Consider the following 54,488-nt stretch of genomic DNA (forward strand, 5'->3'; position numbering starts at 1 on the left):
TATTTCCTTTTATCTTCGCCAGACAGCATTTTATCACTTCTCAATTCATCGTTTTTATTTATTGTATCAAAAAAGCAGCTATTTGCGACTAGCTGCTTACTTTTTACAATGGTTCAATGTTACGATTTCTAAAGTTGTGGTAGAAAAAGATTCCTGACAAGATCAAGTATAATGCAGCAATTCCAGCTGGAGCAGCAGTCTCGTTATCACCGGAAATCATACCTAACATAAACACACCAACAATTACAATCAATACTGCAACAATGTATTTCCAAGCCTTTTTCATAATAATTATCCTCTTCACATACTCTTGATATTTACAAGATTATTATACGAGGATAAATCCAGTTTTGAAAGCACTTTTATAAAGTCTAATGCTTATTTAATAGTACTTTCAAGCATTTTTTATTTAGTTATTTCTTAGTTGATTTTAAGATATAATAGCCTTTATCTCTTGTTAAAATTTCACAATTACCATATGTATTGGTCATCAGCTTACGCGCACTAGGTTCTCCCTGCTTTTTCTGAATAACTACTAATAAGATACCGCCATTAACCAAATGCTCATTTGCTCCCAGTAAAATCTCATTAACCACTTTTTTTCCTGCTCTAATAGGCGGATTTGTTAATATTAGACCAAACTTTTTATCATTATCCACATGTTCATAACAATCAGAGGAATAGATATTTACATTATCTATGTGATTAACTTGTGCATTCTGCTTTGCCAAGCTTAATCCGCGCTCATTTACATCAACCATATCTACAGTTTGATCAGGCCAAAACTTAGCCGCAAATAAACCAATCGGACCATAACCGGTACCAACATCCAAGATATTATCCTTAGGAAAAACAACATCTTTCATTGCCTTGATCAATACGCCTGAACCATAATCAACCCTCATTTTAGAAAAGACACCTGCGTCTGTTGTGAATTTCAAATCAATATTATCAACATGATAATCAACAACATGTTGATCATGCTTGGCAGTAGGATCAGTCGCAAAATACATTTGATTTTTTTCTTCACTCATTTTAACTAACCTTTCTTTTTCTCAAACCATTCTTTTATCTTATGCAGCTCCGTTGTATTCTGTACATCTTTCAATTCATTAATCTGTGCTTGCATCTTTTTGTTTTGATCAGCCAAATCCTTGTTTTGCTTTTCTAAATTATCAAGCTTTTTCAAAATTAATTGAATATTATCATGCGTTTTTAACGTATTTGCGCCATTCGTTCTCCTCATCAAATACGAAGTAATCGATGACGTTAACATACCAACTATTCCAATTCCTAAAAGCATCATTACTAATGTAACGAATTTTCCTACAATACTATGCGGTGGAATTGTTTTGCCAAAAATTGCATCATAACCGACAGTAGTAGCTGTTGAAATGACCCACCAAAAAGCAGTATCCAGCGTTACATGTTCAGTGATTGCGAATGCTTCCGCTCCTACCAACAAAAATGTAATTGTAAAAAAGATTACATAGAGTAGGCCATTAGTATGAAAAATATTACGTAATTTTCCCATCAAACCAGCTAATCGAATCAAACGCAAAAGCCGCAAATCTGATACCAGCCCAGATAAATTAAAAATATTTAAGCTGATAAACAATAACCCCATTGGAATAATACTCAGCAAGTCATAAATGTGAGTTTTGAAATATAGTTTCTTGTCTTCTGCTGCATGTAAGCCACGAAAATAATTAATTGCAAAATATACTACAATTGCACTATTGATCCAGAACCATTTACTAGTCGGTTCATCAATATTAATAACCGCAGCAAAATCTAAAATAATCAAAAAAATCGAAATAATAGCTAAAATGGCCATTACCCATTGATATGGCGTTAGTCTTCTTTCTATATCTTTCATCATAAATTTAATTATACAAAAAAATAAGCTCTTCACACATAGCAAAGAGCTTATTCATAGTTGCCCAGTTGGGCTGTAACTATTTAAGGGTTACAGTAGCACCAACTTCTTCAAGCTTAGCCTTGATGTCGTTAGCTTCGTCTTCTGAAACGCCTTCCTTAACGTTCTTAGGAGCACCATCAACAAGGTCCTTTGAGTCCTTAAGGCCAAGACCAGTAATGTCACGAACTGCCTTAATAACCTTAACCTTTTCTTGACCTGCTTCAGTCAATTCAACGTCGAATTCTGACTTAGCAGCACCTGCGTCTGCAGCACCTGCAGCAGCAACTGGAGCAGCAGCAGTAACGTCAAATTCGTCTTCAATAGCCTTTACAAGGTCGTTCAATTCAAGGATGGTAGCACCCTTCAATTCTTCAATAATCTTATCAGTATCTAAAGCCATTTAAGTATCCTCCGAAAAATTAGAATTTAGATATTAAATATAAATTTCTTTATTATTCAGCTGAGTCTTCATCCTTAGATTCAGCAACAGCCTTAACAGCATATGCGAAGTCGCGTACAGGAGCTTGTAATACAGAAACAAGCATTGAAAGCAAACCTTCGCGGCCTGGGATAGCAGCAAGTTCCTTGATTTCATCCTTAGAAGTCAACTTACCTTCAAGCATACCACCCTTAATTTCGATAACGTCAAAGTCATCTTCGTACTTAGAAACGATACGTGCAGGTTCAGTAACGTCATCAGCGTTATCAGTGTAGATAACAGCAGTTGGTCCAACAAAAGTATCATCAAGACCTTCGATACCAGCCTTAGCAGCAGCACGTCTTAAGTAGGTGTTCTTGATAACCTTCATCTTAACATCGTTATCACGAAGTTCCTTACGCATGTTAGTAACTTCTTCAACAGTCAAACCAAGGTAGTTAATTACCAAGATTGCCTTAGCAGCTTTAAGTTCTTCAGCAAATGCATCAACGAACTTTTCTTTTTCAGCAATAGCAGCTTTACTCAAATTATTTCACCTCCATGATCACATTGATAAATTCTATAAGGCCTTAAAAAAGCAAAAACTCCATGCCGAAAGACATGGAGCATAAAAATCTTCATCATCTTCTGGCCTCGGCGGGATTTTGAGGCGTCATGCCACCCGAGTCTTAGGTAGAATTTACAGTTAATTATTATAGCAAGCTTTGCTGTAAAATGCAAAAGATAATTTTATTTATTTTGGTTATTGATGATTTCATTAATTTTATCCACCATCTCGTCTACTTGATCATTGCCAAAAACAGTCTAGTTTGAGTAAGTATTGTTTTGATCTGCTGTATCCCCAAAAGACAAAATTGGAATATTACGTTCCTTAACTTGATCAATTATCTGATAAACTTTATCACCGTAGTTAATGTCCAAATAAGCATCTGCTGTCTTAATTAAGCGTTTCTGTTTTTCACCAATAATTGTTTGGTATAACGCCAATACAGTTTTTGAAATATTCATTAATTATACGCGTGGTGCTAGTTAAATCGTTTTAGTTAATAAAAGTTGTAAGTAATTTAAATAGAAAATAGTCTGATCTAATTGAACTATCTCAAGCTTAAGCGTTTTTCTCACCATTTACAAGTTAGTTTTAATCGGTTAAATGTGATTTGTCGCTCGCTGTATAAGCTTTATGCGCCTGATGGACTTAAACATCGTAAAAATGTTGATCAGACCAAGCTTCCTGATAGTTCTATCTTAGCGATGCTCATTTGGCAAACTGAAATTGGAATTGAATCTCAACGACGATTCTGTAAATTCTTCGTTGGCTTATCTCATTCTCGTTTTAACCGTCGAGCTCGAATGCTCTTGCCTCTAATTCGTTGTATCCGTCAGGCTTGGAATCAAGAAGTAAAGACAGCTGGAGAATTTTTGATTATTGATAGTTTCCCAGCCTGTTCGCAATTATCGTGTCAAGATCTTTCGGGGCGTAGCTGATATTGGTTATAAAGCAACCAAGAAAGTCTATTATTATGGCTTCAAGGTCCACGCAATAGTAAGCGATGATGGCAATTAGAAGAAGCATTGAAAGCGACTTTTCTTTGCTTAGTTATTACAACGCTGAGAATAATCGAGCAAGAAGTCCAGTAGGCTTTCAACAGCGGCTAGAAATAGCTATTTTAGCTTATAATATGGCATATTGTCTAGAACGATTTAACTAGCACCACGCGTATCAACTGTTTTTTATTACAAAAAAAGCACCGCTTTTTACGGTACTTTATTTAAATCGTTTCACTTTCAGTTGAATTAGATAGTTCTTCTAGTTCACCCGTAGTTTTATAAACGACCCAGCTAGCCAAGTTAACAATGTGGTCACCGATTCGTTCAAGTAAACGGGTAACTACAAAATAGCTTGATGAAGCCATTGCACGCGAAGGATCATCTTCAATTCCATCAACGATCAATTGACGAGCTCTTACATAGTCGTGGTCAATCATGCTATCACGACTAGCCACTTCACGTGCCATTTTTTCATCATCTTGCACGTAAGCAGTTAAAACTTGAATTAACATATGTCGCACATTATGTGTCATATTAGAAATAATTTCTTCAACTTCTGGAATACGAGGATTACCTTTTACTCTGATTGTTTCCAGAGCAATACTCATAGCATTTTCACCAATTCGCTCCAAGTCAGTAGTGGCCTTTAAAATACTGATAACAACTCTAAAATCAGTAGCTACCGGTTGCTGCAAGGCCATTAATTTTAAGGCTTGCTTTTGAATATTAATTGATTCTGTAGGAATCTTTTCTTCATCATCAACCATTGACTGCGCAGTCTTTTTATCATGATCAACAAAAGCACGGGTAGCATGGTCAATATCATCGTTGACGAGGACACCCATTTCCATAAATTGTGTATTTAATTTTTTCAGTTCATCCAAAAATATTTCGTGCATCTTTTTACCTCAAAATTTTAACCAAAACGACCGTTAAGATAATCACTTGTGATTTGTTTCTTAGGTGCAATAAACATTTCTTCAGTTGGACCAGCTTCAATCAAATCGCCATTCATCAAAAAGGCGGTCTGATCAGAAATTCGTCCTGCTTGCTGCAAATTGTGAGTCACCATAATAAAAGTATACTGATGCTTTAGTTCCATCAGTGTCTCTTCAATCTCACTACTTGAAATTGGGTCAAGCGCACTTGTGGGCTCATCTAATAAAACAACTTTAGGTCTAACAGCCAACGCACGAGCAATACAAATTCTTTGCTGCTGTCCTCCTGAAAATGCTTGAGCGTTTCTAGTTAAATTGTCCCTTGTTTCTTTCCAAATAGCAGCTTGCTTAAGACTCTCTTCTACCCGCTGATCAATTAGCTCTTTGTCTTTAACACCAGCAATTTTTAAGCCATAAGCCACATTGTCATATACGGAAAACGGGAATGGGGTTGGCTGTTGAAAAACCATGCCGACTTCTTTACGTAGACTGACCAAATCCATTTTAGAATTATAGATATCTTGGCCTTCAAACTTGATTTCACCTGTGATCTTAATGTTTTCGATGTCATCGTTCATTCGATTAAGACAGCGTAAAAAAGTAGATTTACCACAACCACTTGGACCGATCAAAGCTGTTAATTCTTTTTTCTTAAAATCAAGACTGATCCCGTGCAGTGCTTCATAATTGCCATAACTTAGATGTACATCTTTTGCTGAAATTATTGTTGTCATTTTATCCAAAACTTCCCTGAATATAGTTTTCAGTAATCTTACCCTTAGGATTAGTAAAGATCTCTGCCGTTGAATTATATTCAATTGCATGTCCTAAATGGAAGAATGCAGTATAATCACTAATTCTTGAGGCTTGCTGCATGTTGTGAGTTACCATAATCATAGTATACTTACTCCTCAACTGCTTAAGGGTATCTTCCAGTTTAGAAGTAGAAACAGGATCCAAAGCGCTGGCAGGTTCGTCCAGTAGTAAAATTTCTGGCTTAACAGCTAAAGCACGAGCAATGCATAAACGCTGTTGTTGACCACCCGACAATGCTAATGCACTTTTATCCAGCTTATCTTTAACTTCATCCCATAAAGCAGCCGCACGCAAACTTTCTTCTACAACTCGATCAAGTTCTGCCCGATCCTTATGTCCATCTGCCTTCAAAGCATAAACAATATTTTCTCTAATTGATTTAGGAAATGGATTAGGCCGCTGAAAAACCATGCCAATGTTTTTTCTTAATTCATAAACATTGATATTAGGCTTATTCACATCTAAACCATGAAACCAGATTTTTCCGTTAACAGTTGCTACTCGATCATTCATTCGATTTAATGAACGTAAAAATGTTGATTTACCTGAACCCGAAGCACCGATCAAAGCTGTAATCGTGTTCTTTTTAAATTGAAGACTGGCATCAAATAATTTTTGTACCTTACCGCCATAAAGAACACTTAAATCTTCAGTTGATAATTCCAAATCATCATTTGCAAAAGTTTTAATATAGCTAGGTTTTAAATCTTGCATTATTTCACCTACTTAGCTGCAGTTAACTTGCGGTACAATTTATTGCCTAAATAACGTGCACCTAAATTAAATACGATTACCACAATAACCAAGAGCGCTGAAGTAGCTGCTGAAACAATCGTGGCATCAGGAATAATTCCTTCAGTATTTACTTTCCAAATGTGGACCGCCAATGTTTCGGCTGGCCGCATTACATTAAGTGGACTAGTTGGACTAAATGGATTCCAGTCCGCATAATTGACTGTTGATCCACTTTGTCCCGCTGTATAGATCAAAGCAGCAGCTTCCCCGAAGATTCGGCCCGCACTCAAAATAATTCCAGTTAAAATTCCGGGAAGAGCAGCGGGTAAAACAATTCCGCGAATAGTTTTCCAATTAGATAATCCTAAAGCCAATCCTGCTTCACGTTGATCTTGTGGGACGCCCTTGATTGCTTCTTCAATATTGCTAGTTAAAATTGGCAAATTAAAGAAGGTCAAAGCTAAAGCACCAGAAATAATTGAAAAACCAAAGCCAAATTGAACTACAAACAATAAATAACCAAATAAGCCAACTACAATTGATGGTAATGAACTAAGAATTTGAATTGTAGTTCTAATCAAATTGGTCACCCAATTATCTTTAGCATATTCTGCTAGATAAATTGCTGCTCCTAAAGCAATTGGTAAGGAGATAATAGTAGTCAAAATTAACAAATAAATTGAATTGAAAAGTTGATCACGTACCCCACCACCAGCTTGGTATGATGAGGCTTCAGAACTCAAAAAGTGCCAGGACAAATGTGGAATACCTGTAATCAAGATATCACCTAGGATACCGGCCAAAATTAATACAACAATTCCTACCAAAATATAGATAATCGCCGTAGCTAATTTATCTTTCTTTTTTGCATCCATATTACTTTTGTCCCTTCTTTCCAATTAACTTAACTAGGAAATTAAATACCAAAGACATAATTAAAAGCAATAATGCTAATGACCATAATGCATTGTTTGGCAAAGTTCCCATGACCGTATTTCCCATTTGACTAGTTAATTGGCTAGTTAATGTTGCTGATGGACTGACCAAATTGTATGGCATCAAGACGGCATTACCGATAACCATTTGTACGGCTAAAGCTTCACCGAAGGCCCTTGCCATTCCGAAGATTACCGCCGTCAAAATTCTAGGCGTAGCAACTCGCAAAACAACATGATAAATAGTCTGCCAATGCGTAGAACCTAAGGCCATTGAAGCTTTTCTAAAATGACTTGGTACAGCCTTTAAACTATCAACCGTTAATGATGTGATTGTTGGTAAAACCATAACGAACAACACCAACGTAGCTGCTAAAATACCAAAACCTGTTCCACCAAATAGTTTTCTGATCACAGGCACGATGATAGTTAATCCCAAGAAACCATAAACTACAGACGGAATTCCAACTAATAATTCAGTCACTGACTGTAAGAAATTGGCACCCTTTTTAGATGAATATTCAGTCATATAAAGAGCTATTGCAATTGCAAACGGGGTGGCTACCAATGCTGCTAAAAGAGTTACTAAGAACGAAGTAACGATCATTACCGCAGCACCAACATGATTCTTGCCCTCACCCGGGTCCCAATCAGTTGAAGTCAAAAAGTGAAAGACATTAACATGATCGCTGACAAAAGTAGCCAAGCCGTGATAGCCGACAAAGCCGATAATTGAGACAACTAAGACAATAATCAAAACAATTGCCAAGTAAGTTAAACCCTTGCCCCAATATTCTTGATGAGTCTCTTTAGATGGCTTGGTTAATTTATCAATATCAACACTAGTCGGACCCATCTTTTTTAATTTAACGTGTGGAACGTGTTGACTAGCAATTGCTTGATCAACAACTTCCTTTAATTTATCCTTCTTATCCATGAACTATTTTCCTATTTGTGTAACTTGATTCTTGCTATTACGAGTTACTTTCATTTCATTGATACTGAGGTACCCAATCTTAGGTACAAGATCTTTTTGTACTTTTTCACCTAACATATAATTAATAAACGCTTTAGTTTGTTTGTTGGGCTTACCCTTAGTGTACATGTGCTCATAACACCAAATCTTCCACTTATTAGTAGTAATATTTTTGTTAGTTGGCTTTACCCCATTAATACTCAACTTTTGAATATTGGTATCATGAGCATAAGGAAAGGACAAGTAACTAATCGTACCCGGCGTTGAATTAACAATCTTTTTAACGGCACCGTTAGAGTCCTGTTCTTGCGACTTAACTGGTTTTGTTCCTTGTAAAATTATATCTTCGAAAGCAGATCTAGTACCACTTCCCTTAGAACGATTGATCACAGTTATGGCTTCATTTTTGCCACCTAGTTGCTTCCAATTCGTTAATTTACCAGTGAAGATCTGTTTCAATTGCTTTTGCGAAACATTTTTCACACCTACACCCTTATTAACAATTGGAACAATACCAACTACTGCAATTTTATAATCACGAAGTTTCTTGGCATCAATTCCCTTTTGTGTTTCGGCAAAAACATCAGAGGTTCCAATCTGGACTGCACCAGCTTGAACCTGGCTCAATCCTGTACCTGATCCTCCACCCTGCACGACAATGTTGCTGTCTTGATGACTTAAGCGATAATCATTACCTGCTTGTTCTGCTAAAAGCTGCATTGCACTTGAACCAACAATAGTGATTTTAGAACCATTATTAGCACAGCCCGTAACAAAAGCTAGCATTAGCACCAACATAATGACTAGTTTTCCAATAGAATGCTTTTTCATGACATTATCCTTAATATATAGATTTGTAAGTTCAATTTATGATACCATGTTCGAAAATAATAGGTCAATGAATAGAAAAAAGCCTCGCAATAGCGAGGCTTTTAATAGTCTATTTTAAATTAGTCCAAGTTTAATGGATCAAGCTTGATCCCTGGGCCAAAGGTTGCTGAAACAGCAACACTCTTAATGTATTGACCCTTAGCTGAAGCTGGACGAGCACGTAAGATAACGTCGCGTAATGCGTCAAAGTTTTCAACTAATTGGTCTTCAGTGAATGATACCTTACCAATAGGAGTGTGAATAGCTGCTTGGCGGTCAACACGGTATTCAACTTGACCAGCCTTAACATTCTTAACAGCCTTTTCGATATCCATAGTAACAGTACCAGTCTTAGGGTTAGGCATTAAGCCCTTAGGTCCAAGAATACGACCTAAACGACCTACCTTAGCCATCATCATTGGAGTAGCTACTACAACGTCAAAGTCTAACCAGCCGCCTTGGATCTTTTCTACCAAGTCATCTGAGCCAACAAAGTCAGCACCTGCAGCCTTAGCTTGATCAGCTTGTGGGCCTTCAGCAAATACTACAACGGTTTGGGTCTTACCGGTACCATTTGGTAAAACGATAGAACCACGAATTTGTTGGTCAGCTTGCTTAGGATCTACGCTTAAGTTGTAAGCTACATCAACAGTAGCATCAAAGTTTGCGTATGAAGTTTCCTTAACAAGTTTCATAGCTTCTGCTACTGAGTATAATTTATTTGAGTCTACCTTCTTGGCAGCATCTAAATATTTCTTACCATGCTTTGGCATGTGATTTCCTCCTTGTATATGTGGTCAAACGAGCTTCTCTTAACTCTCCCACCTAATTTGTTACCTAAATAACAGGATTAGTCTTCGACTTCAATACCCATACTTCTAGCGGTACCTTCAACCATGCGCATGGCAGCTTCAATATCAGCAGCGTTAAGGTCTTTCATCTTAGTCTCGGCAATTTCCTTAACTTGGTCCTTGGTTACCTTACCAACCTTCTTGGTATTAGGTTCACCAGAAGCCTTTTGGATCTTAGCAGCTTGCTTTAAAAGAACTGGTGCTGGTGGAGTCTTAGTAATGAATTCGAATGAACGATCTTCATATACAGTAATAACTACAGGGATAATCATGCCCTTTTGGTCAGCGGTTCTAGCATTGAAGTCCTTAGTAAAACCAACAATGTTAATACCAGCTTGACCCAATGCAGGACCAACTGGAGGTGCTGGGGTAGCAGCGCCAGCTGGGATTTGTAACTTAACTACGTTAATAACTTTCTTTGCCACGGTCAAAACCTCCTTGATTCCGTGATGCGGTTAAAATGGAGAATTTTCCTTTTTTCTCCTCCCACAATAATAAACGTACCGTATTAGAATAACATCGTTTGGGTACAATTACAACTAAAAATTCTAAATATTATTCGTTTTCGTCAAGCTTCTTAACTTGATCATAATCAAGTTCAGCAGTAGTCGCACGACCAAACATGTCAACTGATACGTATAATTTGTACTTATCTGGTTGAATATCAGTAATCTTACCTACCATGCCATTAAATGCACCTTCAGTAATAGTTACTGATTCGCCAATATCAAAGTTAGCTACTGGTTTCTTAGCAGGTTGACCTTGATTCTTAAGCAAACGCGTTACTTCTTCATCAAGAAGTGGTGATGGCTTAGAGCCACCACCGTGTGAGCCAACGAACCCAGTTACATTAGGTGTGTTTCTAACGATGAACCAACTTTCATCAGTCATTACCATTTCAACTAAAACATATCCTGGGAAAATCTTTTCTTCAATTTCTTGTTTCTTGCCGCGAACGGTTTCTACTTTTTCTTCTTCTGGAACCATTACACGGAAAATGTAGTCTTGCATCCCCATGCTTTGTGCACGTGACAACAAGTCTGACTTAACCTTGTCTTCATAGCCTGAATAAGTATGCAAAACGTACCATTTCTTTTGTGCTGTTTCGACCATATTTTTCTCCTTAAATTTTAGGTAAACAAAAAAACCTCCCACAGAGGTTTTCTTTTAGCTGTCAATATTATAGCATGAATCGCTGATAATTTCTAATTCTGCTAGCAATTACATTAATCTTTGAGTCAACCAAGTGAAGAGCCAGTCAAGTGCACCTAAATATGCCGCAAATAAAATTGAACTAGTAATAACAGTTGCTGTATCACGTCTATTTTGCTTTGCGGATGGCCATTTAACCAATTTCATTTCATGACCAACACTCTTAAAAAACTTAATCATTAGCTTTATTTACCTCGTTTCCTTATGCAATGTCTTCTTACCGCAATGTTTGCAAAACTTTTGAAGTTCAAGTCGCTGAGTGCGATTCTTACTTGCGGTGATTGAGTAGTTGCGTGACCCACAAACACTGCAGGCTAAGGCTGCTTTTTTCACTGCCATAATCTCACTTCCAAACTTTTATAAAAACACATACTTACTCAGTATTTTATACTGTTGCCCCTTCCTACGTCAATAATCTGATTTACATTACTAAAAGTAATCGAGCTCAATTACAACTAAATATTTTTATTTTGATTTTTGCTTATCTATAATAAGTGTAACTACTTGTTAGAAAGGACATAATAATGAATAAACATCCTGAATATCTATTGAATAAAATTTCTGGTCCTGCTGATTTAAAAAAATTATCTCTTCCAGAAATGGAAAAGTTAGCCAGTGAAATTAGGACTCTAATCTTAGAAAAAGATGCCGCTGAAGGTGGTCACCTAGGTCCCGACTTAGGAATTGTTGAAGCTACAATTGCTTATCACTATGTTTTTAATGCACCAAAGGACAAGATTGTCTGGGATGTTTCCCACCAAACTTACCCGCACAAAATGTTAACTGGACGTGCACTCGCTTGGCTTGATCCAGACCACTATGAAGATGTAACTCCATATAGCAACCCTGATGAAAGCCCATATGACTATTACGCCGTCGGTCACACATCTACCTCAATTGCCTTAGCAACTGGGATGGCTAAAGCACGCGATTTAATGGGCAAACATGAAAACATCATGGCCTTAATTGGTGATGGTTCAATGACCGGTGGTCTTGCTTATGAAGGGCTAAACAACGCTGCAATTGAAAAGCATAACTTAGTTGTAGTGGTAAACGACAATCAAATGTCAATTGATGATAACGTCGGTGGCTTAGTTACTGCTTTAAAGAAACTGCGTGATTCTAATGGTGAAACCAAAGAAAATCCATTTACTGCAATGGGCTTTGATTACCGTTATGTCGCAGATGGTAATGATATCCAATCAATGATCGATGCTTTTAAAGCAGTTAAAAATGTTGATCACCCTATTTTGCTTCATATCAACACTCTCAAGGGCAAAGGTTATCAACCTGCAATCGACAACGAAGAAGCACACCACTGGGTAATGCCATTCGATTTAAAGACTGACAAGACGACAGTAGCAATGCCTGAAGGTCCGACCGCTAGCTCTATTGCACTCGATGTTCTTGAAGATCACATCAATAATGGTGAAAAGATCATGGCTATCAATGCCGCAATTCCCGGCGTTTTCGGCTTAGACAGAATTAAAAACAAATATCCTGAAAACTACCATGATGTAGGAATTGCTGAACAAGAATCCGTTGCCTTCGCTGCCGGAATGGCTAAGGAAGGTGCAACTCCAGTTTTATTTGAAAATTCAACCTTCTTGCAACGTGCATTTGATCAATTATCACACGATGTTGCCGCTAATAATTTACCAGTTGTAATGATGGTTGCTGGTGGTGGCATTTCTGGCACAAGTAAGACTCACCTAGGTGTGTTTGATCAAGTAATGATTTCTAACTTGCCTAACTGGATCTACCTTGCTCCAACTAACTTAGCCGAAGAAAAGGCAATGATGGAATGGGCTATTAAGCAAAAGAAGCACCCTGTAGCAATTAAGATGCCTACCAAAGATGTTCCTGAAGGTAAAGAAATTACTGCTGTTGACTATTCAGAAATCAAGTACGACATTAAACCAGGTAAAGATGTTGCTGTTTTAGCGTTAGGTGATATGTACGATATGCTAGGTAAAAAGGTGGCTGAAAAGACAGGTGCTAGCTTAGTAAATCCAGTTTCTGCTAATATTTTAGACACTGCCGCTTTAGACAAATTGACTCAAGAAAACAAAGTTATTGTTACTATTGAAGACAATATTTTGGACGGCGGTTTTGGTGAAAAAGTAGCTTCCTACCTTGGCGACAAGGATATTAAAGTACTCAACTACGGCCAAAAACGTGTCTATACTGATCAAGTACCTTTGAAAGAAATTTTGAAAGACAATCGTATGACAGTTGATCAGATTGTTGAAGATATTGAAAATGCTTAATAGTTAATCAATCTATGAAAAAAAGACGCAATGCGTCTTTTTTGTTTTACTCAAATTTCTGTGGATGCTTATCTTGAAACTGAGCCAAATCTTCATAAGAGGCTTCAAGTTCATGCTCAATTTTTCGATAAACGAGAATCAATTCTTGATAAATCGCTACATTTTGGGGATTTGGAAAATAAACTTGGCTTTCGGCAGTACGCTTTTTAATCTTTTCCAGGTCTGGCTTATCTTCTAATGCAGTTTTAGCTAAAAACATAGCTGCTAGGGTACCACACTGCTCATTTTTAATTACAATCACTGGTAAGTTAAAAATGTCCGCGATTAATTGTCTAACAAAATCACTTTGCACAAAGCCACCAGTAACACGTAAAGCTTGAGGCTGTCCCACTTGATCAAGCAATCCTTGAGAGGCGCCAAGCAAGTTAAAAACAATTCCCTCCAAAACACTTCTAGCCATCTGCGGTTTAGTGTGATTTCGCGTCAAGCCAACAAAAGATCCACGTGCTTGAGCATTCCAAATTGGAGCTCGTTCACCACCAAGATAAGGATGAAACAACAATCCATTACTTCCAGCCGGAGCAGTTTGTGCCACATTTAAGACGTCCTCTGCCGTTTCATCTGGGCCAAAAATTGTTTTTCTGGCCCAATCGAACACAATTCCACCATTATTTACAGGGCCGCCAAGCAAATAATGTTTGGCGTCAACAGGGTAACAGAAAAAGCGATTCTTTTGATCAACAATTGCCTTCGGTGCAATTACTCTAACCGCACCAGAAGTGCCAACATTCAATGCAAAATCTTTCTCATCCAAAACGCCGACACCAATCGTTGACAAATACCCATCGCTTGCGCCCAAAACGATTTGAGTTTCATCATTTAAACCCAATTTAGCACGATATTCTGGAATAATTTTACCCACAGTAGATTGTTGATCAGCAATTGTCGGCAATTGAACTTGATCTAGCCCAATCTGAGCCAATATCTTTTCATCCCAGGTCAGCGTTTTTAAATTCATCATTCCACTGCCAGCAGCCATAGTTGTATCAGTTAATATTTTTCCAGTTAAGCGCCAAATAATATATTCTTTGATACTAATCCATTTTTTTACTTGTGCAAAAAGTGTTGGCTGTTCTTCTTTAAGCCACAGCAATTTATACACTGGCGCCATCGGATGTGGCGGCATCCCCGTTTGCTGATAAATCATTCTTGCCCAGCCCGACTTTTTTGCCCGCTGCACTACATCACTACTACGATTATCTGCCCAAGTAATGCTGTTTGTCAGTAACTCATTATTTTCACCTAAGCCAATTAAGCTGTGCATCTGACTAGACCAAGAAATTGCCAAAATTTTACCAGATGCTTTCTGACTTAATTGATAAATCATTTTCTGTACCGCGTCAAAAATAAGCTGTGGATCTTCTTCAGCCTGCCCCGCTTCTTCCTGAATCAATGGATAGGAAATTGCCAATTTAGCTACTTCACTTCCATCTTCGCCATACAACACACCTTTAGTCGCAGTAGTTCCTATGTCTATGCCAATTATATATTTCATCTTTAAAATTCTTTCTTAATTTTAGTATAAAAAAACAGCCACCGGAGAAGGTAGCTGTCTTAGTGGTCAAAACTATGCGTGACCACGGTGCGTAGAACATTGTTTTTTAGTCGGATTTACTTCTTAAGATTTTCGTTAACGAAGGCTTCGATTTTATCGTCTGAGTCTTTCAAAAATGGAAGCATATCTTCTTCCGTCTTCATGGTATCTCTACCATTCTTTTCCATAAAGTAGTCCCAAAGGGCATCTCTAACTGGCATATCTGAATCACTCCAGTCAAAAGCTTCCTTCATGTGACGGTCTAACAATGCAGTCTTAATAATTTCGTCTGCCATCTTAAATTACCTCCTAAAATATTCTACATTACTTATTATACCGCACTTTCTTTTGATCAGCTATCAAAAAAGCACTTTCCGCATTTTCTGTAAAGTTCGTGCTCGAGCTCTGACCAGCTTCATTGCTTCAATATTTAGATGATCAATCGCATACTCTGTACTTATCTCGCCAATTATGGTTAATAATGCAATTAATTCAACGTGTGACAAGCTATTAACAAAATTATTGTAAGTCTCATCAACTGGAATCGATAATTCAGAGCGGCATGGTTCATTCACGCTTCCTTGAATGTCCGCCTTTTCTAGCGGGATCGATTGACTATAGATTTGCCTGCGACGTGCCATATTGTAACGTACCAAGGTCCGTGCATGATTAAACAATTTAGTTTTATATAAACTACTAAATTTTCCCTTTTGAGGCGAGAAAACTAGTGCTGCTTCATAACAAACAATCATTGCCTCTTGATCCCAATCTTTGCGATCATAATGATGCAAATAGAATTGCTTCACGATTGAATTTACTAACGGCTCATATAAATGAAACAATTTTTCTAAAGCTTGGTCATCTCCTGCCCGTACTTTCTTAATCAGCTTCTCTTCATTAATCATTCAATTTATCCTCCACCTCAAAGAATACAGACTATCCCCTGAGTTTGAGAAGAAAACACATGTTTAATGGACAGAAATGAGCTTTATGTATCTAAAAAAGTAGACAAAACTCACACTTTTGTCTACTTTCTGTTTATTTTACTAATGGATTTCTACTATTATAAGCTTGATAAAGCAATACCCCGGTTGCCACACTAGCATTTAAGGATTGTACGTGACCAACCATTGGCAAAGTAATAGTTTGATCCATCTGCTTTTTAAGTAATGGGGCGATGCCTTTACCTTCGTTACCAATTACCAGTACAGTCTTGCCTTGGGCATTCCATTCACGATAATCAGTACCTGCCATATCAGTTCCAAAGACCCAGTAACCGCGTTTCTTCAGTTCTTTAGTAGTTTGAACTAAATTATTAACGCGCGCTACTGGCACATAATCAATTGCTCCTGTAGATGTTTTAGCTACTACCGAAGTTAAGCCAGTCGCGTGACGCTTAGGAATAATGATCCCATCAACGCCAGTAGCATCGGCTGAACGCAAAATTGATCCCAGATTGTGAGGGTCTTCAATAGAATCCAACATTAATAAAAATGGTTCTTTACCTTCTGCATCATACTTGTCCAGCAATTGATTTAAATCTGCATATTCAAAGCTAGAAATTGCTAAAACTAGACCTTGGTGATTGCCACCAGCAACCAAACGATCAAGCTTATTTTTAGGCACGTCTTGAACAACTAAACGCTTTTTTTTAGCTAAACTATAAACTTGATTAGCAAATTCTTCTTGTACACCGTGTTGCAAAAAAACCTTATTAATCTTGTCGGCACTTTGTGTTTTTAAATAATCAAGTCCGGCATGGCGTCCAAAGACAAAATCTTTATTTGAAGTCATAATTTTTCAGCCCGTCCTCTTCTACAGTATCAATACACCACTTGCTTAAGTCTGCCACTCGATCATTTTTTCCCAGTAAATAAAGATAACCAATCATTGCTTCAAAGCCTGTTGATAATTGGTATGTTTTCAAGCTAGTATTCTTAGCCTTAGTATGACTTTTAGCATTACGTCCACGACGAAAAGCAGCTAATTCATCATCCGTTAACATTTCTTCATCTTGCATCTTAGTTACCAACGCAGCTTGTGCTTTAGCTGAAACATAGTGAGTCGCTTCACGCTGCAATACTTGTGGTTTAACGATACCGCCTTTAACTAGGTGTCTGCGAATAATTACTTCATACACTGCATCCCCTAAATAGGCTAAAGTTTGTCCATTTAAAGTATCCGGATTAACATCCTCTTCCGTTAGTTTTTTTATTTTAGTCACGAGTCCACCTAGTTCCTTGTGGGGTATCTTGAATAGTGATCCCCATTTCCTTTAATTGATCACGAATTTGATCACTAGTTGCCCAATCTTTATTTGCTCGAGCCTCATCACGCTTTTTAACTAAAGCGTCAATTTCATCGTCATTGGAGCCAGCATTTTTAACGCAAAGCTTATTAGTATCCACGCCAAACACTAATAACCAACTAGCTAATTTCTCTTTAAACTTTTGCAATTCTTGCTTGTCAGCTCTAGCAGCATTAGCGTTGGCATTGACTACAGGCAACAAATCATAGATAGCTGTTAAAGCATTTTGGACATTAAAGTCATCGTCCATCGCCTGTTCAAATTTTTCGTTAGTTGCCATAATCGCCTGTGCTAATTCGGCTGATTCTTCACTAGCTGTATCATCTGCTAGACGGTAATTAATATTAGTCAAAGTATTTTTAAAGCGATCTAAAATTGTAGCTGCTTGTGCTAAATTTTCAGCAGAATAGTTAATTTGGCGGCGATATTGTACGCTAGCCATGAAGAAGCGCAGTACTTGCGGATCAACTTCCCTTAAAATATCGTGCACTGTTACGAAATTGTGCAGTGATTTAGACATCTTTTCCTGATCTTTACCGACAGTTACAAAACCGTTATGCAGCCAATAATTAACAAACTTTTTCCCGGTCTTAGCTTCACTTTGTGCAATTTCATTCTCATGGTGCGGAAATTCAAGGTCTTGACCACCACCATGAATATCGATCGTATCGCCTAAATATTTGGTACTCATGACAGAACATTCAATATGCCAGCCTGGCCGTCCCTTGCCCCATGGTGAATCCCAAGCAATTTCATCGGGTTCCTTTTGCGCCTTCCACAAAGCAAAATCGATTGGATCTTCTTTGCGGCTTTGTTCTGTATCGTTAATGTGCTCTGAAGCACCCTCTTCAAGCTGTTCAATATTTTGATCACTTAACTGACCGTAATGCTTAAACTTTTTGGCACGATAATAAACATCGCCGTCTACTTCATAAGCATAGCCATTGTCAATTAGGCTTTTAACAAAAGCGATAATGTCATTAATTTCATGAGTTGCACGGGGATGCAAAGTCGCCGGCTCAATGTTTAGCGCTGTCGTATCAGCCAAAAAAGCATTGATAAACTTTTCAGCCAATTTGGGTACAGTCGTTTTTTCAGCTCTCGCTTCGTTGATCATCTTGTCATCAACATCAGTAAAGTTAGAAACATACTTAACGTCATAACCCTTATATTCAAAATAGCGTCTAATGGTGTCAAAAGCAATTGCGCTTCTGGCATTACCAATGTGAATATAGTTATACACCGTTGGTCCACAGACATACATGCTGATATGTCCTGGAACTAATGGCTTAAATTCTTCTTTTTTACGCGTCAGTGTATTATAAACTCTCACGGCTAACACTTGTCCCTTCTGTCAAAATAACTAATTTTTATTTTAGCAGATGAAAAAAGAAGCTGCATTTATTTGCAGCCTCTTTTTCAATTTATCTAATTAAAGATTATTAGCACTCATTTGCTTCAAGGTTAAATCAATGTGTTCTAATACACGTTCTTTACCTAAAAGCTCCATTGCTTCGCCAATACCAGGTCCAACCATTGAACGCGTGGTAGCAATTCTAATTGGCATAAAGAGCTTTCTTCCCTTGATGCCAGTAGCCTTACGAGTTGCTTGAATAGCGTTCATGATTTGAACTGAAGTAAATCTTGGGATGAGGTCTAATTGCTTCTTGAATTCTTCAATTACACCACGGCCATCATCATTCTTGATTTCTTCGATTTCTTCGTCTGAAAGATCCTTAGCTTCTTCAAAGAAAATCTTAGCCATGTCTACAATTTGCTTAGTGTATGACATTTGTACTGAGTAGATGTTAACCAATTGACGAACCCATTCCATCTTTTCTGGTGTTGGATGCTCATCAACAAGACCTGCTTCTTGCAAGTTGTTCAAAGCTAAATCAAGCAAAGTGTCGCGATCAGCCTTCTTGATGTATTGGTTGTTAATCCATTCAAGTTTCTTTTGGTCAAAAGCAGCAGGTGACTTAGACAAACGTGCAGGGTCAAATTGCTTGATGAATTCACGCTTGTTAAAGATTTCGTTTTCACCCTTTGGTGACCAACCAAGAAGAGTAATGAAGTTAAACATAGCTTCTGGTAAGTAACCAAGATCACGATATTGTTCAATAAATTGAAGAACTGATTCGTCACGCTTAGAAAGTTTTTTACCAGTTTCTGAATTAATGATCAATGTCATATGACCAAACTTAGGAGGTTCCCAACCAAGTGCCTCATAAACAACTAATTGCTTAGGTGTGTTAGAAACGTGATCATCACCACGAAGTACGTGAGTGATCTTCATCAAGTGGTCATCGATAACTACGGCAAAGTTGTAAGTTGGCATTCCGTCACGCTTTTGAATAACGAAATCCCCACCAATAGTGTCTGATTCAAACTCAAGGTGTCCCTTAACAATATCATCCCATGAATAAGTTTCCATTTCTGGAATATGGATACGAACAACTGGCTTTAAGCCCTTAGCCTTTGCTTCATCTTGAGCTTGCTTAATTTCATCAGCAGTCATACCCTCATATTCGTAAGTATAGTGAGGTGCAACACCTGCAGCACGTTGTTCTTCACGTTGTGCTTCAAGTTCTTCCTCAGTCTTGTATGAGTAATATGCTTTACCTTCATCGATCAATTGATCAATATACTTTTGGTAAATTTCTTTTCTTTCTGATTGACGATAAGGACCATAGTCGCCACCCTTATCAGGACCTTCATCCCAGTCAATTCCTAACCAGTGAAGGTTTTCCATTTGAGACTTAGAACCGCCCTTAACATTACGCTTTTGGTCGGTGTCTTCAATTCTCAAGACCATAGTACCCTTGTTATGACGAGCGAATAAATAGTTAAAAAGTGCAGTACGTGCGTTACCAATGTGCAAGTGACCAGTTGGACTTGGTGCATATCTTACACGGATTTTTTCTTTAGCCAAAATTCATGCCTCTTTCAAAAAATAGTAAATTCAAACAATCTTAGTTTACTCGTTATATAGTAAGAATTCAATTAATGCTAGCCAAAAACTAATTTTAAAGCTTGGGGAATACTCGAAACGGGAATTACCTCAATGCCATGATCTTTTAATCCAGAATACATATTATGCCGTGGAATAAAGATCCGCTTAAACCCTACTTTAGCCGCTTCTTTTACTCGTGCATCGATTTTATCAACTCGGCGAACTTCACCAGTTAAGCCCACTTCGCCTACAAAACAATCTGTCGGCGAAATTTCTTTATCGGTATAACTGGATGCAACTGCCATGGCAATTGCTAAATCAATTGCTGGTTCATTCAATTTAATCCCACCAGTTGCAGTCAAATAGACATCTTGATTCTGCAACATTAAGTTTCCCCGCTTTTCAAGCACCGCTAGCAGCAATGAAGCTTTGTTAAAACTAATACCTGACGTGGTCCTTTTAGCATAGCCAAAAGCTGTCGGAGTAACCAAAGCCTGAATTTCTGCTAAAAGTGGCCTAGTTCCTTCAAGCGATACCACCACAGCAGAGCCAGTAGAATTAGGTAGTCTTTGGTCCAGAAAAATTGATGATGGATTAGTTACCTCTCTTAAGCCTTCATTAACCATTTCAAACATTCCAATTTCGTTTGCTGCTCCAAAACGGTTTTTAACAGAATGCAAAATTCGGTAAGAATGGTGTTCATCCCCTTCAAAATAGAGAACGGTATCCACCATATGTTCCAAGATCTTAGGCCCAGCAATCGCACCCTCTTTTGTAACGTGGCCGATAACAAAAACTGTAATGGCATCCATCTTGGCAATTTTCATTAATTCACTTGTTACTTCACGAACCTGTGAGGCAGAGCCAGTCATCGAATCAAGACTTGGTTCATTCATAGTTTGAATGGAGTCGATTACAACAAAGTCAGGCTTAACATCATTGATTTGTTCGCGAATATCATGCATGTCAGTCTCTGGATATAAGAGCATATTACTTTGACCTACACCCAGTCGGTCAGCCCGCAATTTGATTTGGTTAGCTGATTCTTCTCCCGAAACGTAAAGCACCTTATATTTTTCAGATAAGTCACTCATAATTTGTAACATCAAGGTTGACTTACCAATTCCGGGATCTCCACCAATTAAAACTAGTGAGCCTGGCACAATACCACCACCTAAAACGCGGTTTAATTCCTCAGATTTAGTGACAATTCGTTCTTCTTTTTCAGCTTTAATCTTATCCAGCTTTACCGGTTCATTTAATCCAGTCTTCTGAATCAAACGACTAGCAGTTGCCTTAGTAGAACGCTTTTGCACTTCTTCAGTTTCTTTTTCAAATTGATTCCAGGCACCACAGTTAGGACAGCGGCCTAAATAACTTGCCGAAATATAGCCGCAAGAACGACACTTATATTGTGTTTTTACTCTAGCCATTAATCCCCCTTCTTTTCATTAGTTGATCCAAAGCCGCTAACTCTTTTTCGACTAATTGGATCATCATCGTCGGTCTTCAAGTATTTGATAAAAATGCCTTGAGCAATACGGTCTCCCTTCTTGATGTGCAAGGGCCGTACGCCATAATTAATCATTTGTACAAAAATTTCGCCCTCATTGTTAGGATTATTGTAATAATCTGCATCGATAACGCCGATCCCATTTGGCAAAGCTAGATTACGCTTAAAAGTATTAGATGAACGATTAGCTAAAATCAACACTTCATCTTCTGGCATATAAGCTTTAAGTCCAGTTGGCACTAACAACGGCTTTAAAATCTGATCCGCCATCTCATAGTCGCGCTCATACAGCTGGTGTCCATTTCTAATCAACCTAAAAATTCGCACAAAATTTAGTCGCCAAATGCTAGGGATAGTAATGTCTTCAGCCGCTTCGATGTCATAGCCTGCACTGGCTAGGGTCTGTCTGCGAGGAAGATTAATTTCCTGATCTTGATACTTTTTGACTACTTCAAATCCACGTGTTTTCATTCCAAAGCTCCATTTATCTTTTATTTTGACAGTTATCTATTTTACAATGTTTTTAGTCAACACAAAATAAATAGCTCTCTATTATTTATTACGCAAAAAAATGAGATTATTTTTTTAAAAAGGAATTTTTTATGAATAAGCAAGATACGCACCAAATTTTCACTATAAAAAATGAAGAAGACATACTATTATCTAGCGTTACCTTAGATAAAATCGCTCGCAAAGACAGTAATGTCTGGATAATGAACCATTTTTTTATTAATCCACAATTTAATAGTCAGGATTTGCTTGAAAAACAAATGCAAAAAGTTTGGCAATTAGCTCAAGAAACTAACTTACCCATTTGGCCGCTTGATCCTATGATCATTGACTACTTCACCCAGCATCCTCAATTTCACAAAATTTGGTATCATCGTCCATTTAATCGATAAGATTATTAGACGACTCATTTTGAATAAGATAAAATTAATTTAAGTACTTATAAAGGAGGATTTTTTTATGGTAAAAGAAATCAACAATGATACTATTAATAAATTTGAACAAGACTTAGCTAACCACCCTGTTTTTGATGTTGCTAGTCACGCTGCTCAAGAAAACGGTATCTACAAAGCTAGTCAAAACTTACAAACTAAGATCGACCTAGATCCAACCTTCTCAATCGAAATTGATACAGGTAACCCTGCCGATCAAAAGCAGTCTGGTCGCTGCTGGATGTTCAGTGCTTTAAACACTATGCGTCACCCATTACAAAAGAAATTTAAGTTAAAGGACTTCGAATTATCTCAAAATTACACTAACTTCTGGGATAAATTTGAAAAGTCTAACTGGTTCTTTGAAAATGTGATCGCAACTGCTGATAAGGACTTGGGCGATCGTAAAGTTTCATTCTTATTTGCGACTCCTCAACAAGACGGCGGTCAATGGGACATGCTTTGCGGTATTATTGAAAAATATGGTATCGTTCCTAAGAGTGTTTATCCAGAAACTGCTAATGCTACTAACTCTAGTGCATTAAACGATACTTTAAATACTTTACTTCGTAAAGATGGTCTTGAATTACGTAGACTTGTTAATGCTGGTAAATCAGAAGCTGAAGTACAAGCTCGCAAAGAAGAAATGTTAAACGATGTCTTCCGTGTTCTTGCAATTTCACTTGGTGTTCCACCAAAGAAGTTTAACTTTGAATATCGTGATGACGACCACAATTACCATATTGACGAAGATATTACTCCTAAGGAATTCTTTGATAAATATGTTGGCATGGATTTAGCTAACCACATTTCCACAATCAATGCCCCAACTAAAGACAAGCCTTTCCACAAGGTCTTCTCAGTTGAGTATTTAGGTAATGTTGAAGGCGGCCGTCAAGTTCGTCACTTGAACTTAAAGGTTGATGAAATGAAAGACCTCATCATCAAGCAATTGAAGAGCGGCGAAGTTGTTTGGTTTGGTTCAAACGTTGTTAAAGATTCTGAACGTCGTGCAGGACTTCTTGACACTAACCTTTACCGTCGCGATCAACTATTCGATGTTGACTTCTCAATGTCTAAGGCTGACAAACTTGATTCAGGCGAAAGTATGATGGACCATGCTATGGTTATTACAGGTGTTGATATTGTTAACGGTAAGCCAACCAAATGGAAGATTGAAAACTCATGGGGCGAAAAGCCTGGCTTCAATGGTTACTTCGTAATGAGTGATTCATGGTTTGATTCATTTGTTTACCAAGCAGTTATCAACAAGGACATTTTGCCAGAAGATCTTAAGAAGGCTTACGACGAAGGCAAGAACAATCCTATTCAATTATTGCCATGGGATCCAATGGGTGCCTTAGCTTTTAAATATTAATCCAAAACTTCTAAGAGTTACGTTTTTAAGGCGTAACTCTTTTTATTCATAAGTGTTAATTCTCGCTTATACCTTCGTTACTAATTACAATGAAAGCGCATTTAGTAGAGCTTATCATTTTACCTAGGAGGTATAAAACATGACAGATTATTCAAAAAGACAATTAAAAGCTTTAGATAGAATTTCTAAGAAGATTGAGGATACTGAAAGTCACCTTGCTAGAATTGAAGATTCAGTACCTGATCGTCGTCACCGTACTGCACAACATGAAACGATTAAGGATATTAAATCTATTTTGAAACATGCTAGAAAAGTCGGCGAATACGATGCTAAGATTGATGCCAAAGCTGATGAAAATGAGTATGTTTACGTTGAAGATGAAGAAGGCGTCATTAAGGATCTTGAAAAAGAATTCAAAGACCTTGATGATAGACTTTGCAAGTTAACCGATGTTGATGGCTATGACATCAAGCGTTATCGTGAAGAACACCATTCACTTGAAAAGGCTAAAGAAGTTTTAGCTAAGGCCGGCAAATTGAAGTAAAACAAAATATAAGTAAATTACACAAAAGACGTAGTTAGATAAAATGTTCTAACTACGTCTTTTTTACCAAATATGTAATAAGCGGGTTGGATCTAACTTACTTAAGTTGAACTGATGCACATGTTGCTTTTTATTTTCCGGAAATTCTTTCACAAAATCCGCTACATTATACAAACCAGTTGAATATGTCCAAACTCCCTTAACCTTTCTGATCGGATCCAACATCTCATTTCGAATTGGATAAGCTGAAATCAAAAAGTGCTTGTGATGAAACTTAAAGACAAAATATGGCAACTTGAACTGCTTAACTGCTTCATCTTCAGTTTTAGCAATTGAAACTACATTTCGATAAGTTCCATACTTTTCTGTAAACTTGTCATTAAATGAAAAATAAAAGTTCGAGATATGCACATGTGGAAAATCTTCTTCATCTACCATGTCAGGAACCGCAATCACATGAGCATAACGATCTAAATTTGTCTCACGCTGTGACAACGCATGATCCATCTGATTTGGCACAACTTTATGTGCCCAGTATGGTACTTCTGGATGTGCTTCATAAGAACGATACATTTGCTTAACCACTTCAGGCTTAACCCAATCGTAATGCATTCTAGTCTGATTACGCTTAAGCAAACTCTCTAAGGTAGTATGTTCCATCAGATCTACTACAAAGCATTCATAGTGATACTTGTCTACCCAAGGCTTAAAATGTTCAATCGCACTTGGAACGATATGCGTCCCATCCACAATAACAGTTTCGCCATATTCCATCTTGTGTTCTACAAGGTGATCCACCATTTGCTCAGTACGCACAGTTACGTGCCGCGGAATGACTTGGTGTAAAACATCCGCATCCTCTTGATAGTAAACTGTCAAATCCGCCAATAGTAGCCTAATTTGATCACGACTGATCGCATAAGGATTTAAGTGATGGCGAGCAATAAAAGAAGATTTACCGGAGCCAGGTGCACCTCGTAATAAAAATAATTTACGCATGCCTAATACTCCAAACTAAATATACTAGAAATCATAATAGATTTTACCATAGATATGTGTAAAACCTCATTTAGAGCATTAAAAAAATGCACTAAGGTGCATTTTTAACATTATTTACGTAAAATTTGTTTGTTAATAATCTTTAAGTGCTCATCCATAGTATAAACAATCGGTTCCGCATTAGGAACTTCCAGTTTTACGATGTCATGATCATTAATTTGCTCTAGCTTTTTTATCAAAGCACGCAAACTTGAACCGTGGGCTACGATCAGTTGGTCTTCACCATTCATCAATCGAGATGCGATATGATCATAATAATATGGCATGAGTCTTTTCTGAGTTTGATGTAAACTTTCTGCCCGTGGCATCAAATGCTGATCAAAATGCTTATAACGGCGATCAATCATTGGTGACCCCTGCTTAGGTGGAACTGAATCAAAACTACGTCGCCACAATAGAACTTGTTCCACACCAAATACTTTACGTGAAATGTCCTTATTAAGGCCCCTTAAAGCACCGTAGTGGCGTTCATTCAGCCGCCAGGTCTTAGTCATCGGTAGCCATAATAAATTGCAGACATCGGCTACTATATTTGCTGTCACAATTGCACGGGATAAGACTGAAGTATGAATGTGGGTGGGAGCAAAATCCGAAATGGTTTTAATCAATTCACCAGCTTTTTCTGCTTGTTCTTCACCTTTTTTAGTCAACGGAACATCGTTCCAGCCAGTATAAACATTGGCAGCATTTGCCACACTTTCGCCATGTCGAACTAATACTAATTTAGCCATTCTAAGATTCCTTACTTCATTAATACTCTAACGATCATAACAATTCCTGCGATCGTGAAGATAATTCCTAAAGCCATAAAGGCTCTAATGCCGCCTTTATTGATAGGTTGCTTACGCCTATTAAAAGCATAGGACATGTCATAAATACCCATAATCAATACAATAATCGCTGTAAAAATATTAACATTAAACATTCTTTCACCTAATCTTCGTTAATACCGTGGCCTGGAACGATCATCTTGTCTTTTCTGCCACGCTCGCACTCTGCTTGTAAGGTAATATGATTAATACCTAACTCTTTTTGTAACTCCTGTCCAATATCTTGGTATAGCTGCTCTAATTCATCGGCTCTTAATCCTGGGGCTACATTAATATGCGCGTCCATCATAATAAAGTCATCGCTGTAGCGCCAAACATGGACATGATGGATATTTTGAACTATGGGGAACGATAAAACAATCTTGTTCACTTCATTCAAGTCGATATCAGGATTAGATTCCATCAAAACATTGGCTGCTTTCATTGTAATTTCATAAGCTTCATGCAAAACAAAGATTGAAACTAAAATAGTCAAAACCGGGTCAAGCCAAGTTACGTTCCAGAAGTAAATGAAGATCGCACCAATTACAACCGCTACACTGGACAAGGCATCACTTAACATATGAATAAAAGTTGACCGTACATTCAAATTAGCCTTGGAATCGCTATGCATTGCTAGCATTGAAATAATATTGGCAGCCAGCCCAATAATCGAGACAATCAGCATAATGCCACCGTGAATATGTTCCGGCTTCCAGAAACGTTGAATTGCTTCAACAAACAAAACCACACTGATCACGATCAAGATAACGCCATTAGTAAAAGCGGCTAAAGTTTCAGCTCTTTCATAACCAAAGGTCTTAAACTGATTACGACTTTTGCGACTAATCAGGTGCGCCACAAAAGATAAAATAATTGCACCAACATCACTCAGATTATGAACTGCATCTGAAAGCAGTGCTAATGAACCTGAAAAAATACCACCTATAAATTCAGCAATAGTAATAACAACATTCAGTAGAGTTACGAAGACATAACGCTTAGTTGTATGATCTTTATTCATAAAATATTTTCCTTTCGTTATCAGTGTACCAAAAAAGGCCCTACTTCGGCAGTAGGACTTTTATAGCTCTTCAGCATCTACATTATAATCAACAATTTCAAATGAACCGTCATCGTGCAAAATTCCACGAGTAACGCTCCCATTATTTGGAAAAACAATATCGTTTTTGCCATTACTCTTATTCCAATATTTTATGGACAAAGTTTTAATAAAGTCACCATGGCTAACTAACAAAACTCTTTGTTCATCTTTAGTTAAATCGCGCAAAACGTCAATTGCCCGTACCATCCGCTCATCTAACTCATCCTGATTTTCCGCTAAATGACGCGGATCAGCCTTTTTTGTTGCTGCACGAAATTTGCGCAAGCCTACCTGATTGATGATCTTAGTTACATCATCTTCATGGCCAATTCCTGCGGCTAGTGCTACTTGCTCCCAAGTCTGGTTAATATCATCGCCTTCAAAAGTTCCAAAGAAGACCTCACGAAATTCAGGCAGCTTTTTAATTTTACCAATATCCGAGACCACATTAGCATCCTTCATCAAGTGAACGGTATCAATTGCTCTCTTCAAATCTGATGAATACATGTTATCAAAGTGAACTTGACTCAAGGCCTTAGCGGTTCTCTTTAGATCGTTAATCCCCTTCACGGTTAGAGGAGAATCGCACCAACCCTGAACTTTGTCCAATTGGTTAAACATTGTTTCACCATGACGTACCAAATAAACTTCTGTTGCCATCAACCTTAGCCCCCCTTTTCATTGCTTAATATTGTACCAAACTTATTGCAGGTATGCCGTATAAAAGAAGTAACCGGCTTGAATGAAGGCCAAGCTTGCAATGAAAATTCGAACTGGCTTTTCCGGTACTCGTCTTAAAATAGCTGGCCCAATATAACCACCAATAAACATCCCGATTGCCAAAGGAATCGCTTGAAGCCAATAAATATGCGAAGTAAACATAAAGATAATTAAGGCTACCAAATTGGCAAAACCACAAATCACATTTTTAATAGCGTTAATAACAATAAATCGATCATTAGTAATATAAGTTAAAAGTACTAGTACGATGACTCCACCAGCTGCACCAAAGTAACCCGTATACATCCCCATGACTAAAAGTGCGAGAAAATAAATTATTTTAAGCCATGTTGGTTGCGCCTTAGTATTTAAACTATGATGTTTCCCAGAAACAATAATCATCAATCCTGAGAAAGCAATAAAGAACGGTACTGCTTTTTCAAAAATCTTTGGAGGAAAAGATAGAAGCAAAATACAACCCAAAATTGATCCCACAACTGTAAAAATGGTATAGAACCAAACTTGCTTCCAATGTCCTTTTAATTCCTTAGTCGAAGATACAGTTGAACCGATGCTAGTCCAAATTAGCGCCGCATCATTAGTTACATTAGCAAATACTGGTGGAATTCCTACTGCTAGCAAAACTGGGTATGATGCAAGTGATGCCATTGAGGCCACTGACGATAATAAGCCACCTGCAACACCACCTAATAATAAGAAAATTACGGTCCAGATTGTCATTTTTTAATTCCTTTCCTAAAATTGTCTAGTTCATTATAATTCTAATAGGAACTAACACAAAGGAAGTTTATTCATGGCTACATTTGAAACTTTAATTTTTATTCCCGAAGGCAGTTTATTAAATGAAAAATTAGCAGAAAAAACTGCGCTGCAGCAAACTTTAAAACATTATGGGTTAGACTGGGGACCAGCTGAGCGACTACGCTACACTAGCTTAGAAAAAGAATTTAAAAATTTATCTAGCGATGATCAAATCGATTTAGCTTTATCTACATTTTTAAAAGAAGATCTTTCTAAAACGCGAACTGTTTTTGATGATGCAATGAAGGATCAAACCAGGTTAGTCAAGGGCGCCATCGACTTTATTGATGAAGTCAGTGGCAAGCTGCATTTGATTTTGCTTGCTAAAGAAAAGCGCACTCAAATCGAACCGCGCCTTGCACCTACAGAATTGCTTTCTTCATTTGACAATGCTTATTTCGCCGATGATTTTACGGACAAGCTGCCAAGCAAAAATATTTTCTTTAAGATTCTGAAAGACAATCCAGATATTGATCCAGACACAGTTTTAGTAATTGGAACTAATCTGGATGAAGAAATTCAAGGTGCAGAAAATGCCAATCTAAAATCATTATGGCTGGCACCTAAAAAAGACAAGATACCAATTTCACCTCATCCTACTCTTCATTTAAGCAAATTAGCAGATCTTTCATTTTACTTAGATCTAATGTAAGTAGATAATTAAAATAGTTATAGAAAGGATGATTTTATGACAAAAGTTGCTGTAGTATTTGCAGACGGTTGCGAAGAAGTCGAAGGTTTAAGCGTTGTTGACGTATTGCGTAGACTTAATGTTGAATGCGATATGGTAGGTTTAATAAGTAAAAAAGTAGATGGTGACCATCATATTGAAATCACTTGTGACAAAGTTGTAGATGACAGTTTATTAGATTATGATTTGGTTGCCTTTCCAGGAGGCATGACTGGTTCTGCTAACTTACGCGATAATGAAAAATTACGTGATCTGATGATTAAGCGTCATGAAGCTGGCAAGTGGGATGCCGCAATGTGTGCTGCTCCACGCGCTCTTGCTCGCTATGGTGTTTTGGCAGATGCGGACTTCACTTGTTATCCAGGCATTGAAGAAGAATGCTTAAAAGATGCCCCAAGTGCTCATTTTTCAGAGAAAATCACCGTTACTGATAAAGAGCATAAAGTTTTAACAAGCCGTGGTCCTGCTACCGCTTGGGCCTTTGCCTATGCAATTGCCGAAGCCTTAGGGGTCGACACTAGTGCCTTAAAGAAGGGTATGCTCTACAATTACCTAGCCGATAATATTCAAGATAGTTTGTAATAAAAAATGATTGGGTTTGATCGCCCAATCATTTTTCATATTTCATCAAATCTACTTCAACATGAAAGCTCTCATTGCCTGGCATCTTACCACTTTCGTGTTGAATAGTCTTAAAGCCTTTGGCTAAATATAATTTTTGTGCAGGATTTCCTTCTAGTACTTCTAAATAGAACGGTCTTCCTGCATTTTTTATTGCGAAATCGATTAATTGACTGCCAATTCCTTGATGCTGATATTCTGGTTTTACATATAGCCATCCTAACTCTTCATCATTGAAGGCTACAAAACCTACTGTAGTCTTATCTTTTTGAGCAACATATACTTGATAATCGTCAAATAGTCCCTCTGTTTGAGATGCAATTTTAAATGGGATAAATGCAGCGGTTAAATTAGCCGCTGCAAGCTCCTGTTTTCTGGCTGGATCATGTATTTCACATAATGTCGAAAAGTCTGACTCTTGGTATTTTCTAATTTGCATGATTATTGTCCCACTCCTTTATTTGCCTGATTATTTCCTAATTTATCAAAAAATATCATTTTTCGTCAAATATTATCCAGGAAATAATTATTCTGCAAAAAGAAAAGGCACTCTATTGAATGCCTTAATGAAGAAAAATTTAAGTTATAGTTTTTTTGCAAGTTGATACTGCTTGAAAATGAATCTGTTTAGTGAGGATAGATTATCTAGAGATTTTATTATTAATTAGTTGTAAAGCTTCCTTTCACTGTTACTGCATAGGAACTTGTACCCTTTTGAACAGTTTTACCATTAGCAATAATTGTTACTTTGTTTCCTTGAGAATCGACGATCTCACCACCATCAACTAAATTTAAATTTGTGACAGTTGAGTTACCTGTAACTATCCATTTTGAATTTGACCCAACGCTGATAGTCAATGGTGTCTTGCTCTTGGATGAACTTGTAGCATATTTGTTAGCCACAATACTAGTTTTGCCAGTGTAAGTTGAATCATCTGTCAACTTCACATTAGCACTTGAAATGCTATCGACTACAATATTACCTTTTAGGGTTTGGTTTTTAGCTGTCAGAGTTACATGACCACCATTTTTACCCTTAGTACCCCAACCATTAGAATTATTACCGGCTACATTTAATAAATCTACTTTGCTATTATTAAAATTCAGTTTAGTATTTTCTAAAGTAATTTTGCCTGTAGTGTTAGTTACGTAAAACATTGCACCACTAGTAATCGCGGTTTTTAAAGTAGAGTCCTTAGCTTGGAAATCTGCACTCTTACTTGATGACGTTTCTGCATCCCCAGAAGTTGATTGATAAATAATCACACCATTCTTAATTGAATCAGAACCTGAAATTTTATTATTGGTCGATGTCAGATTGGAATTGACTAAATAAATCTTATTATAGCCTTCCATCCCAGCGATTTGGCTACCACTTGCAGTACCGGTCACATTATTAAAATTGATAGTACCTGTTGAATATGCTAGAGGTGATCCCGTACCTTTAGTAGTTACTTTAGCATTTTTAACTGTGACTGTACCACCACCACGATCAGTTGCAACTGCTGCCGAGTGATCACCTTTAGTTGAGATCTTTACCTTATTGGCATTGATCTTACCACCGTAAGTTGCATCTAAGCCTCTTGAATGGGCTTTTCCAGTAGTCTTAATCTTGGTGTTTGAGACATTAACGGTACCTTTATTAGTAGCAAAGATACCATTAGCACCTGTTGCTTTAGAAGTTAAAGTAGCATTTTTAACTGTCGCAACCGCATTTTTACCGTCTGCCAATAAAATTGAGTCTAAACCATAGAAATTAGCACTATCATCATTTTTAGAATTGCTCGTTTTCTTCAGTTTAGTACCATCTAAACTCAATTTACCATTCTTTTGTACAAGAGCTACATTTTGGTCAGTCTTGTTATTAGTAATTGTCTTCTTGCCAACCTTAGTAGTACCAGATTTTACATTAAGTGAAGCTTTTAAAGTACCCTTATAATCATATGATTGAATATTTGGACCACCCTTACCAGACTTACCATTAGGCTTTTGCCCCGATGGTTTAGTTTTTTTCTTATTTGTCGCTGCTTGTGCAGTATTATTTTCTATTTGATTAGATGACTGAATTCCTGTATTGATTAAAAAAGTAGTAAGCAATGTTGCTATTGTTAGTAGTTTAACTTTATTTTTATTCTTCATCTTGATAATTCCTTTCTTTGTTCGTCCTATCGATTGAGTAATAGAATACGCGAATAGTTTGAACAAAATATGGTTATCAAGTAAAAAACAATTTAAGAAAAAGTTGCTTAAAATGTAAATTGGTTAAGTTTTTTTAGAAGTTGTAGAATATATTATTTGTACTAGATGTTTATATGTGCATAGTAACCTCCACAAAAAAAGCATCGCTTTTCGCGATGCTTTTTCTTGTATATAAACGTAAAATCCAAAGATTAACGCTTTGAGAATTTTAGGTCAGTAAAACTAGAACAATTTTCCATTTTATTGAATTCTAATCCATCATATTCCTTATGATTTTCATTTAAATTAAATATAATATGGAATAAACTGGAACAAAATTCTTCAAGTTGGAAAACTTTGTGACCAATTGTGACCATTTAGCCGATTATTTTACTAAATTTCATCCTTTTTGGATGGAGTTTTTTTATTTAAACAGAGGTATCCAATCTCTAACTTCCTTTGACACTTTATATGCCTTTGTCATCATTGAGTTTTCAACTAAATATTGTAATCCAGAACTCGTAGCATATGTATTCTGAATATTACAAATTATAGTTGGACCTTGAATTGTCGACTTTAACGATACTCCTTTAATATACCCATCTTCTAAAAGCATTTGCAAAGTTAATACAAACTGTTTTTCTGAAATACCAATATTATCTGGGCTTAAAACATCTGGATTTACATCAGTGCCATTTTCGTAACAGTACTTCAAATACAAAAGAATCTTATAAGCTACATTGAAGTAATTATTCTTATTAACTTTTAAATCATTAGGATTGTAATCTTGGCTCATTATTGCTCCTTAGTCAGTTTTTCATACATCTTAAATAAGTGAGCTACAGCATCACTTTCAGTTGTTCCTTTAACTGATAAACCATAAGCTTCCATTACTGCGCGATCATTATCTTGATGTGCCTTAAGTAATTCCTTTGGCATGGTTAATGGATCATAAAGATCAGCAAGCGAACTATCTGGATATAATGCACGTGCATCTAAAATAGCTTGAGCTGTCTTCTCAATTTTTGCTTTTTGCTTATCTGTTGGTGTTGGCCAAGGAAAATTGTTATATACAATATCAATTGAATACTGATAATCACTTTTCATTCTACCCGTTGTTAATCTCATCCATGCCATATGCATATTAGATTCTAAAATACCAAAATCAAATATATTAGCTTTATTTGTTATTAATATGGCGTTGGATGCAATGACATTAGAAGAAACAAAACCCATTGGAATATATCTTCTATTTTGAGAAGTAGTGACGGGAAGTACCATATAATTACCAGTTAGAGGTTGACGGATTTCCTGAAATAATTGCGGTGTATTGGCTGATGCTCTTGTTCCTTTTTTAGAACTTGCACCTCTAAACTCTTGAACTCGTTTTACTCTTTTAAAAATTTCTGGTATAGATTTTATATCCTTAGGAGATGCATCTACAAGCCAAAAACAATATCTAGATTTTTTATTTAAAAATTCTCTAGATCCAATGAAAGGGTGTATAAATCTAGCTGTTCTTTTATCATTTTTAATAATTAAATCTTTCTCATCTTTAGAAATTAATAAATTACCATGATCGGTCGGTCTATTGCCATTACTTAAATAAGGTACATTTTTAGATAATGGTGTTTTTCTTTTACTTAAAAACGGATATTCTCCTTCTGTTAAGTAGAAACTTATTTTATCAACCTTTTTAACTGTATTATTAGTAAATAATAATTTTGATCCATTTTTTACTTTTCTTTTACTATATGAAAAACCAATAATAACAACATGTACATTTGCTTTAGATTTTGCTTCACTAGTCCATGCAAAAGTTTGATATGCAAAATTTATTTCAATACTATATTTTTCTTTTAATGATTTCCATACATTCGTCACCTGTTCACCTTGAATTATGGAATTAGTCGAAACAAATCCTACCTGGATATCTGTATTAAAAATATACTTAGAAGCCATACAATACCATCCAGAAACAAAATCATTTTTTCCAACCTTTATTTGCTTATCAATTTGATGATATAAATTTACTATTTCTGATTTTTGCTCTCTTGTCTGATGAGAATAGCCCGCAAACGGCGGATTTCCCATAATATAATGACAAGCATAATTTGGAATTACAGTATTCCAATCCATTGTTAGCGCATTACCTTCATGAATATGCGTATAAGTCTTTAATGGCAAGAAGTCCCAATCTGCATAAAAAATATCTTTAGTTTCTTCAAGCATCTGACTTTCTGCAATCCAAAGGGCAGTTTTGGCAACAGATACAGCGAAATCATTAATTTCAATCCCATAGAATTGCTGAATAGAGACCTTAATGATATCTTTAGCCTGACCAACATCAAGTGAAGGATTAGGATAAATCAACTTTATCGCTTCATTTTCTAACTTTCTCAACTGTAAATATGTTTCAGTCAAGAAATTACCAGAACCACAAGCAGGATCAAAGAAAGTTAAATTAGCAAGCTTCTCTTGAAATTTTCTAGCCTTTTTCTTTAAAGTTGCTAATTGTTTTGTTTTCTTTATCTCATTCAGTTCATTCTTAAGATCATTCAAAAATAAGGGATCAATTACCTTATGAATATTTTCTACTGAAGTATAGTGCATCCCTCCCTGTCGTCTAGTTTCAGGGTTCAAAGTTGACTCAAATACAGCGCCAAAAATAGTAGGACTGATGTCAGACCAGTCAAACTCATCACTAGCTTTACTTAATAATAAGCTACGCAATTCATCTGTAAATGATGGAATCTCTATATCTTCATTAGAAAACATTCCACCATTAACATAAGGAAATTCCGCCAATTTGGGATCATCATCAGCCAAGTAAGGATCTCTATCTTCTTCTTTGGTATCCAATACCTTAAACAATTTAATCAAGGCTTGTCTCATTTGCCTTACATCAAATTGTTCAAGATAATCATGAAACATATTTCTTTTACCAAAAATTCCAGCATCTTCAGCATATAAACAAAATACGATTCTTACACAAAGTTGATTAATGCTCTTTTGTGAATGTTCATTGTTAGGATCTTTATATTGCTTTAACAGTTCATCATAAATCTTACCAACTAATTCACCAGCGCTTAATGAAACTTGCTTTTCTTTTTCTAGGTGTTCATTACTTTTATCAACCAAGAATTCAAGCTGATAGTAATTTTTTTCTAAATCCTTCAGTTCAATTCTAACTGGTTCAGAATTAGGATGCTCCATGTCATACACACGGAATTCAATGAAGTTACAAGTAACAATCCAACGTGGGCGCTCAGAATAAGGTAAATTATTAGCGTATCTCTGCGCTTGTTGAAAAGGGGTTAATAACTCTCCACTAGATTGCCTAATAGGTTTATCTAGATCTTTATTACTACCCTTTTGTTCAATCATCACATGCGTTTGATCAATGTAGCCATCAATAAAACTTTCATGTGATAACTGAACCTTCTTTTCGAATTTAATGAATTGCTCTGGCTCTTCTACTCCCAAAACATCTCGTAAAAGCTGTAGCCAAAATGATTGACTATCTTGTTTTTCATGCCCTCGATTTTGCCAGTTTTCAATAAATTTTTTTGCGTTTCGTTTTTGTGTTGTAATGTCCATTTAATCTTTCACCTTATGAGTATTATGAGTTAATTATAACATCACCTAATTTCTAATAGCTTGCCAATAATAAACCGATAAGCATTAATTCTGACTACTTCACTTACTTTATTTAGTGGCAAATCCAGAGATAAAGACTCTTCAATAGTATCTTCCTCACCAACAATGTAAGAAGCTACAGAATTTAACACTTTTTTCTTATCTTGGACATAGCTCAAGCTTGGATTTCTAATTAATGTCAGTATTATTGTGGTTTCAATGAATTCAAATTCTGAGTAACTACCATATTGGTGGTTTTTAATCAAATTACCCAATTGTTCTTCTTTAAAAGCTTCTAATTCCTCAAAAGTTGGTAATTGTATCTCCTCAAAGTGATTTTCAAGTTCAGCTTTCAAACTATCCTTTAGCGCTACTAAACAAAGATCTTTTCCGTTTATTTCGCTGTATTTCTTTTCAAATTTTTTTGCAAGTAAGGCTCTTCGAATGTTTGTGTCTTTTGGCAGAGTATGTCTAACTGCTCCATGACGCAACATACCTTCATTTACTTTACTTGCTGAAGTAATCTCACCTTCTAACATCAACATATTAGTAATGTCACTAACTAATTTAGCCATCGACATTTCACTTTTTGATAATAAATACTCAATTACGGTTACCTTAACCATTCTAGCAACCGTAGCGCGCTACATATTCCTTTCTTTATAAAACTAGATTTAAATCATGAATCTAATTCTACAGACATTTCTAACTTACCTAGCATTTTCTCTGAGAGAGAGAAAATGCTTTTCCAAACAAAAAAAGATTGATAACCAACACTTTAAAATTGTTGATATATCAACCTTTATCTAGTCATTCTTAAATTGAATTTTAATTTATCTAAATTAATGTAATTTGCATAAAACTTTTATTATAACAAATGCTTATTAGTTATCTATCTTTATTTTATAAACCGAAAAATACTTGCTTACCAAAAGTTGACTTAAAATACTTCAAAAATGGTCAGGATCTGATATACACCTATATGCAATAATTGCCTTGTAAACAAAAATAACTTAGAAATTTAGAAACGAGGTAATGTTCTATGAAAATCCAAAATACCCGTAATGGCTACTCTCGCCAATTAGCAACTACTTACATTTTAAACGACAAGTCTGTTATAAGTTTAAGTACTGAGCCAGAAACACAATACGTTTGGTCTAATGGCCATCGCTCAAATGAGATTAGCGGCTATCAAGCTTGGTTTGCTCAAGAAGGCGTAGGGGCTTTCAAAGTGAAATTTGAAAATAAGCCTCAACTTCCTCAATTTCTCTCTGCTGTTCATTTCAAGGATCTTGAAGCTTGCCAAGTGAGAAACAACATTTACTTTAGAGCTAAGAGAATCGAAGGTTAACACATGGAAAAATACCAACTTAGACAATACTTACTCCAAGCAATTAACATGGCTTTAGATAGTAACGGGACGGAAACTAGTTATACCAACAGCTTCGATATCCAAGTCTTAGATAAAGGTTTTAATTGGATTCCACGCATCCCCAGCTCGTTTATTATTAACGTAGATCTTTATCAAAAGATCTATGAAATTGCTAATTTAGCACTATACCCACAATTTACGTTATTAAAAATGAACAACATGTATACAGTGCCTTTAAAAACACAGGATCTACATGTTCAAAGAGCTTTATTCTTCCCATGGATAGAAGGAATTCCAGAGCGCTTAATAATTGATAGTAACGAATCACAACAAGATGGACATTATATTCATCTAATGAAAAATCTAAAAATTTCATATGAAAAAGTTACTTCTATTGCTATTGCTGGAAATAGCGGCAGCGGTAAATCATACTTTCTAAACTACTTGCTAGATTCTATTTATCGATTTTCTAACTTAACAATCATAGATCCTAAAATGGATAGCCCAGCCCGATGGGCAAGAGCACATAACGTAAAAGCGATCTTTCCTGATGCCAACAGGTCAAAAGCAGATTTTGTAAGTCAGATAAATGAAGTATTGTCCGAAAAGCTCCAATTGATCCATGCACGTCAAAAGCAGTTATACATTAATCCTAAGCAAAAGTTTAAAGCTGAAACAATAGCACTAGATGAAATATTATCCATCGTTGAAGGCTTATCTAAACCGATTTATTCTTCATTTGCTAGCTTAATTTCTCAAATTGCACTACTAGGCAGGTCTACAAGTGTCCACTTACTATTAGTAAGTCAAAGATTAGATCACACCACTTTGCCCACTTCCGTAAGAGAACAAGCTAATGTACTAGTTCAATTAGGAAATATTAATTCTCGTACAACACAATTTTTATTTCCAGATTTGGATCCTCGAGGCATTGTTATACCACTAGGTAAGGGGACTGGATTAATTCAAATTATTGATCCTGACTATCCAGCTCAAGTACTACCATTCTTAGCCCCTACTTATTAATATGAAAGGACTTATTAAATTGAAAAAACATGCTATTAAGTACAACTTAGTAATGGGCATAATTTACCTTTTTATAATATTAATTGGTTTTGCTGCTGTAACTAAGTTAATCCTTATTCTATTAAATCAACCAATTTATCATACCCTCATTCCAGTCATTTTACTTAAAATTCAGAACTTACATCGCGCGAGTAGTGTAGGTATAGCAACTATTATCATTACATTTCTCTTATTTTTCTTCAAAGCTTGGCTTTTCGAAGAAAAATTAGTTGCTATTGATAACATCGTAAAGACTTGGCAATTACGCCACTTCATGAGGAAAAAATACAACTCTATTTTTAATTCATCGCTAAAATACACTTACATCGCGATAGATGATATTTCATCAGACATCACATGTATGTTAAGAATCCCATCTAGTTGGGCTGATGCTCAAGATTTTAAAATATCTTTGCCAGCATTATTTGAATATATTACTAACCAAAATCCTAACTATACTTTTTCGAACTTTGAAAGGATCGGAAATTATTACAAAGCTAAGGGTACTATTATTAAATAGAGTTAAGGCACTGCCTATGCCCTTAAGCATTTAGGCAAGTGCCTTTTTTAATAGCTAAAATGTGCAAATACACAAAAGTCAATCATATTAAGCGTTGAGAGGGCTTGTTATCACTCAACGCACAACTGTGCAAGTGTGCAAAACGAGGATAAAAATGAAAAGATTTAGGCAATTTATGTTTGTTCAAGATGTAGAACATATGAATTTTAAATTCGAAGAATTACCAAATATATTAAAAAGTGAATCATCTAGGTTATCAGAATGGGCTTATATCAAGCATAATCATGATGAAAAAGCCAAAAACGATAAAGAAGATACAAAAGTTAGAGATCATATTCATGTGGTATTAAAGTATAGGAATCCACAAACAGTAGCTCATGTAGCTAAATTGTTCAAGGATAAAAGTAATAATGTTCAAATATGGATTGGGCGTATTAATAATGCCTACAGCTATTTAGTACATAATACAGATAATGCAACTTCTAAATACCAATATTCTATTGAAGATGTCAAAGCATCCTTTGATTTCAAAAAAAGAATTAAAGATATTGAAGAAAATGTTAGTCTAGCAAAACAACGTAACATCAAAGAAGCAATAAATGGATTTGCTGAAGGAGACATAGACTATAAAGAATTGATTGAGACTCTTGGTATTGTTAATGTTGCAAGAAATCGAAATTTAATCGATTCAATTCAAAAAATTAGAGAGCAAGTTATTCAACATGAATGGTGGAATCAATTTAAAGGTAAACAAATGGCTTCGCTATGGCTTTGGGGTGAAGCTGGTGTAGGTAAAACTACCTATGCTGAAAAAATACTTTCGAAAGAAAAATACATTGTTCTTGGAAATAGTAACGATTATTTCCAGTACTATAATGGTGAACACTATATCATCTTAAATGATTTACGTCCAGGCGACTTAAAGTATGCAGATTTATTAAGAATCTTGGATCCTTATGCAATTAAATATACATTTGGACGTTATCATAATCATCCATTACTTGCAGAAATGATTATTATTACAACGCCCTATTCTCCTAAAGAATTTTATAAAAATACAAAAATAGCAAATCGTAAAATAGATAGCTTTACACAACTCCAAAGAAGAATTTTTGAAATTCATATTACCAAGGACTTCATCTTAAAAGAAAATAAATATCAAAGAAATTCTAAGGAAGGAAGTAGCGATTAATATGTCGAAATTATTAACTCGGGAGGAAGCTTCAAAATACATTGGCATTGATCCTAAAACTTTCGATAAAGCATTTAGAGCTGATCCAGATTTTAAACGTTTCATGTTAAGTGACCACACTGAACGTTACACAATTAAAAGTATTGAAGCTTTCATTGATCTTAAAGAAACAACCTTAAAAAAGATTTGAGAATTGGTCGGTTATCTGCTAACTTTATTGCTGGTAAGATAATCGGCTTTTCTTTTGAGAGGACGATTAAATTTATGGCAAGTATTGAAAAACGTGGCTCATCATATAGAGTTAGAGTAACAATCTATCAACATGGAAAGCGTGATTACTTAACTAAAAGTTTTAAAACTGAAAAAGAAGCTAAAGTTTGGGGAACTACTCTCGAACTACAAAAGGCTAAAGGTCAAGCTATTGCTCAACAAAACACATTATTTAAAGACTTCTATTATCTGTATGTTCATACTGTTAAGATTAACGATGTTAGAAAGGCAACCTTTAACAACTATGTTAAAGCAGGGCAAGTGATTGACAAACTTTTCCCTACTGCCAAACTTGGTAAGCTTGATGATGTTCAAATGCAATCTATTTTAGATGATTACGGTAAGACACATTCTAAAAAGACGGTAGTTGAATTATTAAAGAAAATCCGGACATCCCTTCGCTATGCCTATGCTAAAGGATACATTTACAATGACTTTGCTAGTCTACTTAAAGCACATGGAAATGAACTGCCTAAGCGTAACAAAGCTTTATCAATGTCCGACCTAACCAAGCTTAAGCATTATTTGCTTAAACATACAGATAATGAATTTAACTTAATGGTTCTACTTGAAATTAGTACAGGACTACGTCGAGGTGAAATTCTAGGCATCAAACCAGAGGATATACACTATGATGGTCAATATTATTGCGTTGAAGTAAGAAGATCAATTAGTCCAACTACCGATGATACAAGGCTCAAGACAAAACATTCTAGACGTAGTGTAACCATTCCCAAAAATATTTATGACCTTTTAAAGACTATATCAAACAAGGAATCAGGCTATTTATTTGACTGGTATAACTTTAAGCAATCAGAGAAATTAAAAGAATTGCTTACAAAAATAGGTATCCCTACTACCACATTTCATGGTTTAAGAGATACCCATGCTTCTTTTTTATTCAGTAATAATATTCCTTTATCTTATGTTAGTAGAAGATTAGGACATGATTCAATCTTAACTACTGAAAAATACTATCTGGAATTAATGCCAGAAAAAAAGCACTCGCAAGATGCGAATGCTTTAAATCTATTGGAATCCCTATAGTATTGTGACCATAGGTGACCATCTGAAGTTTCCAAAACGTTGATATAACAACATTTTTGAACGTAAATATTAACGTTTTGAGAATTGTGAAGCTTTACGGGCTTTCTTCAAACCTGGCTTCTTTCTTTCCTTCATTCTTGGGTCACGGGTTAAGAAACCTGCTTTCTTAAGTGGACCACGGAAGTCTGGGTCTACTTCAAGAAGAGCACGAGCGATACCAAGACGGATAGCCCCAGCTTGACCTGAGAAACCACCACCGTTAACATTAACGTGAATGTCGTATTGACCTTCAGTTTCAGTTAATGTTAATGGTTGCTTCAAGTCCTTAACCAAGTTAGGGAATGGAATGTATTGATCAACATCTTTATCGTTAACAGTGATCTTACCGTTACCTGGTACTAAACGAACACGCGCAACTGAATTCTTGCGGCGACCAGTACCTGTGTATGTAGCTTGTTGTGCCATTGTATAACCTCCTAGATTAATTTGTTAATATCTAACTTTTCAGGCTTTTGTGCTTCGTGCTTGTGGTCTTCGCCAGCATAAACATGCATCTTCATGAATTCATGGTGACCAAGAGTGTTCTTTGGAAGCATACCCTTAACTGAGATTTCAACCATCTTAACTGGGTTATTAGCAAGCAATTCACCGTAAGATACGGCCTTCAAGCCGCCACGCCATGATGAGTGGTGGTAGTAGAACTTGTCTGAAGCCTTTTTACCAGTCAATCTAATCTTTGATGCGTTGATAACGATAACGTTATCACCAGTATCAACATTAGGTGTGTATTGAGGCTTGTTCTTACCTCTCAAAATAGTGGCAACAGCTGCAGAAAGACGACCAAGAGTTACGTCAGTTGCATCAATAATGTACCACTTACGTTCGATTTCACTAGATTTTGCTAATGGTGTAGTACGCAATTTAAATTCCTCCGTTTATTTGCAGTTTGAAAACAATAAGTTTCCGGGGCCTATCGTGGACAAACATACTATACTAGAGTACGTCCTTTTAGAGAAAAAGTCAATTATAAATGCTGGTCTAAACGATATTTTTGTGGGATTTCATCGTAAAAAACATGATAAAGGTACAAACCACTCGCATGAGCAGTTTGTCTTACCTCTTGACGATCCTTGGCAGCAATTACTCGTTGCAAGTCATGAATTGGCCTACGATCATTACCAATTTCCAGTAGCGCCGCTACCATAATCCGTACCATATTATACAAAAAGCCTGAACCAATAAAATCAAAAATTACTTCATTTTCTTTTTCGTCTTTAGTAATGTTTACATAATAAATGGTCCGAACTTTATCTTCAATTTGACCACCGCTGGCCGCAAAACTGGTAAAATCGTGCTTACCCAATAAGTCCTGAGCTGCAACCTGCATTTTTTCAATATCTAATGGATACGGAAAATGACCAGTATAAAAACGCTTAAAAGGATTAACAAAATGATCTAAACTAACACGATAGCGATACCATTTCCCCTTAATCGAATAACGCGCATGAAAATTCTCATCAACAATTTGGCAATCATCGAAGATAATATCGGTTGGCATCATAGAATTCATTGCCAAAATCATTCGATTGGCTGGAATAGTTTTACCAGGATAATCAAAATGAATTACCTGTCCAACCGCATGTACATCGGCATCAGTTCTACCTGACCCCTGCACAATCACACGCTGCCCCTTAGTCATTTTCTTCAACGCATCTTCAATTGTCCCCTGAACAGTTCGCTGGTCTGGTTGAAGTTGAAAGCCATGAAAAAGATGACCATCATAAGCCATCGTCATTTTATATCTTGTTGTCATATTTCTAATGTGTCCTAAAAATTAATAGTAATCCGACTAACAGTACAAAATAAAATAATGCAATTAAATCATATTTTGACCAACTTAAAACGCGATATTTAGTTCGTCCTTCACTACTACGATAACCACGTGATTCCATTGCTGTAGATAAATCAATTGCCGTTTCTAAAGACTGAATAAACAACGGAACCAAAATGGGCGTAATTGCCTTAGCACGTTGAATTAAACCACCGTCATTGAAGTCCGCTCCACGTGATCTTTGCGCATTCATAATTTTAAAAGTCTCATCAAACAAAGTCGGTACAAAACGAAGCGCAATTGAAATTACTAACGCAATTTTATCCACCGGCACTTTAAACAACTTAAGCGGCTTAAGCAGCCATTCCATCGCATCAGCAATTTCAAGTGGCATTGTAGTAACTGTCATTACTGTTGAAATTAAAATAATTAATGTAAAACGAATAAAAATATAGATTGCATTAATCAAACCGTAGCTAGATAATGAAAAAATCCACCAATGCCAATAAATATGACCACCAGTCATAAAAAACAATTGCAAAAGCGACGTAAAGAAAATTAAACCAATCAAAGGCTTAACGCCATCCCAAAATACCTTTGCATTTAATCCTGTAGCAACTACAGCTAAGAAGCAAAAAATGGTCACAATCGCATAAGTTATTGAATTATTAGCTAAAAAGATAGCCAATATAAATAATATGGTAACTAATAATTTACTCCGAGGATCCATTTTATAAATAAGAGAATCTCCCGGAATATAACGTCCTACAATTATCTTACTCATAAACTACCCTCGCAAATTTTTCTTAATTTCATTAACAAGCTGATCCAGTGTTAACGGTTTATCTTTAAAGTTAAAGTTCATCAAATCTGAGGCAAAAAGACTAGCCGTTGGTTCACTCAAATAGTGCTTTTCTAGCCAGTTTTTATTAGTAAAAATCGCCTTAGGCGCATCATGTCTAATTAATTTACCATGTTCCATCACTAAAACATCATCTGCATATTCGGCCACATCATCCATATTATGCGTAACCAAGATTACAGTATGACCTGCTTTTTGATAATCAACAAATAATTTCATCATTTCCTTACGAGACTTAGGATCTAACCCCGCTGCTGGCTCATCTAAGCATAAAATTTCTGGTTCATCAGCCATTACCCCAGCAATTGCAACACGCCGCATTTGTCCTCCAGATAACTCAAATGGCGACTTATTTGCTAGCGATTCATCCAATCCTACTCGCTTCAACCATTTCAAAGCTTTACTTTTAGCTTCATCATCGGTTGCTCCAAAATTTTTAGGACCAAATTCAATGTCTTCAAGCACAGTATTTTCAAAAAGCTGTGCTTCAGGAAACTGAAAAACCAAACTAACCCGCTTGCGTAACTTTTTCAAATTCTTATTTCCTGTTTGAGCAGTAATATGATAACCAGCAATATCAATTGTTCCTGAACTCGGCTTCAGTAATGCATTAAAATGCTGCATCAAAGTCGACTTACCACTACCGGTATGACCTACCAATGCAACAAAACTATTTTCAGTTAATTCAAATGAAACATTATCTAATCCTTTTTTCTCCATTGAAGTTCCGGGAGAATAGATATAATTTACTTTTTCAAATTTAATTGACATAGATATTGTTTCAACTCATCTTTCGTTTTTATATTTTTAGGTACAGAAATTCCCACTTCATTTAATTTATTTATTAATTTTTGTACAAATGGAATGTCTAGCCCTATTTCTTGCAACATTTCAGTTTTACTAAAAATTTCCGTTGGAGTTCCTTGAGCTAAAATCTTGCCATCATTTAAGACGATCACATCATCAGCCATATTAGCCTCATCAATGTCATGTGTAATCGAAATAACTGTCAAATTCTTCTCTTTCTTTAAATGCTTAATAATGTTTAGCACCTGCTCTCTCCCCTTAGGATCAAGCATCGAAGTTGATTCATCTAAAATAATAATTTTCGGTTCTACGGCAAGAATACCTGCAATTGCTACTCTTTGCTTTTGTCCACCAGAAAGATTAGCTGGCTCTGCATCTATATAATCCAGCATTCCAACGTCTGCTAAAACTTTTCTGACTATTTTTACCATTTGCTCCCGAGGAACAGCTCTATTCTCAAGCCCAAAAGCAACATCATCGCCAACAGTAGCTCCAACAAACTGATTATCTGGATTCTGAAATACAATACCGACTTTTTCCCTAACATCCCAGACTGTCTTTTGATTTAACGTCATTCCTAAAACACTGATTCTAGAATTATTAGCAGAATCAGGCAAAAGTAACCCATTAATTAATTTAGAAATTGTGGACTTACCGCTACCGTTGTGACCTATCAAAGATGTCCAGGAACCTCTTTTTATTTTAAAACTAATCTGATCAAGAATCGCTTTTTTAGTATCGGGATAGGTAAATGAGACATCCTTAAATTCAACAGCACTATCTACTGGCATTTTTCCACTTCCTTTCTTAAATCGCTTATTAGCAATTGTAACAGAAAAAAAGAGCAAAAAAAATCACCCATGAAGAGGGATGATTTTTATCATCTAAGCTAGACTAAGCTTGCGCCATCATCTTTACGCTTATTCTCACTTTCATGGATAATTCTTAATACGTATTAAGTTGTGTTACTCTAAATTAAACTAATTCAAGAATAACCATTGGAGCAGCGTCACCCTTACGAGGAACGGCTAACTTCAAAATTCTGGTGTAACCACCATTACGGTCCTTGTAACGAGGTGCTACATCACTGAAAAGCTTTTGCAATGCTGACTTAACAACAACTGCATCTTTTTCTTCGTGAACATCTGCAACTTCGTCACGTACAAATGCAGCAGCCTTTCTTCTAGCTGCTAAATCGCCGCGCTTACCTAAAGTGATCATCTTTTCGGCAGTCTTACGAACTTCTTTAGCACGAGTTTCAGTAGTAACAATGCGTTCGTTCATGATTAATTGAGTAGTCATTTCTCTAAGCATTGCTTTTCTGTGAGCACTATCGCGACCTAATTTACGGTATGCCATGGATTTGCCTCCTTTATTCACCTAAGCTTAGTCTTCTTGACGAAGTGAAAGACCTAAGTCGGTTAATTTATTTTTAACTTCTTCCAATGATTTACGTCCTAAGTTACGTACACGCATCATATCTGATTCTGTCTTGTCAGTTAACTCTTGAAGAGTATTAATGCCAGCACGCTTCAGGCAGTTATATGAACGAACAGAAAGGTCAAGCTCTTCGATAGTCATCTCAAGCTTCTTTTCCTTCTTATCGTCTTCCTTTTCCACCATTACTTCGCTGAATTTAGCATTTGCATCTGCTGATTCAAATACCTTAAAGTGTTCAACTAAAATTTTAGCAGCAAAACTAAGGGCGTCATTAGGCTTGATTGAACCGTCAGTCCAAATCTCAAAAGTGAGCTTATCAAAGTCATCTCTCTTACCAACACGAGTTGATTCAACTTGGTAGTTAACCTTCTTAATTGGTGAGAATAAAGAGTCAACTGGGATAACTCCGATTGGCATGTCATCACTCTTATTGTCACTTGCAGCAACATAACCTCTACCATTCTTTACGGCAAGTTCCATATGCAAGTGTCCACCTTCAGCAATGGTACAAATATATTGATCCGGATTCAAGACTTGAACGTCTGCATCAACTTTAAGATCATCAGCAGTTACTGTGGCTGGACCTTCAATGTCCAATTCAATAACCTTTTGTTCATCTGAAAGAGACTTTAATTCAAGTTTCTTCAAGTTCAAGATGATCTTGGTTACATCTTCTCTGACGCCAGGAACTGTTGAGAACTCGTGTAAAACGCCATCAATTTGCACATAAACAAGTCCAGTACCTGGAATAGAAGTAAGTAATACTCTTCTTAAAGAATTACCTAAAGTAGTACCAAAGCCTCGCTCAAGTGGTTCAACAACAAACTTACCGTAAGAATCTTCTTGTTCAACAACGGTAATATTTGGTTTTTCAAATTCAATCATTACTGGGCCCCTTTCAAAACGTTACGTCCTATATCAAGGACAAAATTAAACACGACGACGTTTTGGTGGTCTGGAACCATTGTGAGGAACTGGCGTAACGTCACGAATTGCAGTAATTTCAAGACCAGTTGCTTGAAGTGATCTAATAGCAGATTCACGACCAGCACCAGGACCTTTAACTGAAACTTCTACGTGTTTCATGCCTTGGTCCATTGCACTCTTAGCTGCTGCTTCAGCTGCCATTTGAGCTGCAAATGGAGTAGACTTACGACTACCCTTAAAGCCCAATGCACCAGCTGAAGACCAAGCAACTGCATTACCTTGAACGTCAGTAATCATGACTAAAGTATTATTAAACGTTGAGTGAATGTGTGCTACACCGCTTTCAACATGCTTCTTCACACGACGCTTACGTGCTGTTTTCTTTGCAGGCATCAATAAACCTCCTTATAAATAAAATTAACGATTTCTCTTAGTACCCTTACGAGTACGAGCATTGTTCTTGGTATTTTGGCCACGAACTGGAAGTCCACGGCGGTGACGAATACCACGGTAAGAACCAATATCAACTAAACGCTTAATGTTCATGCTTACTTCACGACGTAAGTCACCTTCAACACGGTACTTGTCAACTTCAGCACGAAGCTTTTCTTGATCTTCTGGAGTTAAATCCTTTGAACGAATATCTTCAGATACTCCAGCATCAGCACAAATTTTCTTGGCAGTTGCTTCACCGATACCGTAAATGTAAGTTAAAGCGATAACGATTCTTTTATCTCTTGGTAAGTCAACACCAGCAATACGAGCCATAAACTACACCCCCTCTATTTCTAACCTTGACGTTGCTTGTGCTTTGGATTTGCTGAGCAAATTACCATCACACGGCCATGTCTCTTGATAACTTTACAATGTTCACACATTGGTTTAACAGATGGTCTAACCTTCATGTTTCCCTCCGTTATATTACTTTATAAACCGATACGTAATTCTACCTTTAGTTAAATCATATGGAGATAATTCCACAGTCACACGGTCTCCCGGCAAAATACGAATGTAGTGCATCCTAATTTTACCAGAAACGTGTGCTAAAATTGTGGCTCCATTTTCTAATTCAACTTTAAACATAGCATTAGGTAAGGTATCAACTACCTTACCTTCTACTTCAATGACATCATCTTTTGCCAAAGTTGTTCCTCCGCAATTAAACAGTCATATACTTTGAAATTATAACACGGATAAAAAATTATACAAATTTTTCTTCTATTGATTATTACTCAATACCGCATCAATATCTTCAAAGACTTTTTCTGGAGTTTGTTCACCATTAATTACAGTGAGCAAGCCTTTCTTCTGATAAAAGTCCTTCAAAGGTGCATTCATCTTTTCATTAACTTCAAGACGATTCTTAACAACTTCTGGTTTATCATCTTCACGTTGATAAAATTCATGGCCACCACAGCGATCACAAGTGCCCTCAACTTTTGGCTGCTTGGAAAGCTTGTTGTAAGTAGCTCCACAATTTTTACACATGTATCTTGCTGATAAACGCTTAATCAAAGTGTCTTCGTCAACTTCAAGCGCAATGACATTTGTTAAAGGTTTCTCCAAACGTTTTGTAATACCATCTAAAAGTTCTGCTTGTACAGTGGTTCTTGGAAAACCATCTAAGATAAAACCTTCTTTAATATCAGGTTGACTTAAACGTTCCTCAACCAACTTTGCAGTAACTTCATCGGGTACTAGATTACCCTTATCGATATAACTCTTAGCTTCAAGACCAACCTTCGTCTTGTTAGCCATTGCTTCCCTAAACATATCCCCAGTTGAAATATGAGTTAAGTGATATTTATCAACGATTCGCTCTGATGCTGTACCTTTACCAGCACCTGGTAACCCTAAAAGAATTAAGTTAATCATTTATCCGTTCCTATCTGATGAATCCAACATATTCTCTCTTCATTAACAAGCCGTTAATTTGACGAGATAACTCGAGAACAACCCCAATCACAATTAAAAGACTTGTTCCTCCTAAACCAATGGAACTTGGGAGATTCCAAAAGTTAGTAGCCAATTGAGGCAGTAAAGCAACTAAGCCCAAGAATAATGAACCTACTGTTGATAATTTCATCAACATCTTTGAAATATAATCCTGAGTATCTTTTCCTGGCCATACACTAGGAATATAAGCACCCTGCTTTTGTAAGTTTTCTGCTAGCTTCTCAGGGTTGACCTGTACGAAAGCGTAGAAGAATGTAAATAAGATAATTAAAAGAGTGTAGATAATTACCCCAGGAGTAGTTTGTAAGCTAAAGATTTGGTTCATTACTTTAAACCATTGTTGATCGCCCTGGGTTCTTTGAAAGGCCATTAAAATCGTTGCCGGTGTAACAATAAATGAACTGGCAAAAATAACCGGAATAACTCCAGATACATTAACCTTTAATGGTAGAAAACTTTCAGAACCACTCATCGTCGCTCTTCTCGTATATTGAATTGGAATACGACGATCAGCTTGTTCAACCCATGTAACAAATTGAGTTACGATAAGGATTGCAACTATAACCGCGATGAAGAACAAAATGCCTTGCCAACGATCACTAGCACTATTATTAATAATTTCTTCCTTATAAATTTGCCATAGACCACTTGGTAGTCTTGCAATAATACCAGCAAAAATAATTACTGAGATACCATTACCTAGACCCTTATCAGTGATTTCATCACCCAACCATGTTAATAACATAGTTCCAGCAGTCATAACAATAGCAATTTCTATATAAGTCTGTGGTGTTTGATTCTTTACCAAACCCATTTGAGTTAAAGCGTTAAAGCCTAACGTAATACCAATACTCTGGATAAAAGCAACAACTAATGCTAAATATCTAGTTACTTGATTTGTTTTACGTCGACCTACTTCACCTTGTTTTCCCCATTCTACTAACGTAGGAACAATATCCATCTGTAGCAGCTGGATAACAATCTGAGCCGTAATATAAGGAGAAACACCCAAAGAAAATATTGAATAGTTATCTAGTCCACCACCAGATACAGTATCCAGCATTGGAACTAAACCAGTTTGCGCAACCTGCGTGATCGCCTTCGCATTAACACCGGGAACGGTAATGTTTGCACCGATCCGATACAGCAAAAGAATAAAGAGCGTGAAATAGAGCTTATTTCTAATTTCTTTATCTTTGAAGGCGTTCTTCAAGGTCGAAAACATTAGATCACCTCAACAGTTCCGCCAGCGGCTTCAACTGCTTGCTTAGCAGATGCGGAAACTTTATTAACCTTTACAGTTAACTTAACTTTTAATTCGCCCTTGCCAAGTAACTTAACACCTGACAATTCTTTCTTTACTAAGCCATTATCTTTAAGTGATTCTACAGTTACTTCACTGCCGTCTTCGAACTTGTTTAAATCATCTAAGTTTACAATTGCATATTCCTTGCGGTTAATGTTCTTAAAACCACGCTTAGGCATAGTTCTGAATAATGGCATTTGACCACCTTCAAAACCTAAACGAGTATGACCGCCTTGACGAGCTAATTGACCCTTTTGACCACGGCCTGAAGTTTTACCGTAACCACTTGAAGTACCACGACCAACACGTTTTCTATTGCGACGTGAGCCTTCAGCAGAATGTAATTCATGAAGCTTCATTAATTTGGCACCTCCTTGATATTCTATTTGTTAATCTCTTCAACAGAGATTAAGTGAGCAATCTTTAATAATGCACCACGAGTAGCAGCGTTGTCTGGAAGAACAACAGTACTATCCACTCTACCTAAACCAAGAGCTTTAACGATCTTTCTTTGTTGAGGTAGACGGTGAGCAACACTTCTAATTAAAGTAATCTTTAAATCAGTCATCTATGATCTCCCTAATCTTAAGCTCTTTCAGGTTGACGAAGTTTTGCAACTTCTTCACTAGTTCTAAGCTTCTTCAAACCATCGATAGTTGCACGAACAACGTTAATTGGAGTGTTTGAACCAAGTGACTTTGAAGTTACGTCTGAGATACCAGCCATATCCATAACGATACGTACGGCACCACCAGCAGCAACACCAGAACCAGCTTCAGCAGGTTTCAATAAAATGTTACCTGAACCGTAGTGACCAATAACTTCATGAGGAATAGTAGTACCAACTTTAGGTACATTGATCATTTTCTTCTTACCGTCTTCTACAGCCTTACGGATTGCTTCTGGGACTTCTTGAGCTTTACCAGTACCAAAACCTACACGGCCTTTCTTGTCGCCAACAACAACAAGAGCAGCAAATCTCATGCGACGGCCACCTTTAACAACCTTAGTAATACGGTTGACAGCGACTAATTGATCTTCGATATCGTCTTTGTTTCTGCGATTGTTACGAGAATCATTGCGGTTTGCCATGTGTTAATTCTCCTTTCCTAGAAATCTAATCCGTTTTCACGAGCAGCATCAGCTAATGCTTGAACACGGCCGTGGTATAAGTAACCACTTCTGTCGAATACAACAGTAGAAATGTTCTTTGCCTTTGCAGCTTCAGCAATTGCCTTACCTACAGCAGCAGCTTGTTCTACTTTAGTTGCATCTGATACATTTTCATCCAAAGTTGAGGCGCTTGCAAGCGTAACACCCGCTACGTCATCAATTAATTGAGCGTAGATGTTTTTATTTGAACGAAAAATGCTTAAGCGTGGGCGCTCAGCAGTACCAGAAATTTTTCCACGAATACGTCTATGACGCTTTAAGCGTAACTTGTTTTTATCTGGTTTAGAAATCACAATTTCACCTCAAAAATAACTACTTATTACTTACCAGTCTTACCTTCCTTGCGACGTACGTATTCATCAACATAACGAATACCTTTACCCTTATAAGGTTCTGGTGGACGTACGGCACGGATTTCAGCTGCAAATTGACCAACATCTTGCTTTGAAACACCTTCAACTTCTACATCAGTTGCTGAAGTTGCCTTTACAGAAACACCTTCTGGTGCAGTCAATACAACTGGGTGTGAATAACCAACATTTAAAGTAATCTTGTTGCCTTGTGCTTGTGCACGGTAACCAACACCGATTAACTTCAAAGTCTTCTTATAACCGTCAACTACACCTTCGATCATTGAAGCTAAGTTAGCTCTTTCAGTACCGTGAAGTGCTTTGTCGCTTTCGCTTGAACGTGAAAAGTTAATTTCACCATCTTTTTGTTCAAACTTAATCTTTGGATCGAAGTATCTAGTTAATTCACCCTTTGGGCCCTTAACAGTAATATTGTCGCCTTCCTTGGTAACAGTGACACTGTCAGGGACTTCAATAGTCTTTAAACCGATTCGGCTCATTGATTGTTCTCCTTTCTGTCAGTATTACCAAATGTAGGCAATTACTTCGCCGCCAACGTTCTTTTGTCTTGCTTCCTTGTCGGTAATAACACCAGCAGAAGTAGAAACGATGGCAATGCCTAAGCCATTAAGAACTTTAGGTAAGTCTTCAGCGCCAACGTAGTTTCTAAGACCTGGCTTAGAAATACGCTTCAAACCTGAGATAACACGTTCTCCATTTGGACCATATTTCAAGAATACCTTGATAACGCCTTGCTTGTTATCATCTGCAACTTCGTAATCACGGATGAAGCCTTCACGTTTCAAAATTTCTGAAATAGACTTTTTAATGTTTGATGCAGGAATTTCAACTGAATCGTGTTTTGCCATGTTGGCATTTCTGATTCTAGTCAAGTAATCTGCGATTGGATCTGTCATGACCATTTAAGCTATCCTCCTAACCGTATACTACCAACTAGCCTTTTTAAGACCAGGGATTTGACCCTTGTGTGCTAATTCCTTTAAGCAAATACGGCATAACCCGAATTTACGGTATACGGAGTGTGGACGACCACATCTCTCGCAACGTGTATATTCGCGTGAAGAGAACTTAGCAGGACGACGATTTTTGATTTTTTGTGATGTTTTAGCCATTAATGTCCTCCACTATCTTGCAAACGGCATACCAAATTGAGTCAAAAGTTCACGAGCTTCTTCATCAGTGTTGGCAGTAGTTACGATAACAATATCTAAACCTCTAGTGCGGTTTACCTTATCAAAATCGATTTCTGGGAAAATCAATTGTTCTTTAATACCTAAAGTGTAGTTACCACGACCATCAAATGAACGAGTTGATACACCACGGAAGTCACGAACACGTGGAAGAGAAACATTGATTAACTTGTACAAGAAATCGTACATTCTGTCGCCTCTAAGAGTTACCTTAGCACCGATAGACATACCTTCACGTAAACGGAAGTTAGCGATTGATTTCTTGGCCTTAGTGATTAATGGCTTTTGACCTGAGATCAAAGTTAATTCTTCAACTGCTTCATCTAAGTTCTTGGCGTTAGAAACTGCATCACCAACACCCATGTTTAAAACAATCTTGTCGATCTTAGGTACTTGCATAGATGACTTGTAGTTAAACTTTTCTTCTAATGCAGGAGCTACCTTTTCGTTGTATTCCTTAGCTAAATAACTTGCCATGTGTGTCCTCCCTTCTACTTATCTTCTTTTTTACTACTAATTACTTTAACGTTTGATGCGTGAATTGAACCTTCTGATTCAACTACACCACCATTAGCATTGCTTTGTGAAGGCTTTTGGTGCTTCTTAATCTTGTTAACGCCCTTAACCACTACACGGTTTTTCTTAACGTTAACAGAAAGAACAGTACCTTCTTTACCTTTATCTTTTCCGGCAATAACTTTTACTTTGTCACCAGTTTTAACGAACATCAGTGCACCTCACTATCAATTATAAGACTTCAGGAGCAAGAGAGA

The 54,488-nt window shown here is 36.6% G+C and carries 74 protein-coding genes, 1 pseudogene and 1 other annotated feature (2 of these 76 cut by a window edge); of the genes and pseudogenes, 13 read left to right on the plus strand and 62 right to left on the minus strand.

Annotation, left to right across the window (positions count from 1 at the left end; all coding sequences use genetic code 11):
- The 7 genes from tadA to CP367_RS06855 form a co-directional block, all read right to left on the minus strand.
- A protein-coding gene (tadA, locus tag CP367_RS06825; RefSeq protein WP_005728621.1) for a tRNA adenosine(34) deaminase TadA crosses the window boundary here: on the minus strand, positions 1–29 show its beginning. Its footprint begins 472 nt before the window's first position; only the first 29 of its 501 coding nucleotides appear in the window; it begins with the start codon at positions 27–29; its stop codon lies beyond the left edge, outside the window.
- A 74-nt stretch (positions 30–103) separates the two neighbouring features.
- Positions 104–286: a hypothetical protein gene (locus tag CP367_RS06830; protein WP_005720449.1), complete on the minus strand. Its 183-nt coding sequence runs from the start codon at positions 284–286 to the stop codon at positions 104–106.
- A 127-nt stretch (positions 287–413) separates the two neighbouring features.
- On the minus strand, positions 414–1,034 hold the full coding sequence (locus CP367_RS06835; protein WP_005720447.1) for a class I SAM-dependent methyltransferase: 621 nt from the start codon (positions 1,032–1,034) through the stop codon (positions 414–416).
- Between the two features lie 5 nt (positions 1,035–1,039).
- Entirely contained in the window at positions 1,040–1,882 is an 843-nt protein-coding gene (locus CP367_RS06840) for an ion transporter (protein ID WP_089147830.1), read from the minus strand.
- Between the two features lie 76 nt (positions 1,883–1,958).
- On the minus strand, positions 1,959–2,321 hold the full coding sequence (rplL, locus tag CP367_RS06845) for a 50S ribosomal protein L7/L12 (RefSeq protein WP_005720445.1): 363 nt from the start codon (positions 2,319–2,321) through the stop codon (positions 1,959–1,961).
- 52 nt (positions 2,322–2,373) lie between these two features.
- Positions 2,374–2,886, minus strand: coding sequence for a 50S ribosomal protein L10 (gene rplJ, locus CP367_RS06850; protein ID WP_005720444.1), 513 nt, complete (start codon positions 2,884–2,886; stop codon positions 2,374–2,376).
- Between the two features lie 43 nt (positions 2,887–2,929).
- Positions 2,930–3,051 (minus strand) — a sequence feature (ribosomal protein L10 leader region).
- Positions 3,052–3,164: 113 nt separating this feature from the next.
- Positions 3,165–3,368, minus strand: coding sequence for a hypothetical protein (locus CP367_RS06855; protein WP_227411405.1), 204 nt, complete (start codon positions 3,366–3,368; stop codon positions 3,165–3,167).
- Between the two features lie 81 nt (positions 3,369–3,449).
- Between CP367_RS06855 and CP367_RS06860 the strand changes: the two are divergent.
- Positions 3,450–4,069 (plus strand): annotated as a pseudogene (locus CP367_RS06860) (IS982 family transposase).
- 60 nt (positions 4,070–4,129) lie between these two features.
- On the opposite strand, the gene phoU reads toward CP367_RS06860, so the two are convergent.
- The 11 genes from phoU to rpmG form a co-directional block, all read right to left on the minus strand.
- The gene (phoU, locus tag CP367_RS06865; protein ID WP_005720440.1) at positions 4,130–4,807 is read right to left on the minus strand and encodes a phosphate signaling complex protein PhoU; all 678 of its coding nucleotides are present in this window, start codon (positions 4,805–4,807) and stop codon (positions 4,130–4,132) included.
- A gap of 17 nt (positions 4,808–4,824) precedes the next feature.
- Positions 4,825–5,580: a phosphate ABC transporter ATP-binding protein PstB gene (pstB, locus tag CP367_RS06870; RefSeq protein ID WP_065990043.1), complete on the minus strand. Its 756-nt coding sequence runs from the start codon at positions 5,578–5,580 to the stop codon at positions 4,825–4,827.
- A gap of 1 nt (position 5,581) precedes the next feature.
- Positions 5,582–6,376: a phosphate ABC transporter ATP-binding protein PstB gene (pstB, locus tag CP367_RS06875; RefSeq protein WP_005720438.1), complete on the minus strand. Its 795-nt coding sequence runs from the start codon at positions 6,374–6,376 to the stop codon at positions 5,582–5,584.
- 8 nt (positions 6,377–6,384) lie between these two features.
- The gene (gene pstA / locus CP367_RS06880) at positions 6,385–7,272 is read right to left on the minus strand and encodes a phosphate ABC transporter permease PstA (RefSeq protein WP_013085844.1); all 888 of its coding nucleotides are present in this window, start codon (positions 7,270–7,272) and stop codon (positions 6,385–6,387) included.
- 1 nt (position 7,273) lies between these two features.
- Positions 7,274–8,269, minus strand: coding sequence for a phosphate ABC transporter permease subunit PstC (gene pstC / locus CP367_RS06885; protein ID WP_013085843.1), 996 nt, complete (start codon positions 8,267–8,269; stop codon positions 7,274–7,276).
- 3 nt (positions 8,270–8,272) lie between these two features.
- Positions 8,273–9,139: a phosphate ABC transporter substrate-binding protein gene (locus tag CP367_RS06890; RefSeq protein WP_023488539.1), complete on the minus strand. Its 867-nt coding sequence runs from the start codon at positions 9,137–9,139 to the stop codon at positions 8,273–8,275.
- 119 nt (positions 9,140–9,258) lie between these two features.
- Positions 9,259–9,951 carry a 50S ribosomal protein L1 gene (rplA, locus tag CP367_RS06895; protein ID WP_005720434.1) on the minus strand — a complete coding sequence of 231 codons (693 nt, stop codon included), beginning with the start codon at positions 9,949–9,951 and terminating at the stop codon, positions 9,259–9,261.
- Between the two features lie 77 nt (positions 9,952–10,028).
- Entirely contained in the window at positions 10,029–10,454 is a 426-nt protein-coding gene (gene rplK, locus CP367_RS06900) for a 50S ribosomal protein L11 (RefSeq protein WP_004045505.1), read from the minus strand.
- A 130-nt stretch (positions 10,455–10,584) separates the two neighbouring features.
- Positions 10,585–11,142 (minus strand): transcription termination/antitermination protein NusG, encoded by a 558-nt coding sequence (gene nusG, locus CP367_RS06905; RefSeq protein ID WP_013085841.1) that lies wholly within the window; start codon positions 11,140–11,142, stop codon positions 10,585–10,587.
- A gap of 108 nt (positions 11,143–11,250) precedes the next feature.
- Positions 11,251–11,421 carry a preprotein translocase subunit SecE gene (gene secE, locus CP367_RS06910; protein ID WP_005720429.1) on the minus strand — a complete coding sequence of 57 codons (171 nt, stop codon included), beginning with the start codon at positions 11,419–11,421 and terminating at the stop codon, positions 11,251–11,253.
- A gap of 9 nt (positions 11,422–11,430) precedes the next feature.
- Positions 11,431–11,580, minus strand: coding sequence for a 50S ribosomal protein L33 (rpmG, locus tag CP367_RS06915; protein ID WP_005720427.1), 150 nt, complete (start codon positions 11,578–11,580; stop codon positions 11,431–11,433).
- Positions 11,581–11,765: 185 nt separating this feature from the next.
- On the opposite strand from rpmG, the gene CP367_RS06920 reads away from it, so the two are divergent.
- Complete coding sequence (locus tag CP367_RS06920; protein ID WP_089147633.1) at positions 11,766–13,511, plus strand: 1-deoxy-D-xylulose-5-phosphate synthase; 1,746 nt, start codon at positions 11,766–11,768, stop codon at positions 13,509–13,511.
- Positions 13,512–13,557: 46 nt separating this feature from the next.
- Here CP367_RS06920 and CP367_RS06925 read toward each other — a convergent pair whose 3' ends face one another.
- The 9 genes from CP367_RS06925 to CP367_RS06965 form a co-directional block, all read right to left on the minus strand.
- Positions 13,558–15,066: a gluconokinase gene (locus CP367_RS06925; protein WP_089147632.1), complete on the minus strand. Its 1,509-nt coding sequence runs from the start codon at positions 15,064–15,066 to the stop codon at positions 13,558–13,560.
- Between the two features lie 116 nt (positions 15,067–15,182).
- Positions 15,183–15,401, minus strand: a complete 219-nt coding sequence (locus CP367_RS06930; protein WP_005720420.1) for a hypothetical protein — start codon at positions 15,399–15,401, stop codon at positions 15,183–15,185.
- Between the two features lie 63 nt (positions 15,402–15,464).
- A complete protein-coding gene (locus CP367_RS06935; protein ID WP_005720419.1) occupies positions 15,465–16,010 on the minus strand; it encodes a DNA-directed RNA polymerase subunit sigma in 546 nt (181 codons plus the stop codon).
- A gap of 133 nt (positions 16,011–16,143) precedes the next feature.
- On the minus strand, positions 16,144–16,899 hold the full coding sequence (gene rlmB / locus CP367_RS06940; RefSeq protein WP_005724210.1) for a 23S rRNA (guanosine(2251)-2'-O)-methyltransferase RlmB: 756 nt from the start codon (positions 16,897–16,899) through the stop codon (positions 16,144–16,146).
- Positions 16,886–17,329, minus strand: coding sequence for a mini-ribonuclease III (locus CP367_RS06945; RefSeq protein ID WP_013085836.1), 444 nt, complete (start codon positions 17,327–17,329; stop codon positions 16,886–16,888). The genes rlmB and CP367_RS06945 overlap by 14 nt, the downstream gene beginning before the upstream one ends.
- Positions 17,322–18,755 carry a cysteine--tRNA ligase gene (gene cysS / locus CP367_RS06950; protein ID WP_089142847.1) on the minus strand — a complete coding sequence of 478 codons (1,434 nt, stop codon included), beginning with the start codon at positions 18,753–18,755 and terminating at the stop codon, positions 17,322–17,324. Before cysS ends, CP367_RS06945 begins: the two co-directional genes overlap by 8 nt.
- Before the next feature lie 90 nt (positions 18,756–18,845).
- On the minus strand, positions 18,846–20,345 hold the full coding sequence (gene gltX, locus CP367_RS06955; protein WP_005720415.1) for a glutamate--tRNA ligase: 1,500 nt from the start codon (positions 20,343–20,345) through the stop codon (positions 18,846–18,848).
- Between the two features lie 77 nt (positions 20,346–20,422).
- The gene (gene radA, locus CP367_RS06960) at positions 20,423–21,799 is read right to left on the minus strand and encodes a DNA repair protein RadA (protein ID WP_005720413.1); all 1,377 of its coding nucleotides are present in this window, start codon (positions 21,797–21,799) and stop codon (positions 20,423–20,425) included.
- Positions 21,799–22,350 carry a dUTP diphosphatase gene (locus CP367_RS06965; protein ID WP_005720412.1) on the minus strand — a complete coding sequence of 184 codons (552 nt, stop codon included), beginning with the start codon at positions 22,348–22,350 and terminating at the stop codon, positions 21,799–21,801. The genes radA and CP367_RS06965 overlap by 1 nt, the downstream gene beginning before the upstream one ends.
- A 131-nt stretch (positions 22,351–22,481) precedes the next feature.
- Between CP367_RS06965 and CP367_RS06970 the strand changes: the two genes are divergently transcribed.
- The 3 genes from CP367_RS06970 (at position 22,482) to CP367_RS06980 (ending at position 24,742) form a co-directional block, all read left to right on the plus strand.
- Positions 22,482–22,781 (plus strand): hypothetical protein, encoded by a 300-nt coding sequence (locus tag CP367_RS06970; protein WP_013085834.1) that lies wholly within the window; start codon positions 22,482–22,484, stop codon positions 22,779–22,781.
- Between the two features lie 67 nt (positions 22,782–22,848).
- A complete protein-coding gene (gene pepC / locus CP367_RS06975) occupies positions 22,849–24,198 on the plus strand; it encodes an aminopeptidase C (protein ID WP_089147631.1) in 1,350 nt (449 codons plus the stop codon).
- Between the two features lie 139 nt (positions 24,199–24,337).
- The gene (locus tag CP367_RS06980; RefSeq protein WP_089147630.1) at positions 24,338–24,742 is read left to right on the plus strand and encodes a hypothetical protein; all 405 of its coding nucleotides are present in this window, start codon (positions 24,338–24,340) and stop codon (positions 24,740–24,742) included.
- 63 nt (positions 24,743–24,805) lie between these two features.
- Here the strand turns inward: CP367_RS06980 and CP367_RS06985 are convergent, their stop codons facing one another.
- The 6 genes from CP367_RS06985 to CP367_RS07010 all read right to left on the minus strand — a co-directional run bounded on the left by CP367_RS06985 (position 24,806) and on the right by CP367_RS07010 (position 29,176).
- Positions 24,806–25,741: an AAA family ATPase gene (locus CP367_RS06985; RefSeq protein WP_023488529.1), complete on the minus strand. Its 936-nt coding sequence runs from the start codon at positions 25,739–25,741 to the stop codon at positions 24,806–24,808.
- A 110-nt stretch (positions 25,742–25,851) separates the two neighbouring features.
- Positions 25,852–26,532: a 2,3-diphosphoglycerate-dependent phosphoglycerate mutase gene (locus CP367_RS06990; protein ID WP_005724199.1), complete on the minus strand. Its 681-nt coding sequence runs from the start codon at positions 26,530–26,532 to the stop codon at positions 25,852–25,854.
- An 11-nt stretch (positions 26,533–26,543) separates the two neighbouring features.
- The gene (locus tag CP367_RS06995; protein WP_089146138.1) at positions 26,544–26,726 is read right to left on the minus strand and encodes a hypothetical protein; all 183 of its coding nucleotides are present in this window, start codon (positions 26,724–26,726) and stop codon (positions 26,544–26,546) included.
- Positions 26,727–26,734: 8 nt separating this feature from the next.
- Positions 26,735–27,634, minus strand: a complete 900-nt coding sequence (locus CP367_RS07000; protein ID WP_057726694.1) for a cation diffusion facilitator family transporter — start codon at positions 27,632–27,634, stop codon at positions 26,735–26,737.
- Between the two features lie 60 nt (positions 27,635–27,694).
- A complete protein-coding gene (locus CP367_RS07005) occupies positions 27,695–28,375 on the minus strand; it encodes a histidine phosphatase family protein (RefSeq protein WP_061204433.1) in 681 nt (226 codons plus the stop codon).
- A 42-nt stretch (positions 28,376–28,417) separates the two neighbouring features.
- The gene (locus CP367_RS07010; protein ID WP_013085827.1) at positions 28,418–29,176 is read right to left on the minus strand and encodes a sulfite exporter TauE/SafE family protein; all 759 of its coding nucleotides are present in this window, start codon (positions 29,174–29,176) and stop codon (positions 28,418–28,420) included.
- Positions 29,177–29,249: 73 nt separating this feature from the next.
- Between CP367_RS07010 and CP367_RS07015 the strand changes: the two genes are divergently transcribed.
- Positions 29,250–29,909: an HAD family hydrolase gene (locus tag CP367_RS07015; RefSeq protein WP_089146137.1), complete on the plus strand. Its 660-nt coding sequence runs from the start codon at positions 29,250–29,252 to the stop codon at positions 29,907–29,909.
- A 36-nt stretch (positions 29,910–29,945) separates the two neighbouring features.
- The gene (locus tag CP367_RS07020) at positions 29,946–30,530 is read left to right on the plus strand and encodes a DJ-1 family glyoxalase III (protein ID WP_061204430.1); all 585 of its coding nucleotides are present in this window, start codon (positions 29,946–29,948) and stop codon (positions 30,528–30,530) included.
- A gap of 28 nt (positions 30,531–30,558) precedes the next feature.
- On the opposite strand, the gene CP367_RS07025 is transcribed toward CP367_RS07020, so the two are convergent.
- The 5 genes from CP367_RS07025 to CP367_RS07045 all read right to left on the minus strand — a co-directional run bounded on the left by CP367_RS07025 (position 30,559) and on the right by CP367_RS07045 (position 36,961).
- The gene (locus CP367_RS07025; protein ID WP_089145586.1) at positions 30,559–31,008 is read right to left on the minus strand and encodes a GNAT family N-acetyltransferase; all 450 of its coding nucleotides are present in this window, start codon (positions 31,006–31,008) and stop codon (positions 30,559–30,561) included.
- 221 nt (positions 31,009–31,229) lie between these two features.
- Positions 31,230–32,708 (minus strand): hypothetical protein, encoded by a 1,479-nt coding sequence (locus CP367_RS07030; protein ID WP_233186475.1) that lies wholly within the window; start codon positions 32,706–32,708, stop codon positions 31,230–31,232.
- Between the two features lie 463 nt (positions 32,709–33,171).
- Positions 33,172–33,543 (minus strand): YjcQ family protein, encoded by a 372-nt coding sequence (locus CP367_RS07035; protein ID WP_013641487.1) that lies wholly within the window; start codon positions 33,541–33,543, stop codon positions 33,172–33,174.
- Positions 33,543–36,347: a DNA methyltransferase gene (locus CP367_RS07040; protein ID WP_089146136.1), complete on the minus strand. Its 2,805-nt coding sequence runs from the start codon at positions 36,345–36,347 to the stop codon at positions 33,543–33,545. Before CP367_RS07040 ends, CP367_RS07035 begins: the two co-directional genes overlap by 1 nt.
- 41 nt (positions 36,348–36,388) lie before the next feature.
- Positions 36,389–36,961 (minus strand): hypothetical protein, encoded by a 573-nt coding sequence (locus tag CP367_RS07045; protein ID WP_143441239.1) that lies wholly within the window; start codon positions 36,959–36,961, stop codon positions 36,389–36,391.
- A 467-nt stretch (positions 36,962–37,428) separates the two neighbouring features.
- Between CP367_RS07045 and CP367_RS07050 the strand changes: the two genes are divergently transcribed.
- From CP367_RS07050 to CP367_RS07075, 6 genes are all read left to right on the plus strand, one after another.
- Complete coding sequence (locus CP367_RS07050) at positions 37,429–37,737, plus strand: hypothetical protein (RefSeq protein WP_065990069.1); 309 nt, start codon at positions 37,429–37,431, stop codon at positions 37,735–37,737.
- A gap of 3 nt (positions 37,738–37,740) precedes the next feature.
- Positions 37,741–38,784: a cell division protein FtsK gene (locus CP367_RS07055; RefSeq protein ID WP_065990070.1), complete on the plus strand. Its 1,044-nt coding sequence runs from the start codon at positions 37,741–37,743 to the stop codon at positions 38,782–38,784.
- Between the two features lie 19 nt (positions 38,785–38,803).
- Positions 38,804–39,343 (plus strand): hypothetical protein, encoded by a 540-nt coding sequence (locus CP367_RS07060; RefSeq protein ID WP_065990074.1) that lies wholly within the window; start codon positions 38,804–38,806, stop codon positions 39,341–39,343.
- Positions 39,344–39,497: 154 nt separating this feature from the next.
- Complete coding sequence (locus CP367_RS07065; RefSeq protein WP_065990076.1) at positions 39,498–40,535, plus strand: Rep family protein; 1,038 nt, start codon at positions 39,498–39,500, stop codon at positions 40,533–40,535.
- 1 nt (position 40,536) lies between these two features.
- Complete coding sequence (locus CP367_RS07070; RefSeq protein WP_013641480.1) at positions 40,537–40,725, plus strand: hypothetical protein; 189 nt, start codon at positions 40,537–40,539, stop codon at positions 40,723–40,725.
- A 74-nt stretch (positions 40,726–40,799) separates the two neighbouring features.
- Positions 40,800–41,852 carry a site-specific integrase gene (locus CP367_RS07075; RefSeq protein ID WP_065990078.1) on the plus strand — a complete coding sequence of 351 codons (1,053 nt, stop codon included), beginning with the start codon at positions 40,800–40,802 and terminating at the stop codon, positions 41,850–41,852.
- Between the two features lie 69 nt (positions 41,853–41,921).
- Here CP367_RS07075 and rpsI read toward each other — a convergent pair whose 3' ends face one another.
- From rpsI to rplN, 24 genes are all read right to left on the minus strand, one after another.
- Positions 41,922–42,317 carry a 30S ribosomal protein S9 gene (gene rpsI / locus CP367_RS07080; RefSeq protein ID WP_089146134.1) on the minus strand — a complete coding sequence of 132 codons (396 nt, stop codon included), beginning with the start codon at positions 42,315–42,317 and terminating at the stop codon, positions 41,922–41,924.
- 11 nt (positions 42,318–42,328) lie between these two features.
- Positions 42,329–42,772: a 50S ribosomal protein L13 gene (gene rplM, locus CP367_RS07085; protein WP_005720369.1), complete on the minus strand. Its 444-nt coding sequence runs from the start codon at positions 42,770–42,772 to the stop codon at positions 42,329–42,331.
- 104 nt (positions 42,773–42,876) lie between these two features.
- The gene (truA, locus tag CP367_RS07090; RefSeq protein WP_089146133.1) at positions 42,877–43,665 is read right to left on the minus strand and encodes a tRNA pseudouridine(38-40) synthase TruA; all 789 of its coding nucleotides are present in this window, start codon (positions 43,663–43,665) and stop codon (positions 42,877–42,879) included.
- A 4-nt stretch (positions 43,666–43,669) separates the two neighbouring features.
- Positions 43,670–44,467: an energy-coupling factor transporter transmembrane protein EcfT gene (locus CP367_RS10855; protein WP_023488520.1), complete on the minus strand. Its 798-nt coding sequence runs from the start codon at positions 44,465–44,467 to the stop codon at positions 43,670–43,672.
- 3 nt (positions 44,468–44,470) lie between these two features.
- Positions 44,471–45,316 (minus strand): energy-coupling factor transporter ATPase, encoded by an 846-nt coding sequence (locus tag CP367_RS10860; RefSeq protein ID WP_089146132.1) that lies wholly within the window; start codon positions 45,314–45,316, stop codon positions 44,471–44,473.
- Positions 45,292–46,143 carry an energy-coupling factor ABC transporter ATP-binding protein gene (locus CP367_RS07100; protein WP_089146156.1) on the minus strand — a complete coding sequence of 284 codons (852 nt, stop codon included), beginning with the start codon at positions 46,141–46,143 and terminating at the stop codon, positions 45,292–45,294. The genes CP367_RS10860 and CP367_RS07100 overlap by 25 nt, the downstream gene beginning before the upstream one ends.
- Positions 46,144–46,327: 184 nt before the next feature.
- Positions 46,328–46,711 carry a 50S ribosomal protein L17 gene (gene rplQ / locus CP367_RS07105; RefSeq protein WP_005721620.1) on the minus strand — a complete coding sequence of 128 codons (384 nt, stop codon included), beginning with the start codon at positions 46,709–46,711 and terminating at the stop codon, positions 46,328–46,330.
- A 27-nt stretch (positions 46,712–46,738) separates the two neighbouring features.
- A complete protein-coding gene (locus CP367_RS07110; RefSeq protein ID WP_005720363.1) occupies positions 46,739–47,677 on the minus strand; it encodes a DNA-directed RNA polymerase subunit alpha in 939 nt (312 codons plus the stop codon).
- 45 nt (positions 47,678–47,722) lie between these two features.
- On the minus strand, positions 47,723–48,112 hold the full coding sequence (rpsK, locus tag CP367_RS07115; protein ID WP_003625817.1) for a 30S ribosomal protein S11: 390 nt from the start codon (positions 48,110–48,112) through the stop codon (positions 47,723–47,725).
- Positions 48,113–48,136: 24 nt separating this feature from the next.
- Positions 48,137–48,487, minus strand: a complete 351-nt coding sequence (gene rpsM / locus CP367_RS07120; RefSeq protein WP_005724162.1) for a 30S ribosomal protein S13 — start codon at positions 48,485–48,487, stop codon at positions 48,137–48,139.
- Positions 48,488–48,507: 20 nt separating this feature from the next.
- On the minus strand, positions 48,508–48,624 hold the full coding sequence (gene rpmJ / locus CP367_RS07125) for a 50S ribosomal protein L36 (RefSeq protein ID WP_005721621.1): 117 nt from the start codon (positions 48,622–48,624) through the stop codon (positions 48,508–48,510).
- Between the two features lie 16 nt (positions 48,625–48,640).
- Entirely contained in the window at positions 48,641–48,862 is a 222-nt protein-coding gene (gene infA / locus CP367_RS07130; protein ID WP_002878178.1) for a translation initiation factor IF-1, read from the minus strand.
- 75 nt (positions 48,863–48,937) lie between these two features.
- The gene (locus CP367_RS07135) at positions 48,938–49,594 is read right to left on the minus strand and encodes an adenylate kinase (protein WP_005720355.1); all 657 of its coding nucleotides are present in this window, start codon (positions 49,592–49,594) and stop codon (positions 48,938–48,940) included.
- Between the two features lie 10 nt (positions 49,595–49,604).
- On the minus strand, positions 49,605–50,900 hold the full coding sequence (gene secY / locus CP367_RS07140) for a preprotein translocase subunit SecY (protein WP_005720354.1): 1,296 nt from the start codon (positions 50,898–50,900) through the stop codon (positions 49,605–49,607).
- Positions 50,900–51,340 (minus strand): 50S ribosomal protein L15, encoded by a 441-nt coding sequence (rplO, locus tag CP367_RS07145; protein WP_005720352.1) that lies wholly within the window; start codon positions 51,338–51,340, stop codon positions 50,900–50,902. The genes secY and rplO overlap by 1 nt, the downstream gene beginning before the upstream one ends.
- 23 nt (positions 51,341–51,363) lie before the next feature.
- Complete coding sequence (gene rpmD / locus CP367_RS07150) at positions 51,364–51,549, minus strand: 50S ribosomal protein L30 (protein WP_005720351.1); 186 nt, start codon at positions 51,547–51,549, stop codon at positions 51,364–51,366.
- A gap of 17 nt (positions 51,550–51,566) precedes the next feature.
- Positions 51,567–52,073, minus strand: a complete 507-nt coding sequence (gene rpsE, locus CP367_RS07155; protein WP_005720350.1) for a 30S ribosomal protein S5 — start codon at positions 52,071–52,073, stop codon at positions 51,567–51,569.
- 17 nt (positions 52,074–52,090) lie between these two features.
- Positions 52,091–52,447: a 50S ribosomal protein L18 gene (rplR, locus tag CP367_RS07160; RefSeq protein WP_005724156.1), complete on the minus strand. Its 357-nt coding sequence runs from the start codon at positions 52,445–52,447 to the stop codon at positions 52,091–52,093.
- Positions 52,448–52,473: 26 nt separating this feature from the next.
- Positions 52,474–53,004, minus strand: a complete 531-nt coding sequence (gene rplF, locus CP367_RS07165; RefSeq protein ID WP_005720348.1) for a 50S ribosomal protein L6 — start codon at positions 53,002–53,004, stop codon at positions 52,474–52,476.
- A 24-nt stretch (positions 53,005–53,028) separates the two neighbouring features.
- On the minus strand, positions 53,029–53,427 hold the full coding sequence (gene rpsH / locus CP367_RS07170) for a 30S ribosomal protein S8 (protein ID WP_005720347.1): 399 nt from the start codon (positions 53,425–53,427) through the stop codon (positions 53,029–53,031).
- Positions 53,428–53,451: 24 nt separating this feature from the next.
- Entirely contained in the window at positions 53,452–53,637 is a 186-nt protein-coding gene (locus tag CP367_RS07175) for a type Z 30S ribosomal protein S14 (RefSeq protein WP_013085815.1), read from the minus strand.
- Between the two features lie 12 nt (positions 53,638–53,649).
- On the minus strand, positions 53,650–54,192 hold the full coding sequence (rplE, locus tag CP367_RS07180; protein ID WP_005720346.1) for a 50S ribosomal protein L5: 543 nt from the start codon (positions 54,190–54,192) through the stop codon (positions 53,650–53,652).
- Positions 54,193–54,206: 14 nt separating this feature from the next.
- On the minus strand, positions 54,207–54,443 hold the full coding sequence (gene rplX, locus CP367_RS07185) for a 50S ribosomal protein L24 (RefSeq protein WP_005720345.1): 237 nt from the start codon (positions 54,441–54,443) through the stop codon (positions 54,207–54,209).
- A gap of 19 nt (positions 54,444–54,462) precedes the next feature.
- On the minus strand, positions 54,463–54,488 hold the 3' portion of the coding sequence (gene rplN, locus CP367_RS07190) for a 50S ribosomal protein L14 (RefSeq protein ID WP_003549034.1). Its footprint extends 343 nt past the window's final position; only the last 26 of its 369 coding nucleotides appear in the window; its start codon lies beyond the right edge, outside the window — the gene reads right to left on this strand; its stop codon occupies positions 54,463–54,465.

The organism is Lactobacillus sp. UMNPBX16, assembly GCF_002553775.1.
Taxonomy (GTDB): domain Bacteria; phylum Bacillota; class Bacilli; order Lactobacillales; family Lactobacillaceae; genus Lactobacillus; species Lactobacillus crispatus.

Excerpts from the sequence above, each read along its gene's own strand:
- CP367_RS06830 (WP_005720449.1), bottom strand. The coding sequence starts at position 286 with ATGAAAAAGGCTTGGAAATACATTGTTGCAGTATTGATTGTAATTGTT.
- CP367_RS06835 (WP_005720447.1), bottom strand. The coding sequence starts at position 1,034 with ATGAGTGAAGAAAAAAATCAAATGTATTTTGCGACTGATCCTACTGCC.
- CP367_RS06840 (WP_089147830.1), bottom strand. The coding sequence starts at position 1,882 with ATGATGAAAGATATAGAAAGAAGACTAACGCCATATCAATGGGTAATG.
- rplL (WP_005720445.1), bottom strand. The coding sequence starts at position 2,321 with ATGGCTTTAGATACTGATAAGATTATTGAAGAATTGAAGGGTGCTACC.
- CP367_RS06855 (WP_227411405.1), bottom strand. The coding sequence starts at position 3,368 with ATGAATATTTCAAAAACTGTATTGGCGTTATACCAAACAATTATTGGT.
- phoU (WP_005720440.1), bottom strand. The coding sequence starts at position 4,807 with ATGCACGAAATATTTTTGGATGAACTGAAAAAATTAAATACACAATTT.
- pstB (WP_065990043.1), bottom strand. The coding sequence starts at position 5,580 with ATGACAACAATAATTTCAGCAAAAGATGTACATCTAAGTTATGGCAAT.
- pstB (WP_005720438.1), bottom strand. The coding sequence starts at position 6,376 with ATGCAAGATTTAAAACCTAGCTATATTAAAACTTTTGCAAATGATGAT.
- pstA (WP_013085844.1), bottom strand. The coding sequence starts at position 7,272 with ATGGATGCAAAAAAGAAAGATAAATTAGCTACGGCGATTATCTATATT.
- pstC (WP_013085843.1), bottom strand. The coding sequence starts at position 8,269 with ATGGATAAGAAGGATAAATTAAAGGAAGTTGTTGATCAAGCAATTGCT.
- CP367_RS06890 (WP_023488539.1), bottom strand. The coding sequence starts at position 9,139 with ATGAAAAAGCATTCTATTGGAAAACTAGTCATTATGTTGGTGCTAATG.
- rplA (WP_005720434.1), bottom strand. The coding sequence starts at position 9,951 with ATGCCAAAGCATGGTAAGAAATATTTAGATGCTGCCAAGAAGGTAGAC.
- nusG (WP_013085841.1), bottom strand. The coding sequence starts at position 11,142 with ATGGTCGAAACAGCACAAAAGAAATGGTACGTTTTGCATACTTATTCA.
- secE (WP_005720429.1), bottom strand. The coding sequence starts at position 11,421 with ATGATTAAGTTTTTTAAGAGTGTTGGTCATGAAATGAAATTGGTTAAA.
- rpmG (WP_005720427.1), bottom strand. The coding sequence starts at position 11,580 with ATGGCAGTGAAAAAAGCAGCCTTAGCCTGCAGTGTTTGTGGGTCACGC.
- CP367_RS06920 (WP_089147633.1), top strand. The coding sequence starts at position 11,766 with ATGAATAAACATCCTGAATATCTATTGAATAAAATTTCTGGTCCTGCT.
- CP367_RS06925 (WP_089147632.1), bottom strand. The coding sequence starts at position 15,066 with ATGAAATATATAATTGGCATAGACATAGGAACTACTGCGACTAAAGGT.
- CP367_RS06930 (WP_005720420.1), bottom strand. The coding sequence starts at position 15,401 with ATGGCAGACGAAATTATTAAGACTGCATTGTTAGACCGTCACATGAAG.
- CP367_RS06935 (WP_005720419.1), bottom strand. The coding sequence starts at position 16,010 with ATGATTAATGAAGAGAAGCTGATTAAGAAAGTACGGGCAGGAGATGAC.
- rlmB (WP_005724210.1), bottom strand. The coding sequence starts at position 16,899 with ATGACTTCAAATAAAGATTTTGTCTTTGGACGCCATGCCGGACTTGAT.
- radA (WP_005720413.1), bottom strand. The coding sequence starts at position 21,799 with ATGGCTAGAGTAAAAACACAATATAAGTGTCGTTCTTGCGGCTATATT.
- CP367_RS06965 (WP_005720412.1), bottom strand. The coding sequence starts at position 22,350 with ATGAAAACACGTGGATTTGAAGTAGTCAAAAAGTATCAAGATCAGGAA.
- CP367_RS06970 (WP_013085834.1), top strand. The coding sequence starts at position 22,482 with ATGAATAAGCAAGATACGCACCAAATTTTCACTATAAAAAATGAAGAA.
- pepC (WP_089147631.1), top strand. The coding sequence starts at position 22,849 with ATGGTAAAAGAAATCAACAATGATACTATTAATAAATTTGAACAAGAC.
- CP367_RS06980 (WP_089147630.1), top strand. The coding sequence starts at position 24,338 with ATGACAGATTATTCAAAAAGACAATTAAAAGCTTTAGATAGAATTTCT.
- CP367_RS06985 (WP_023488529.1), bottom strand. The coding sequence starts at position 25,741 with ATGCGTAAATTATTTTTATTACGAGGTGCACCTGGCTCCGGTAAATCT.
- CP367_RS06990 (WP_005724199.1), bottom strand. The coding sequence starts at position 26,532 with ATGGCTAAATTAGTATTAGTTCGACATGGCGAAAGTGTGGCAAATGCT.
- CP367_RS06995 (WP_089146138.1), bottom strand. The coding sequence starts at position 26,726 with ATGTTTAATGTTAATATTTTTACAGCGATTATTGTATTGATTATGGGT.
- CP367_RS07000 (WP_057726694.1), bottom strand. The coding sequence starts at position 27,634 with ATGAATAAAGATCATACAACTAAGCGTTATGTCTTCGTAACTCTACTG.
- CP367_RS07005 (WP_061204433.1), bottom strand. The coding sequence starts at position 28,375 with ATGGCAACAGAAGTTTATTTGGTACGTCATGGTGAAACAATGTTTAAC.
- CP367_RS07010 (WP_013085827.1), bottom strand. The coding sequence starts at position 29,176 with ATGACAATCTGGACCGTAATTTTCTTATTATTAGGTGGTGTTGCAGGT.
- CP367_RS07015 (WP_089146137.1), top strand. The coding sequence starts at position 29,250 with ATGGCTACATTTGAAACTTTAATTTTTATTCCCGAAGGCAGTTTATTA.
- CP367_RS07020 (WP_061204430.1), top strand. The coding sequence starts at position 29,946 with ATGACAAAAGTTGCTGTAGTATTTGCAGACGGTTGCGAAGAAGTCGAA.
- CP367_RS07025 (WP_089145586.1), bottom strand. The coding sequence starts at position 31,008 with ATGCAAATTAGAAAATACCAAGAGTCAGACTTTTCGACATTATGTGAA.
- CP367_RS07030 (WP_233186475.1), bottom strand. The coding sequence starts at position 32,708 with ATGAAGAATAAAAATAAAGTTAAACTACTAACAATAGCAACATTGCTT.
- CP367_RS07035 (WP_013641487.1), bottom strand. The coding sequence starts at position 33,543 with ATGAGCCAAGATTACAATCCTAATGATTTAAAAGTTAATAAGAATAAT.
- CP367_RS07040 (WP_089146136.1), bottom strand. The coding sequence starts at position 36,347 with ATGGACATTACAACACAAAAACGAAACGCAAAAAAATTTATTGAAAAC.
- CP367_RS07045 (WP_143441239.1), bottom strand. The coding sequence starts at position 36,961 with ATGGCTAAATTAGTTAGTGACATTACTAATATGTTGATGTTAGAAGGT.
- CP367_RS07050 (WP_065990069.1), top strand. The coding sequence starts at position 37,429 with ATGAAAATCCAAAATACCCGTAATGGCTACTCTCGCCAATTAGCAACT.
- CP367_RS07055 (WP_065990070.1), top strand. The coding sequence starts at position 37,741 with ATGGAAAAATACCAACTTAGACAATACTTACTCCAAGCAATTAACATG.
- CP367_RS07065 (WP_065990076.1), top strand. The coding sequence starts at position 39,498 with ATGAAAAGATTTAGGCAATTTATGTTTGTTCAAGATGTAGAACATATG.
- CP367_RS07070 (WP_013641480.1), top strand. The coding sequence starts at position 40,537 with ATGTCGAAATTATTAACTCGGGAGGAAGCTTCAAAATACATTGGCATT.
- CP367_RS07075 (WP_065990078.1), top strand. The coding sequence starts at position 40,800 with ATGGCAAGTATTGAAAAACGTGGCTCATCATATAGAGTTAGAGTAACA.
- rpsI (WP_089146134.1), bottom strand. The coding sequence starts at position 42,317 with ATGGCACAACAAGCTACATACACAGGTACTGGTCGCCGCAAGAATTCA.
- truA (WP_089146133.1), bottom strand. The coding sequence starts at position 43,665 with ATGACAACAAGATATAAAATGACGATGGCTTATGATGGTCATCTTTTT.
- CP367_RS10855 (WP_023488520.1), bottom strand. The coding sequence starts at position 44,467 with ATGAGTAAGATAATTGTAGGACGTTATATTCCGGGAGATTCTCTTATT.
- CP367_RS10860 (WP_089146132.1), bottom strand. The coding sequence starts at position 45,316 with ATGTCAATTAAATTTGAAAAAGTAAATTATATCTATTCTCCCGGAACT.
- CP367_RS07100 (WP_089146156.1), bottom strand. The coding sequence starts at position 46,143 with ATGCCAGTAGATAGTGCTGTTGAATTTAAGGATGTCTCATTTACCTAT.
- rplQ (WP_005721620.1), bottom strand. The coding sequence starts at position 46,711 with ATGGCATACCGTAAATTAGGTCGCGATAGTGCTCACAGAAAAGCAATG.
- CP367_RS07110 (WP_005720363.1), bottom strand. The coding sequence starts at position 47,677 with ATGATTGAATTTGAAAAACCAAATATTACCGTTGTTGAACAAGAAGAT.
- rpsK (WP_003625817.1), bottom strand. The coding sequence starts at position 48,112 with ATGCCTGCAAAGAAAACAGCACGTAAGCGTCGTGTGAAGAAGCATGTT.
- rpsM (WP_005724162.1), bottom strand. The coding sequence starts at position 48,487 with ATGGCTCGTATTGCTGGTGTTGACTTACCAAGAGATAAAAGAATCGTT.
- rpmJ (WP_005721621.1), bottom strand. The coding sequence starts at position 48,624 with ATGAAGGTTAGACCATCTGTTAAACCAATGTGTGAACATTGTAAAGTT.
- CP367_RS07135 (WP_005720355.1), bottom strand. The coding sequence starts at position 49,594 with ATGATTAACTTAATTCTTTTAGGGTTACCAGGTGCTGGTAAAGGTACA.
- secY (WP_005720354.1), bottom strand. The coding sequence starts at position 50,900 with ATGTTTTCGACCTTGAAGAACGCCTTCAAAGATAAAGAAATTAGAAAT.
- rplO (WP_005720352.1), bottom strand. The coding sequence starts at position 51,340 with ATGAAGCTTCATGAATTACATTCTGCTGAAGGCTCACGTCGCAATAGA.
- rpmD (WP_005720351.1), bottom strand. The coding sequence starts at position 51,549 with ATGACTGATTTAAAGATTACTTTAATTAGAAGTGTTGCTCACCGTCTA.
- rpsE (WP_005720350.1), bottom strand. The coding sequence starts at position 52,073 with ATGGCAAACCGCAATGATTCTCGTAACAATCGCAGAAACAAAGACGAT.
- rplF (WP_005720348.1), bottom strand. The coding sequence starts at position 53,004 with ATGAGCCGAATCGGTTTAAAGACTATTGAAGTCCCTGACAGTGTCACT.
- rpsH (WP_005720347.1), bottom strand. The coding sequence starts at position 53,427 with ATGGTCATGACAGATCCAATCGCAGATTACTTGACTAGAATCAGAAAT.
- CP367_RS07175 (WP_013085815.1), bottom strand. The coding sequence starts at position 53,637 with ATGGCTAAAACATCACAAAAAATCAAAAATCGTCGTCCTGCTAAGTTC.
- rplE (WP_005720346.1), bottom strand. The coding sequence starts at position 54,192 with ATGGCAAGTTATTTAGCTAAGGAATACAACGAAAAGGTAGCTCCTGCA.
- rplX (WP_005720345.1), bottom strand. The coding sequence starts at position 54,443 with ATGTTCGTTAAAACTGGTGACAAAGTAAAAGTTATTGCCGGAAAAGAT.